General features: G+C 42.1%; 49 protein-coding genes, 1 other RNA gene and 4 pseudogenes (2 of these 54 cut by a window edge). 31 read left to right on the forward strand and 23 right to left on the reverse strand.

Annotated features, from left to right (window positions below; genetic code table 11):
- From nrfE to CFY87_RS05025, 6 genes are all read left to right on the forward strand, one after another.
- Positions 1–1,155: the 3' portion of a heme lyase NrfEFG subunit NrfE gene (gene nrfE / locus CFY87_RS05000; protein WP_094946158.1), read on the forward strand. 750 nt of this gene lie to the left of the window's left edge; 1,155 of the gene's 1,905 nt are visible here — the last part of the coding sequence; its start codon lies off the left edge, out of view; it ends in the stop codon at positions 1,153–1,155.
- A complete protein-coding gene (locus CFY87_RS05005) occupies positions 1,152–1,682 on the forward strand; it encodes a DsbE family thiol:disulfide interchange protein (protein WP_094946159.1) in 531 nt (176 codons plus the stop codon). The genes nrfE and CFY87_RS05005 overlap by 4 nt, the downstream gene beginning before the upstream one ends.
- Complete coding sequence (gene nrfF / locus CFY87_RS05010) at positions 1,679–2,140, forward strand: heme lyase NrfEFG subunit NrfF (protein WP_094946160.1); 462 nt, start codon at positions 1,679–1,681, stop codon at positions 2,138–2,140. The genes CFY87_RS05005 and nrfF overlap by 4 nt, the downstream gene beginning before the upstream one ends.
- Positions 2,137–2,979: a TPR domain-containing protein gene (locus tag CFY87_RS05015; protein WP_094946161.1), complete on the forward strand. Its 843-nt coding sequence runs from the start codon at positions 2,137–2,139 to the stop codon at positions 2,977–2,979. The genes nrfF and CFY87_RS05015 overlap by 4 nt, the downstream gene beginning before the upstream one ends.
- A gap of 24 nt (positions 2,980–3,003) precedes the next feature.
- Positions 3,004–4,224 carry a BaiN/RdsA family NAD(P)/FAD-dependent oxidoreductase gene (locus tag CFY87_RS05020; protein WP_094946162.1) on the forward strand — a complete coding sequence of 407 codons (1,221 nt, stop codon included), beginning with the start codon at positions 3,004–3,006 and terminating at the stop codon, positions 4,222–4,224.
- 140 nt (positions 4,225–4,364) lie between these two features.
- On the forward strand, positions 4,365–4,976 hold the full coding sequence (locus tag CFY87_RS05025) for a metal-dependent hydrolase (RefSeq protein ID WP_094946163.1): 612 nt from the start codon (positions 4,365–4,367) through the stop codon (positions 4,974–4,976).
- A gap of 495 nt (positions 4,977–5,471) precedes the next feature.
- On the opposite strand, the gene CFY87_RS05035 is transcribed toward CFY87_RS05025, so the two are convergent.
- From CFY87_RS05035 to CFY87_RS05055, 6 genes are all read right to left on the reverse strand, one after another.
- Complete coding sequence (locus CFY87_RS05035; protein ID WP_094946164.1) at positions 5,472–7,529, reverse strand: YadA-like family protein; 2,058 nt, start codon at positions 7,527–7,529, stop codon at positions 5,472–5,474.
- Positions 7,530–7,532: 3 nt separating this feature from the next.
- Positions 7,533–7,682 (reverse strand): hypothetical protein, encoded by a 150-nt coding sequence (locus CFY87_RS11680; RefSeq protein WP_158216612.1) that lies wholly within the window; start codon positions 7,680–7,682, stop codon positions 7,533–7,535.
- 169 nt (positions 7,683–7,851) lie between these two features.
- On the reverse strand, positions 7,852–9,522 hold the full coding sequence (locus CFY87_RS05040; protein ID WP_094946165.1) for a hypothetical protein: 1,671 nt from the start codon (positions 9,520–9,522) through the stop codon (positions 7,852–7,854).
- The gene (locus CFY87_RS05045; RefSeq protein WP_094946166.1) at positions 9,507–10,313 is read right to left on the reverse strand and encodes a hypothetical protein; all 807 of its coding nucleotides are present in this window, start codon (positions 10,311–10,313) and stop codon (positions 9,507–9,509) included. The genes CFY87_RS05040 and CFY87_RS05045 overlap by 16 nt, the downstream gene beginning before the upstream one ends.
- On the reverse strand, positions 10,310–10,618 hold the full coding sequence (locus tag CFY87_RS05050) for a hypothetical protein (protein WP_158216613.1): 309 nt from the start codon (positions 10,616–10,618) through the stop codon (positions 10,310–10,312). Before CFY87_RS05050 ends, CFY87_RS05045 begins: the two co-directional genes overlap by 4 nt.
- A complete protein-coding gene (locus CFY87_RS05055) occupies positions 10,573–11,412 on the reverse strand; it encodes a hypothetical protein (RefSeq protein ID WP_094946168.1) in 840 nt (279 codons plus the stop codon). The genes CFY87_RS05050 and CFY87_RS05055 overlap by 46 nt, the downstream gene beginning before the upstream one ends.
- 389 nt (positions 11,413–11,801) lie before the next feature.
- On the opposite strand from CFY87_RS05055, the gene hemE reads away from it, so the two are divergent.
- The 3 genes from hemE (at position 11,802) to CFY87_RS05070 (ending at position 13,902) form a co-directional block, all read left to right on the forward strand.
- A complete protein-coding gene (hemE, locus tag CFY87_RS05060; protein ID WP_094946169.1) occupies positions 11,802–12,866 on the forward strand; it encodes a uroporphyrinogen decarboxylase in 1,065 nt (354 codons plus the stop codon).
- 15 nt (positions 12,867–12,881) lie between these two features.
- Positions 12,882–13,475 (forward strand): YjaG family protein, encoded by a 594-nt coding sequence (locus tag CFY87_RS05065; protein WP_094946170.1) that lies wholly within the window; start codon positions 12,882–12,884, stop codon positions 13,473–13,475.
- 154 nt (positions 13,476–13,629) lie between these two features.
- On the forward strand, positions 13,630–13,902 hold the full coding sequence (locus CFY87_RS05070) for an HU family DNA-binding protein (protein ID WP_094946171.1): 273 nt from the start codon (positions 13,630–13,632) through the stop codon (positions 13,900–13,902).
- A gap of 339 nt (positions 13,903–14,241) precedes the next feature.
- On the opposite strand, the pseudogene CFY87_RS05075 reads toward CFY87_RS05070, so the two are convergent.
- The 9 genes and pseudogenes from CFY87_RS05075 to rpmH form a co-directional block, all read right to left on the reverse strand.
- A pseudogene (locus CFY87_RS05075) lies at positions 14,242–16,052 on the reverse strand (DEAD/DEAH box helicase).
- Between the two features lie 132 nt (positions 16,053–16,184).
- Positions 16,185–17,079: pseudogene (gene nlpI / locus CFY87_RS05080) on the reverse strand (lipoprotein NlpI).
- Between the two features lie 139 nt (positions 17,080–17,218).
- Positions 17,219–19,351, reverse strand: coding sequence for a polyribonucleotide nucleotidyltransferase (pnp, locus tag CFY87_RS05085; RefSeq protein WP_094946172.1), 2,133 nt, complete (start codon positions 19,349–19,351; stop codon positions 17,219–17,221).
- A gap of 329 nt (positions 19,352–19,680) precedes the next feature.
- The gene (gene hslU / locus CFY87_RS05090; protein ID WP_094946173.1) at positions 19,681–21,012 is read right to left on the reverse strand and encodes an HslU--HslV peptidase ATPase subunit; all 1,332 of its coding nucleotides are present in this window, start codon (positions 21,010–21,012) and stop codon (positions 19,681–19,683) included.
- 56 nt (positions 21,013–21,068) lie between these two features.
- Positions 21,069–21,593 (reverse strand): ATP-dependent protease subunit HslV, encoded by a 525-nt coding sequence (hslV, locus tag CFY87_RS05095; protein WP_094946174.1) that lies wholly within the window; start codon positions 21,591–21,593, stop codon positions 21,069–21,071.
- Positions 21,594–21,800: 207 nt separating this feature from the next.
- Positions 21,801–23,438 carry a membrane protein insertase YidC gene (yidC, locus tag CFY87_RS05100; RefSeq protein WP_094946175.1) on the reverse strand — a complete coding sequence of 546 codons (1,638 nt, stop codon included), beginning with the start codon at positions 23,436–23,438 and terminating at the stop codon, positions 21,801–21,803.
- On the reverse strand, positions 23,438–23,698 hold the full coding sequence (gene yidD, locus CFY87_RS05105; RefSeq protein ID WP_094946176.1) for a membrane protein insertion efficiency factor YidD: 261 nt from the start codon (positions 23,696–23,698) through the stop codon (positions 23,438–23,440). Before yidD ends, yidC begins: the two co-directional genes overlap by 1 nt.
- Positions 23,662–24,021, reverse strand: coding sequence for a ribonuclease P protein component (gene rnpA, locus CFY87_RS05110; RefSeq protein WP_094946177.1), 360 nt, complete (start codon positions 24,019–24,021; stop codon positions 23,662–23,664). The genes yidD and rnpA overlap by 37 nt, the downstream gene beginning before the upstream one ends.
- A 15-nt stretch (positions 24,022–24,036) precedes the next feature.
- Positions 24,037–24,171 (reverse strand): 50S ribosomal protein L34, encoded by a 135-nt coding sequence (gene rpmH / locus CFY87_RS05115; protein WP_005539760.1) that lies wholly within the window; start codon positions 24,169–24,171, stop codon positions 24,037–24,039.
- A gap of 357 nt (positions 24,172–24,528) precedes the next feature.
- On the opposite strand from rpmH, the gene dnaA reads away from it, so the two are divergent.
- The 6 genes from dnaA (at position 24,529) to dnaE (ending at position 33,421) form a co-directional block, all read left to right on the forward strand.
- On the forward strand, positions 24,529–25,926 hold the full coding sequence (gene dnaA, locus CFY87_RS05120) for a chromosomal replication initiator protein DnaA (RefSeq protein WP_094946178.1): 1,398 nt from the start codon (positions 24,529–24,531) through the stop codon (positions 25,924–25,926).
- 11 nt (positions 25,927–25,937) lie between these two features.
- A complete protein-coding gene (gene dnaN / locus CFY87_RS05125; RefSeq protein WP_094946179.1) occupies positions 25,938–27,038 on the forward strand; it encodes a DNA polymerase III subunit beta in 1,101 nt (366 codons plus the stop codon).
- Between the two features lie 8 nt (positions 27,039–27,046).
- Positions 27,047–28,126, forward strand: coding sequence for a DNA replication/repair protein RecF (gene recF, locus CFY87_RS05130; protein WP_094946180.1), 1,080 nt, complete (start codon positions 27,047–27,049; stop codon positions 28,124–28,126).
- Positions 28,127–28,246: 120 nt separating this feature from the next.
- A complete protein-coding gene (locus CFY87_RS05135) occupies positions 28,247–28,960 on the forward strand; it encodes a 7-cyano-7-deazaguanine/7-aminomethyl-7-deazaguanine transporter (protein WP_094946181.1) in 714 nt (237 codons plus the stop codon).
- Positions 28,961–29,085: 125 nt separating this feature from the next.
- Positions 29,086–29,826, forward strand: coding sequence for a pyruvate formate lyase 1-activating protein (pflA, locus tag CFY87_RS05140; RefSeq protein ID WP_094946182.1), 741 nt, complete (start codon positions 29,086–29,088; stop codon positions 29,824–29,826).
- 121 nt (positions 29,827–29,947) lie between these two features.
- A complete protein-coding gene (gene dnaE / locus CFY87_RS05145; protein WP_094946183.1) occupies positions 29,948–33,421 on the forward strand; it encodes a DNA polymerase III subunit alpha in 3,474 nt (1,157 codons plus the stop codon).
- A gap of 84 nt (positions 33,422–33,505) precedes the next feature.
- On the opposite strand, the gene CFY87_RS05150 is transcribed toward dnaE, so the two are convergent.
- Genes CFY87_RS05150 through CFY87_RS05160 form a run of 3 tightly spaced genes read right to left on the reverse strand, consistent with a single transcriptional unit; the run spans position 33,506 to position 35,745 of the window.
- Positions 33,506–34,258, reverse strand: a complete 753-nt coding sequence (locus CFY87_RS05150) for an amino acid ABC transporter ATP-binding protein (protein ID WP_094946184.1) — start codon at positions 34,256–34,258, stop codon at positions 33,506–33,508.
- A gap of 13 nt (positions 34,259–34,271) precedes the next feature.
- On the reverse strand, positions 34,272–34,988 hold the full coding sequence (locus CFY87_RS05155; RefSeq protein WP_094946185.1) for an amino acid ABC transporter permease: 717 nt from the start codon (positions 34,986–34,988) through the stop codon (positions 34,272–34,274).
- Positions 34,978–35,745 carry an amino acid ABC transporter substrate-binding protein gene (locus CFY87_RS05160; RefSeq protein ID WP_419670249.1) on the reverse strand — a complete coding sequence of 256 codons (768 nt, stop codon included), beginning with the start codon at positions 35,743–35,745 and terminating at the stop codon, positions 34,978–34,980. The genes CFY87_RS05155 and CFY87_RS05160 overlap by 11 nt, the downstream gene beginning before the upstream one ends.
- Before the next feature lie 262 nt (positions 35,746–36,007).
- Here CFY87_RS05160 and CFY87_RS05165 point away from each other — a divergent pair, with 262 nt between their 5' ends.
- On the forward strand, positions 36,008–36,367 hold the full coding sequence (locus tag CFY87_RS05165) for a DUF4870 family protein (protein WP_094946187.1): 360 nt from the start codon (positions 36,008–36,010) through the stop codon (positions 36,365–36,367).
- 61 nt (positions 36,368–36,428) lie between these two features.
- Here the strand turns inward: CFY87_RS05165 and CFY87_RS05170 are convergent, their stop codons facing one another.
- From CFY87_RS05170 to CFY87_RS05180, 3 genes are all read right to left on the reverse strand, one after another.
- Positions 36,429–37,013: a 5-formyltetrahydrofolate cyclo-ligase gene (locus CFY87_RS05170; protein WP_094946188.1), complete on the reverse strand. Its 585-nt coding sequence runs from the start codon at positions 37,011–37,013 to the stop codon at positions 36,429–36,431.
- 19 nt (positions 37,014–37,032) lie between these two features.
- A non-coding RNA gene (gene ssrS / locus CFY87_RS05175) (6S RNA) lies at positions 37,033–37,229 on the reverse strand.
- An 82-nt stretch (positions 37,230–37,311) separates the two neighbouring features.
- A complete protein-coding gene (locus CFY87_RS05180; RefSeq protein ID WP_094946189.1) occupies positions 37,312–37,614 on the reverse strand; it encodes a cell division protein ZapA in 303 nt (100 codons plus the stop codon).
- Between the two features lie 138 nt (positions 37,615–37,752).
- Between CFY87_RS05180 and CFY87_RS05185 the strand changes: the two genes are divergently transcribed.
- The 15 genes and pseudogenes from CFY87_RS05185 to CFY87_RS12765 all read left to right on the forward strand — a co-directional run.
- Positions 37,753–38,310, forward strand: a complete 558-nt coding sequence (locus CFY87_RS05185) for a YecA/YgfB family protein (RefSeq protein WP_094946190.1) — start codon at positions 37,753–37,755, stop codon at positions 38,308–38,310.
- A 41-nt stretch (positions 38,311–38,351) separates the two neighbouring features.
- Positions 38,352–39,683, forward strand: coding sequence for a Xaa-Pro aminopeptidase (pepP, locus tag CFY87_RS05190; RefSeq protein ID WP_094946191.1), 1,332 nt, complete (start codon positions 38,352–38,354; stop codon positions 39,681–39,683).
- Positions 39,684–39,688: 5 nt separating this feature from the next.
- Complete coding sequence (ubiH, locus tag CFY87_RS05195; protein ID WP_094946192.1) at positions 39,689–40,882, forward strand: 2-octaprenyl-6-methoxyphenyl hydroxylase; 1,194 nt, start codon at positions 39,689–39,691, stop codon at positions 40,880–40,882.
- 20 nt (positions 40,883–40,902) lie between these two features.
- Complete coding sequence (locus tag CFY87_RS05200) at positions 40,903–42,084, forward strand: FAD-dependent monooxygenase (protein WP_094946193.1); 1,182 nt, start codon at positions 40,903–40,905, stop codon at positions 42,082–42,084.
- Positions 42,085–42,147: 63 nt separating this feature from the next.
- Positions 42,148–43,011: a 4-hydroxybenzoate octaprenyltransferase gene (gene ubiA / locus CFY87_RS05205; RefSeq protein WP_094946194.1), complete on the forward strand. Its 864-nt coding sequence runs from the start codon at positions 42,148–42,150 to the stop codon at positions 43,009–43,011.
- 117 nt (positions 43,012–43,128) lie between these two features.
- Positions 43,129–44,484, forward strand: a complete 1,356-nt coding sequence (gene mnmE / locus CFY87_RS05210) for a tRNA uridine-5-carboxymethylaminomethyl(34) synthesis GTPase MnmE (protein ID WP_094946195.1) — start codon at positions 43,129–43,131, stop codon at positions 44,482–44,484.
- 81 nt (positions 44,485–44,565) lie between these two features.
- Complete coding sequence (gene yihI / locus CFY87_RS05215; protein WP_094946196.1) at positions 44,566–45,135, forward strand: Der GTPase-activating protein YihI; 570 nt, start codon at positions 44,566–44,568, stop codon at positions 45,133–45,135.
- 2 nt (positions 45,136–45,137) lie between these two features.
- Positions 45,138–45,581, forward strand: a complete 444-nt coding sequence (locus tag CFY87_RS05220; RefSeq protein ID WP_094946197.1) for a DUF2489 domain-containing protein — start codon at positions 45,138–45,140, stop codon at positions 45,579–45,581.
- A gap of 1 nt (position 45,582) precedes the next feature.
- The gene (gene hemN, locus CFY87_RS05225) at positions 45,583–46,950 is read left to right on the forward strand and encodes an oxygen-independent coproporphyrinogen III oxidase (protein ID WP_094946198.1); all 1,368 of its coding nucleotides are present in this window, start codon (positions 45,583–45,585) and stop codon (positions 46,948–46,950) included.
- Positions 46,951–47,172: 222 nt separating this feature from the next.
- Positions 47,173–49,743 (forward strand): ATP-dependent chaperone ClpB, encoded by a 2,571-nt coding sequence (clpB, locus tag CFY87_RS05230; RefSeq protein WP_094946199.1) that lies wholly within the window; start codon positions 47,173–47,175, stop codon positions 49,741–49,743.
- Positions 49,744–50,010: 267 nt separating this feature from the next.
- Positions 50,011–50,229, forward strand: a complete 219-nt coding sequence (locus CFY87_RS05235; protein ID WP_094946200.1) for an ESPR-type extended signal peptide-containing protein — start codon at positions 50,011–50,013, stop codon at positions 50,227–50,229.
- On the forward strand, positions 50,174–50,833 hold the full coding sequence (locus CFY87_RS05240; RefSeq protein ID WP_094946291.1) for a hypothetical protein: 660 nt from the start codon (positions 50,174–50,176) through the stop codon (positions 50,831–50,833). The genes CFY87_RS05235 and CFY87_RS05240 overlap by 56 nt, the downstream gene beginning before the upstream one ends.
- On the forward strand, positions 50,764–51,801 hold the full coding sequence (locus CFY87_RS05245; RefSeq protein ID WP_115609931.1) for a hypothetical protein: 1,038 nt from the start codon (positions 50,764–50,766) through the stop codon (positions 51,799–51,801). The genes CFY87_RS05240 and CFY87_RS05245 overlap by 70 nt, the downstream gene beginning before the upstream one ends.
- A 33-nt stretch (positions 51,802–51,834) precedes the next feature.
- On the forward strand, positions 51,835–53,025 hold the full coding sequence (locus tag CFY87_RS05250) for a hypothetical protein (RefSeq protein WP_272896442.1): 1,191 nt from the start codon (positions 51,835–51,837) through the stop codon (positions 53,023–53,025).
- A 593-nt stretch (positions 53,026–53,618) separates the two neighbouring features.
- Positions 53,619–56,729 (forward strand): annotated as a pseudogene (locus tag CFY87_RS12765) (YadA-like family protein); the annotation flags it as partial.
- A gap of 349 nt (positions 56,730–57,078) precedes the next feature.
- On the opposite strand, the pseudogene CFY87_RS05275 reads toward CFY87_RS12765, so the two are convergent.
- Positions 57,079–57,275: pseudogene (locus CFY87_RS05275) on the reverse strand (IS481 family transposase); the annotation flags it as partial.
- Between the two features lie 78 nt (positions 57,276–57,353).
- A protein-coding gene (gene era / locus CFY87_RS05280; protein ID WP_094946207.1) for a GTPase Era crosses the window boundary here: on the reverse strand, positions 57,354–57,671 show its 3' end. The gene runs 603 nt beyond the window's last position; the window shows 318 of its 921 coding nt (coding positions 604–921); its start codon lies off the right edge, out of view; it ends in the stop codon at positions 57,354–57,356.

Below are 57,671 nucleotides of genomic sequence, written 5' to 3' on the forward strand. Positions count from 1 at the left end.
CCTTGGTTATTGGGACTGGCTTTATTGCACAGCCTTTCCGTCAGCGAACAGCGCGGCATTTATTATTACTGGACCATTTTATTTTCCTTGTTCACGTTCGCCTTTAGCTTGCTCGGTACTTTTATCGTGCGTTCAGGCATATTAACTTCCGTCCACGCTTTCGCCATGGATAGCGAACGCGGCATTGCACTGTTGATCTTATTTTTCTTACTTATGGTCAGCGCGTTAACCGTATTCGCCTTAAAGGTCAATATTCAATCAAGCGCGGTGCATTTTTCGTTAATTTCTAAAGAAACACTGATGTTACTTGCCAACGTCTTATTTACCGTAGCTACCGTCAGCGTCTTCATCGGAACCTTTTATCCCATGTTGTTTAGCCTACTCGGTCGAGGAGCCATTTCCGTCGGCGCACCCTATTTTAATCGTATTTTTCTGCCGCTGGTGGCGTTGGCATTATTGGCAATGTGGTGGGTATTTTCAGCAAAATGGCAAAAAATCAACCGCACTTTATGGCTAAAACGCACAATCTTGCTTTTTCCCGCTTTGGGTTTAAGCTATGCGTTAATTGATTTACAACGTCAACAAAACCCAATTTTACCCTTTAATGCTATGGCGTTTGTGTTTACGGCTCTTTCCTTTTGGTTGATTTTTACCATGTTGTGCATTCGCCGGCATAAGATGAATTTACGTTATTTGGGCATGATCGTTGCGCATTGCGGCGTGGCGGTGACGGTGATTGGCGCAGTGATGTCGAGTTATTATGGCAGCGAAATCGGCGTGCGTTTAGCACCAAATCAAAGCCAAACCTTAAACGGATATGAATTTCACTATTTAGGTTTTAAACATGAAATTGGCGCTAATTATACCGCCGAAAAAGCCCATTTTGAGATTTATAAGAATCAACAAAAAGTGACCGCACTTTATCCCGAACGTCGCTATTATGACGTGCGTACCATGAATATGTCGGAAGTGGGCATTCATTGGGGCTGGCTGGGCGATATTTATATCGTGATGGGCGATAAATTAAGCGGCGGCGAGTTTGCTTTTAGATTGCATTACAAACCTTTCGTACGCTGGCTTTGGTTGGGCGGTATTATGATGGCATTGGGCGCGCTTTTGGCGGCATTTGGCTTAAAACAACGGAAAAGCACATGAAAAGATCACGCTTAGTTTTTTTACCCTTAGTCGGGATAATGTTAGTTTGTATCGCGTTATTATTCGGTCTGCGCCAAGATCCGAAACAAATCGCCTCGGCGTTGATTGGCAAACCGGTACCGGAATTTTACCAATCGGATTTATTGGATTCTTCGCGCACCTTGAGCAACAAAGATTTGCCGAAAACCCTATTTTTGATCAATGTATGGGGAAGTTGGTGCGAATATTGCAAGCGGGAACATCCGTTTTTGATGCAATTGGCGGCACAAAATGTCAGCATTGTTGGGCTGAATTATCGTGATAAAGTGCAAAATGCGCTGGAAATGTTGAACAAAACCGGCAATCCGTTTAGCTTGGTGATCAACGACGGAAAAGGCGAATTAGCCCTGAAATTAGGCGTGGACGGTGCGCCGGAAAGCTATTTAGTGGATCAACATGGTGTCATTCAATATCGTTATGTCGGTGAGCTGAATGACACCGTATGGCAACAAGAATTTCTTCCTAAAATTAAAGAATTAACCCCATGAAAAAGATTATTTTTAGCTTGATTTTTTTCGCCTTGAGCGCGCAAGCGGAGATGGTGGATACTTTTTCATTTCACAATGACGCCGATCGCCTGCGCGCGGTGGAATTGGCTAAATCCTTGCGTTGCCCGCAGTGCCAAAATCAAAATTTGGTGGAATCCAATTCGCCGATTGCCTATGATTTGCGCCTTGAAGTGTATAACATGGTCAATGACGGAAAAAGTAACGATGAGATCATGCACCACATGACCGATCGTTTCGGCAATTTTGTTCGCTACAATCCGCCTTTTAATTGGTCTACCGCCGCGTTGTGGTTGCTGCCGATCTTATTATTTGGCGCCGCTGCTATCGGCATTTGGCAATACAGCCAAGGGCGTAGTCGTCATTGCGTTTTACCCTTAAGTATGCAACAACAGCAGCAATTGGCAAGCCTGCTGGCGACGAAGGAAGAGAAGAAATGAATTTATTATTGGCTGGCGTGGTGATTTTTATTGTTTTAATTTTGCTTTTGTTATGGTTGCCAATGGCAAGCTCAATTAAGCCGCAACATAATTATCGCCAACAACAAAATATCGCACTTTATCAGCAACAAATGGCGCAGCAACCGAGCCGCGAATTGGCGACAGAATTAAGCCAACGTTTGTTGCAAGATGAAAAATACTTGGAAAATCAACCGCACTTTTCCTTTGCACAAGATAAAAGTGCGGTCAGTTTCGGCACGAAAGTTGCCTTGGCAAGCGTGCTGATTGGTATTCCGCTCATTTGGTATGTGGCGCTGTCGCGTTATAGCGACGTATTGCTGGGCAAACAGGCATATTGGGAGCAAAAACAAAAAGCAGTGATGGCAAATTTAAGCGGCGATAATCAAGAATATATCGAAAAAATTCAACAACAATTGCGTCAAGATCCGAATGATGCCAAGTTGTGGTTGTTATTGGGGCGGGCGTATATGCAAGCGAACGAATGGGACAGCGCGTTGATAAGTTTTTCCAATGCGGAAAAATTGGAGGGATCGAAAGCCAATATTTTAGGGTTGGCGGCAAGTGCACTGTATTATCAAGCAGGCGAGCGCATCACACCGAAAGTCAGCCAATTGATAGACGTTATCTTGCAGCAAGATCCGCAGGAAATCTCCGCCTTGTCTTTATTGGCGGCAGAAGCGTATAAGCAACAGGATTATGCACGAGCCTTGAGCTTGTGGCAAAACATCTTGGACAGCGGAAACTCGCAAGCGGATCGGCGCATGATTATTCAGCGCATGAAAAGTATAAAAATGTTACAATCGTCCACTTCCCCTTAATTTCATGGCAAGGAACTCTGTATCATGACCAATTTTTCGCAAGTAATCATCATTGGCGCCGGCGCGGCAGGCTTGTTTTGTGCCGGTGAAATGGCAAAAGCGGGTATGCAAGTGACGATTTTGGATAATGGCAAAAAAGTGGGACGCAAAATTTTGATGTCCGGCGGCGGTTTTTGTAACTTCACCAATTTAGACGTCGGTCCGCAGCATTATTTATCGCAAAATCCCCATTTTGTGAAATCCGCGTTGGCACGTTTTAATCAATGGGATTTTATCGCCCGCGTGGCAGAGCGTGGCATTGCTTACCATGAAAAAGAATCGGGGCAATTATTTTGTGACAAGGGCGCAGAAGAAATTGTCGCCATGTTAGCGGACAGTTGCGCGCAATATCAGGTAAATATCCAACTGCGTCAGCAAATTGAACGGGTGGAATTGGTCGCTGATAATGCCTCGGCGCGCTTTGCATTAAAAGCGAACGGTGTGCAATGGCATTGCCACAGTCTAGTGATTGCCAGCGGCGGTTTGTCTATGGCGGGTTTGGGGGCAACGCCTTTTGGTTACCAAGTGGCACGGCAATTCGGGTTAAATGTGATTGCGCCACGCGCCTCATTAGTCCCCTTTACTTGTCGCGAAAAAGACAAATGTTATACCGCACTTTCCGGCGTCGCTTTGCCTGTCAGTGTGAAAGCGAAGTGCGGTCAAATTTTTAGCAATAATTTATTATTCACCCATCGCGGTATTTCCGGACCGGCAATCTTGCAAATTTCTAATTATTGGCAGTTGAATGAATCGCTGGAAGTGGATTGTTTGCCACATATGAATGTGGTGGAATTTATCCAAAACTTGCGCACAACCTCGCCGAAATTACGCCTAAAGACCGCATTATCGCGTATTTTACCAAGTCGTTTGTTGGAGCTTTGGATTGAACGGGGGCTGTTACAGGATGACATCTTAGCGCAGCTTTCCAACGCCCAATTGGCGGCATTGGATCTGCAAATCCATCATTGGCAAATCACGCCGAACGGAACCGAGGGATATCGTACCGCCGAGGTGACTATGGGGGGCGTGGATACGCAAGAGATTTCCTCTAAAACCATGGAGGCACAACGAGTTAGCGGATTGTATTTTATCGGCGAAGTGCTGGATGTGACCGGTCGGTTGGGTGGGTACAATTTCCAATGGGCTTGGAGTTCCGCCTATGCTTGCGCACAAGCCATCTGCACAAAACATAAAAAAGTGCTTTAAAGCCTTATATTACGGGCTTTAAATCACTTTTTATCCACTATTTTACTTGTGCTGTTGAAGAAAAGAGGTTTTTGCACTAAAGATAAAAATACAGCGAGATCGAATATAAGGTAGTTCTAATATAAGGCAGTAATAAATAGATGATGAAATTAGGACATAATGTTACAGGGATTCAATTAGGTATTTTATTAGGTTGTATTAGTTATAAGTTTTTAAATTTCAATTTACTTTCTTCAATAATGATAAGTTATTGTGCATATAAAGGGGCTAATGCACCTGATTTTTTAGAGATCTCATGGTTTGATAAAAAAAAGATGATGAGAAAATCTATCATAAAACATAGAACTTATACGCATTGGACGTTGTTTTGGGTGTTCGCATTTTCTCTTTCTCTCTATGGTTATTTTGCTTATTCATTAAATTGGATATACGTTATTTCATTTATTCTAGGGGTTTTCTTGCATCTTATTTTTGATCTGCCTAATCCTTCCGGTATTCCGCTTTTCTTTCCTACAAGACGGAAGAAAACACTTAATTTATGGAAAAGCGGCGAGCATGAACGATTAATTTGTACGATAACGGGGTTAATGGTCATTTGTGCGTTATATTTTATGTATAAGCAAGAATTACGTTATTTTTTGCAAAATCCAAGTGGGGCGATTCAACACATCATTAACCAATTATTTGCTGATACCATTTCATTTTTAAAAGAAGCGTTAAACTATTTAAAGATGTTAATCAATTCATGGTAAAAAATTCCCTGACGGAGGGCGACAGGTCGGTTCGCCCGTTAACCCCAATTTGGGGCATTTTTACTAATCTTTTAAAATTGTGTTTATCCATTAAATTTCACGTCCTATTGGCGTAAATAAATCCCATTCTGGAATGACGGGTAATTCTTTAGATGAGGTCACTACAATGCGTTCATCTAACGTTAATTTTTTCCGGTTCTAAAAAGTCCCCCATATTTAAATTCATAGCATTAGTAAAATCCTTTGGTAAACGGATTGCTTTACTATTGCCCCATTGCTTCACTTGTAATCTTATATTCATATTGTATATGGCTGACAAAGCCCTTATCTTTCGATAAGCCAAAATTCAGCCTCTCCTTACTCTCGGTTAATATCTCACTCATATTGTATTATTTAGTGATACATTGTTATGTATAACTTTACTTCTTGCAAAGTCAAATAAAAAATTGCCCCGGCGTATTCCGCTAGGGCAATTTTTTTATTTCTTATTCCTGTTTACCATTGATAACCAATACTTGCTGCTCCGCCTTTATCGCCAACAGAGTTGCTACTAAAGGAAACGTTAAGCCCAAATTTAGCGTTATCTGATAATTTAGAATAACCTACAGCTACAGCATTTTCTCCTTTGTACGTTCCTACACCAACAGACAAGGTTGATTTACCCGGTAATGACGGTTTATACAAACTGCCCATCGCCATCGCGGCTGCGACACCGGCACGTAATTCCTTATTCGACACATTCAATTGATTTTGCAAATCGTTTGTTTTTATATCGACATAATTCTTATTGACAACTGCATTACCGGGAGTTTGTGGAGTCACATCCGGCACAGTGAGGTGGCCTTTATTACCATTAAGGGTAATTTTATCGCCGATTTGCATTGTGCCTTTTGCCGCATCAATCACTACATTTTCCTTACTGTTCTTATCTTTCATCGTGACTTTATTTGCCCCATACTGAGCAGAATCACCCTCTTTATTTGAGACTGTAGACCCTTTTGCTGTGTGCGTAGTAGCGTTGCCCTCGTTATCTTTCAAGGTTGTTGCAACTGCACTGTGCGTAGCGGTATTGCCTTTGCCATCATGCAAGGTAGAACTTGCGGCTGCATGAGTGGCAGTGTGGTCTTTATCGTCTTTCACGGTCAGCCCATTTGCATTTTGTATGCTTTCATTGCCTTGTTTGTCTTTCAACGTTGCACCATCCACTTTATAGCCGGCAGTATGACCTTTATCATCCTTGAGCGTTGTGCCGGCGCGACCGATCGTCACACTATTGCCTTTTTTATCATCAAGCTTAATATCGTCCACGCCATATTTAGCGGTCTGTTTATCTTTGCCGACAATCTCAACGCCATCTTTTGTGAAGCTGGCTTTTGGTTGGTCAGGGTCAAGATAACCGTCGTTGCCTTTTGAACCGACATGCACGCCATCCGCATTATGAATGCCAATATTGCTACCATCCACCACACGTAAACCGCTTTTATCTAAAATTGATTTTTTGCCATCTTCATCTTTGGTTTCAAAAGTGTTCATGCCTTTCAAATCTTGATTTAGCGTCACAACTAACTTACCGTCTTTGCCAGCGACATCAATGTTATTTTCAGTACCAATGAAGACTTTTTGATCTTTTTCGCGACCAAAGCCGACAATCTCAAGAGTTTCAGTCAGGGCTTTGTGAATCATTTCCCCTTGATTGCCTTTGAAATTTAACCCCGCTTTAGCGGTGTCCACGCCACCGTTGATCCCTTTCGGTGTTTGCGTTTTCTCCAGCTCGGCTTTCAGTTTTTCCGCTTCTTGTTGTTTCGTTTTCACGTCAGCTTTTGCTGTTGCAATTTCTTTCTCAAGTTTTTCAATTTCTTGTTTTTCTTGCTCAGCATTCTCTTTTTTATCATCAAGCCCTAAAGCGGATTTCAAATTATTTAACGCAATAGCATTGCCCGCGGATTCACCGTTTGTATTGACAAGGGAAAGTTGGGCTGTTTGTGCTTCGGCATTCGGTCTTACCAAGCCATCTTTTCTTACATCACCGGCTTTATAGTATTTACCATCGTTGCCTTTCACTAAACGCTCGCCTTTCTCATTGGTGTAGACCAAGGTGCCGGCTTCACCGTTGCGAATAGCATTAGCTTTGTCGTTCGGATTTAATCCGTTTAAGCCGTCTTTTGCTGTCAACCCTGTTGCCCCGGTGTTGTTTGTTTTGCCATCTTTGCCTTTTCCACCATATTGCCCATCTTTACCGTCGGCAAACACGTACTTCGGCGTATCGTTTTTCTCCGCTTCAAAAATACCCTCAATTGCTTTGTTGAGTTCTTCCTTGTTATTAGTTTTTTGTTTTACGAGCTCTTCATATTTTTTCTTCGCAGCGCTTAATTTCTCTGCACTTTCTTGTTGTTTTTTCAAGGCATCTTCAGTCGATAATGCCGGATTCGGATTCATGCCTGTGGCGGTGAATAATTGTCCTGCGTTGACGGCATCCGTTGACCCCGCTTTAAGATCTCCCTCTTTGACGTTGGTGATCTTCATTGCTTGATCTGTCGGTTCGGCTTTAATCACGACTTACTCAATAGCAACTTCTTTGTCGCCTTTACTACCATCTTCTTTAGCTTCATAGAATTTGTAGATGTCTTTGCCGTCTTTATTTTCTTTCACTTTCACGATTTTTTTACCGTCTTCAGTGTAATAATCAAACGGTTTCGCATCATTCATGACTTTGATTTTGTCATTAAATTCTTTTTTAGTCGTTTCAAGTTGTTTGTTTAACTCTTCTTTATTGGTTTCGAATTTTTGATCTAACTCCGTTTTGGTATCATCAAATTTTTTAGAAAGATCATCAATTTGTTTTTTGTATCTTTTTTATGCTCCTCTAAATTTTTAGTTAGTTCTTCTTTGTTTTTTCAATTGTTTTTTTGAGTTCATCACCAGATTTTTTCACCTCATCTTGAACAAATTTTACATTGGTTGCGAGAGTCGGGTCTTTTTTAGCCTCTTCATCAGAAATGTCTTTTAATCCTGAGATTTGCCCTGTACCTTGTTTTTTACCGTTTTTATCTGTCGTGGCGAATTCAATTTTTGGACTGTCTTTTTGAGTTGTGTCCAAAGTAATCGGCGCTTTGTTGTTTGTGCTACCGCTACCGGCATTGCCATTCAGCGCTTTACCAATCTCAATTTTTTCAGAAGTCAATACGGTTTGTTTGCCGTTGCCTTGTGTGGTGGTATTTCCTCCTGTCATTTGATTGCCACCAATGGTAACAGTGTCAAGGTTTTTCAAATCTTTTGCCAATTTAATTTCAAGCGTAGCATCTTTGCCGTCAGCTCCATTCGCTTTTTTCACTACGCGGATATTATCGCCGGCAAATTTATTAATTGTTTCCGTTCCCTCGCCTTGTAATTTTAAGGTCTTGCCAAGGGAAACACGCACTTTATCGCCGGCGTTTTGCGCAGTAGTACCGGCTGGTTGAGGTGCTGTTGCAGTTCCATTGCTTGAATTGCCTTCAAATTCAATGTAACTCTCTTTAGACATAACGCTAGCAATTACTTTATCTAACGATTCAATAGCTTCTTTAATGGTCGTTGGTTTATTTTTTATGGTGCTTTCATTGGTTACGCCATTGCCGGGAGCCGTTCCTGTTCCACCGGTATTCGCACTATTATTATTTTTAACAGAAGTCAGTGTAATGCCGAGATCGCCGAAGTCGGTATTATTTTGAGTATTTCCGGTTCCGCCGGTTGCTCCATTCACGGTTAGCCCAATTTTGCTTGCCAAGGCATAAAGTTGTGAACCGTTAATAGCGCCGTAGGAGGCTGTATCAATTTTCCCTTTCTCCACATTTACCACACGTCGTTTCAAGCTGTCAGAACCTACAGAAAAAACCTTCGCTTCTTTGGCTTCAGACATATTCCCTACAGCGACGGAATTTTCCGCATTGTTGTCTGTCATCGCTTTGTAACCAATAGCGATGGAATTTTTCCCTTCTGCTTTATTGCCTTGCCAGTTGGTATTTTTCAACTCGTCTTTTTCTTGTTTAGATAAAATTCCTTTTCCAGCTAATAAAATCTTCTTATTCTCTTCAATTTGTTTGGTGATTTTATCAAATTGCTCGCGTTTTTCTTCAGGCGTGGCTTCTACGCCATTTTTCCCTTTTTTCTCTATTTCATCTTTTTTGGTTATGCGATCTTTAATTTCTGATAGTAATTGGTCTGTATTATTATAATCCGAATTATTTTTTTGAATTTCTTCAATTTTTTTGGTTAATTCTTTTTTAAATTCAGGATCAAATGTTTCTCCATTGTTTTTCTCACGGTTTTCAATTTGTAATTCCATCGCTTTGAGTTTGACCCAAGTTTTGAAGTCTTGCTCTTCTTTAGCGTAGTTTTTGCCGTCGTCTTTAATGGAAATGTATGGCATGCTGATGTTGTTTTCATCGAAAGACATGGTCATTTTATCTTCCAAGGCTTTGAGTTGGGAGACGTTGACCGCGTCGGTGTCGAGGTAGCCCGGCGCGACGTTAGAAATGCGGCGTTCTGAACCTTTCACCCCAACGGACAATACCCCCGCCCCGATAGACGATGGAATAGAGAAGGAGCCTTTTGGTGTGTAGCCTTGTTTTTTAAATCATCGGGGTTGTAGTCCGTTTTTGATTTAAATCCAAGTGCGATAGAATTTGACTTATTCACATTGGAATAGTTACCAATAGCGAGAGTGTTTTCAATGGCTTCAAATTTTTGCTTCGTTTTTCTATCGGGAGATTTGTTATCGTTATCAACTACATAACGCCCTTCTTCAGAAGTGGCTTTATAACCAATAACCATCGCATTATTTCCATAAGCGGAAGAGTATCCCCCAATGGCGAAAGAGTTAATCCCTTCAGCACGCGACAATGCGCCTAATGCAACGGAAAGTGGGCCAATGGCTTTTGTACCGTAACCAATAGCAAAAGATTCACGCCCACCGCCATAGGCGCCTTGTCCGATAGCAAACGCACGGTCATCACGTGCAAAGGCAAATCGTCCTATAGCAAGAGAGTTATCCCCTCGTGCGGTGACATAAGACCCAATTGCGATTGCTCCATTGTTTACATAACCTTTCGAATAGTCGATTCGTTTTGGTATTTGTGTGTTACCGAGATATTCCATATCATATGACGATGAACCGTCTGCCAGTATTTTAACGTTTGCATTTTTGGCTTGTATGATCTTGTATTCGCCCGAACCTTCTTGTAGTTCCATTTTCGGCTTGAACCAACTTTGAACATTCTCTTTAGCTAATGCTTCAGGTAAATTTTGATTTAGGAATTGATTCAGCGTGAGGTAATCCGATTCACCTTCATAAATATTCAATAATTTCCAATAGTCATCGCTAAGTGCCACATTCGCGGAAGCATAAGAACCAATGGCAAGCGACCCTTTCCGGCGGCATAAGCGTCGCGACCGTACACCATAGATTGATCACTTAATGCTTGCACATTATTCCCGATGGCGATACCGTTGTCGTAGTAGACGTAGGCTTCGTTACCAATGGCTAAGGATTTTTCCCCGTATGCAAGCGTACCTGAGCCAATAGCGGTAGAATGCTTGCCGCGGGCGATGGCGAGTGTCCCTACTGCAGTGGTGAAGTCATCAAAAGCAATGGAACGCGAGCCCAAAGCAATCGCCCCTTGCCCCCGCGCCAAGTGTGCGTACGGGTTGGATCCTTACCGTCCGTGTTTGCAGAACCATTGATAACCTTATTTTGTTGTTTATCCCAGTCTTTTAAATATTCTTGATATTCATCTTTAAATTCGTCGGCATTTCTTCGAGTTTTAAAATAGTCTTGTATTTTTTTATTTCTTTCGCCTATATTTTTATCCATATCGTTATCATATTTTATTACTAAATAATCTGTGGTATAGTTAAAATTCTCACGGTCATGTCTAAATAAAAGCCAAGTATCAAACGATAAAGGGCGGTTATATTTACCGGATGGTATGTTATCGGAACCGATGGAAATAGCTCCGTGTCCCCATGCGACGGCGTCGTTCCCCACTGCGGTGGATTCTTTACCTTGTGCAAAGGAGCGGTAACCGATAGCAGTGGCTTGCGAGTTGTCGTTTTGTGAATTTGATCCGGCAATAGTCGCAAAGCCGATAGCTGTATTTCCCGTTCCCCCAGCTACGGCTCGAGAACCGACAGCTGTGTTGTAATTGTATTGTATTTGTGTTTTTGCATTACTACCCGCTTTATTTTCTTCATCAGCAAGGAAAATTGATTCATCTTTTGCCTCACCAAATTTATCTTCATTAGCGATTTTAGTTTTATCGTATAAATCTGTTCTATTGCTTCTTTGTGAAGTAGTGAAATCTTCTGTTTTTATTTTAAGCGCTTCAGCAGCTAAAGCTATATTTACATTCAATGCGAATCCTGCGACAAGCATCGCTTTGACAATGCGATTGTATTCCATATTGCTATCCTTTATTGAGAGTGGTTGTTGGTTATATTATGAGTCATTCTATCGACGACTATTTTGCCGAGATTGGCAGAGCGTATTGGCGACAGACATAGACAATAATGTGAAATAGTTTTCCCTTATTTTTTACGCCTTTAAAAGGCGAAAATTTCCCCTATTTTATTTTTTTTTCAAGGACTTTCTGTAGAGAGAATGATTTAAAATAAACAAGGGAGTAAAAATCCTGTTTATGATGCCAAATGGTTTCGTTATAATGCGCCGTTGCCGGAAGTCGCCACCGAGAACTATTGCGTTAAAATTCATTCAGGCGAGGCGATGTTAGCGTTGTGTGTTGATGAATACGCTAAATCCGGACATAATTGAGTAATCACTAAGGAAATATAATGAGCATATTAAAAAACGATCGCTATTTACGAGCCTTATTGCGCCGGCCGGTGGATATGACGCCGGTGTGGATGATGCGCCAAGCGGGGCGTTATTTGCCCGAGTATAAAGCGACTCGCGCACAAGCGGGCGATTTTATGTCGTTGTGTCGCAATGCGGATTTGGCTTGTGAGGTGACATTGCAACCCTTGCGTCGCTATGCACTTGATGCGGCAATTTTATTTTCCGATATTTTAACCATTCCGGATGCGATGGGATTGGGGCTAAGTTTTGGCAGCGGTGAAGGTCCGCGATTTGAACGCGTAATTGATAGCCAAAGTGCGGTGGATAATTTGCCGATTCCGGATCCGGAGCAGGAATTGCAGTATGTGATGAATGCGGTGCGAACTATCCATCGTGAGCTGAAAGGCGAGGTACCGCTGATTGGTTTTTCCGGCAGCCCTTGGACCTTGGCAACCTATATGGTGGAAGGCGGGAGCAGTAAAGCCTTTACGAAAATCAAGAAAATGTTATATGCCGAACCTAGGCTATTGCACCAATTGTTAGAGAAATTGGCAGCGTCGGTTATTTTGTATTTAAATGCACAAATTAAAGCAGGCGCGCAGGCGGTGATGGTATTTGATACTTGGGGCGGCGTGTTGGGACATCGGGAATATCTTGATTTTTCTTTGCAATATATGCACAAAATTGTTGAAGGCTTAATTCGCGAAAATGATGGTCGCCGCGTGCCGGTGACGTTGTTTACCAAAGGAGGCGGCTTGTGGTTGGAAGCGATGGCGGATACGGGCTGTGATGCGCTTGGGCTGGATTGGACTGTGAATTTAGCCGAGGCGAAAGCGCGTGTCGGGCATAAAGTGGCGTTGCAAGGTAATATGGATCCGTCAGTGTTATATGCATCACCATTGCGTATTGAGCAGGAAGTCAAACAAATTTTGGCAGATTTTGGACAGGGCAGCGGTCATGTGTTTAATTTGGGGCATGGGATCCATCAAGATGTACCGGAAATCAGTCCGCACGTTTTTGTGGAGGCTATTCATCAATATTCTCAAGTTTATCATAAATAAGAGCGGTGGTTTTTTATGCGAAATCCAATTCATAAACGTTTGGGAAATTTACAATCTTGGCAACATTTGACCTTTATGGCATGCTTGTGCGAACGGATGTATCCGAATTTTGTGATGTTTTGTCAGGTAACGGAGCAACATCCGCAAGCGGTGAAAACCTACCATAATATTTTAAATTTGGTGTGGGAGCAGCTGACGGTTAAAGGCGTGAAGATTAATTTTGAAAACCAGTTGGAAAAACTGGAAGCTATTATTCCGAATGTGAATGATTATACGTTTTTCGGCGTGTTGCCGGCAATTGATGCTTGCGAGGGGCTGGCGGAATTAGTGCATGGTATTATTGCCGGTTCAACGCTGGATCAGGCGGTGAAATTAAGTCTTTTGTCTTTGCAAACTGTGGCGACGGCGTTGGAAATGCAAAAGGGTGAGGCGCTTTCGGAACAGGCGCTTAAAGAGACGGAAGAAATTCAGCAGGAATTGGATATTCAATGGCAGATTTATCGCGCACTAAAAGATTGTGAAGAGCGGGATACTGCCTTGATTTTAGGGCTGAAAAATGAGTTGCGACAGGAGAAAATCTCAAATATCGGGATAGAAATTGAGCAATAATGTGATTTTGCTAGCAATTTTCACATATATTGCTTTGATTTATTGGTAACTTAGATTATGCTGGTATCACTGTAATTACAGTGATTATAGGTTATCGGGTACAATCGACCCACGTAATATCAGATCTAATAGAAATTATAGAAGGTACTAATTTATGAACAAAACAGATTTAATTGATGCAATTGCAAGTGCTGCGGAGTTAAACAAGAAACAAGCTAAAGCGGCGTTGGAAGCAACATTAGATGCAATTACAGAAAGTTTGAAAGCGGGCGATCAGGTACAATTAATTGGCTTTGGTACATTCAAGGTAAATTCACGTAAAGAACGTACGGGACGCAATCCGCAAACCGGCGCTGAAATTAAAATTGCGGCGTCTAAAGTGCCGGCCTTCGTTGCAGGTAAAGCATTAAAAGATTCTGTAAAATAATCAGACTGTCATACCAAAACGGGTAACCGTATAGCGAAAACCAAGTTGGATAAACTTGGTTTTTTATTTTCTGTTAGTTAAATTTAAGCAATATTTTGATCTTAAAAGATAACTGCCGGTATCGATTTGTGAATTAAACGTTATAGAGTTTTATCGTCCAAGATCGAACCGAGAGAAATCAGGTTTACGCATCAAATACGTTCAGGTAAACCGGAATAGGTAAAAATACCTGTTTCGAGGATAAATCAAAACAGGTATTAGCAGTGAGATAGCGTTGGATGAGGAGAGTACCATGTGTGGAAAAATCCTCAATCACTTCGCGATAAAATAGATGAGTGCTTATTTTCTACGTTCGCGACGTTCTCTCGGTGTACGTTCGCTAAAAGTGCGGTTCCTTTTTCTTTAAATTTACGCTCCGGTTTGCCAAAACGGTTTTCGCTGTTACTTCTGCCTTTGCGTTTATCGCTGTCGCGATCATAACCACGTTCATAGCCATGGACTTCACCGACAAAGGTCATACGCATTTGTTTGTTTAAAATACGCGTTTTACCAAAGACTTGTAATAATTCTTTCGGCATCCCTTGCGGAAGCTCGATTGTGGAGTAGTCATCGTATAGTTTTATGTGTCCAATATAACGACTATTAATGTCGCCTTCATTCGCGATAGCACCGACAATATGACGTACTTCCACACCATCCGCACGTCCAACTTCAACGCGGTATAAATCCATAGGTTGTGGATTTCCGTAGCCGCGACGTTCTGCTGAACGGGAATTTTCACGACGCTCACGGCGATCGCCGCGTTCTCCGCGACGGCGTTTTTCGATAACGGGATCCGGTGGTAAAATCAGTTTTTGTTTACCTTGCAATAGCATTAGCATTGCTGCCGCAATATCTTCTTGATCCTGATCGGCGGTAAACAAGTCTTCCAACAAACTGCGGTAGATGTCAAGATCATGATGTTCCAGCTGTTTGGTTATTTTTGCTACAAATTTTTTGCGACGACAGGCTTGCAACGCTTCATGGTTCGGTACTTCGACTTCTTCAATCGGTTTTTTCATTAAGCGTTCAATGTTGCCAAGCAGGCGACGTTCTTTCGGTTCCACGAAAAGAATCGCACGCCCTGCGCGTCCGGCACGTCCGGTACGACCGATACGATGAACATAGCTTTCCGCATCAAGTGGAATATCATAGTTAAATACTAAACTGATACGTTCTACGTCCAAACCGCGTGCGGCAACGTCGGTAGCAACTAAAATATCCAAACTTCCATTACGTAAACGATCAAGGGTTTGTTCACGTAATTGCTGGGTCATGTCGCCATTTAATGCTGCAGCACGGAAACCGTGTTTTTCCAATAATTCAGTAATATCTAGAGTACCGGTTTTAGTGCGGGTGAAAATAATTGCCGCATCAAAATTTTCTACTTCAAGGAAACGTAAAAGTGCCTCATTTTTACGAAAACCATGAACATACCAGCAACTTTGCGTAATATCCGGTGCAGTTTGTTGATTAGATTGAATTTTAACTTCTTGCGGATCCTGCATAAAGCGTTTAGTAATGCGACGAATTGGTTCTGGCATTGTCGCCGAGAATAGGGCTGTTTGGTGATTTTCCGGCAATTCCGCCATCACGGTTTCAACATCTTCAATAAAGCCCATGCGTAACATTTCATCTGCTTCATCCAATACGATAGATTGTAATTCGGATAAATCCAAGGTACCGCGGCGGATATGATCTAAAATACGACCGGGTGTACCGACTACGACTTGTGCGCCTTGTTTTAATGCACGCAATTGAATATCGTAACGTTGACCGCCATATAGAGTGACAATACGCATTCCTTTGGCGTGTTTTACAAATTGTTCGCAAGCATCAGCCACTTGAATGGCAAGTTCACGGGTTGGCGCCATCACTAACATTTGTGGATATTTTTTATCGGTGTCAATTTGCGCTAATAACGGGAGAGAGAAAGCCGCGGTTTTTCCACTACCGGTTTGCGCCATACCTAGTACGTCGCGCCCGTTTAATAAATGTGGAATACAAGCCTGTTGAATTGGTGATGGGGTCACAAAGCCCATTTCGGAAACAGCGGTAAGAATAAATTCAGGCAAGCCTAAATTATGGAAAGTAGTTTGAATTTCAGTCATTAAAAAATACTCGAATGTAAAAAAAGGAAAGCTCAATAGCTCCTTTCAGATAATTATAAATTGTTGCTTACAAGGATAATCCCTAATTCGTTTCACAACACCGGAGACAAAAAACCGGAAAGATTAGATGTCTTATTCTGCTTGATTTGGTTTCAATTGATTCAATTCAAGCAATGCAAAACGATACTCAACAAAGTTATACACCTGATTTGCTATGGCAAGTTTAAATAGCGTTTCCGCTTCGTCAACTTGACCCATATTGAGTTTTTGTTTTGCCAGATAGAAGTAAGTTTCAGTCAAAATCTCAGCGTGTTGCGATGATGTCGAATCAACAAAACGCTGTGCTTTCTTTTGTAATTCTTCGACTGTTAATTTACCTAAATAATATTGGACAATATTTGTACCCCAGTAGTCTGCGGAAAGTTTTGTTGCACGTGTTGCCAGATTTTGTTGCGCTTCATTCGGTTTCAATTTCAGCTCATTTAAATATAGCCATAAGACACGATAAGGATCAGATTTATCTGCTTGATAAAAGTTCAGAAAATCCTCTTCCGCCAGATTATAACGTCCCACATAATAGAAATCCAAACCTCGGTTGAGGTAAGTATATTCATAGTTGGGATCCAATTCCAACACTGCATTGAATGCATCCAATGCACCATCATAGTCTTCATCTAATAGCAGATAAAGTCCAAGATAATTATACACTGCCGCCATTTTAGGTTGGAGTGCGAGTGCTTGAGTAAAATCATAGCGAGCTAACCCCCATAAACTGAGGCTGTCATATAAAACACCGCGTTAAAAATGCAGTGTTGCCCGCTCATTATCACTCATCTGCCCCACGATGGCTTATGCGAACAATCATGACTTCTTGTTCAAAGTGAATATTCGGATTTTGTTCTGCCAATATGAGCTTATTTCTCGTTCCTAAGCTTGAGCCGGTACTAATACAACCGCTCAAAAATAGAACAATCCAAAAGCTTGGCAAGAATTGGACGAATTTTAACAACCGAGGAAGTTGTAACATCACGGATAAGCCTTATAGCACAGATATTGCTCGTTTTTCATAGTATTACGACGATATTGTCGTACTATGATATTAGATTATCACTGAATGATACCGAACTAAGTGTCCGGCATCATTCAGTTAAACTTTAAATTTCCTCTTATTCCACGTCAGAGGCGACAGGTGGTTGTGCTTCCACTGTTTTAGCAACGAGATCTTTCATGGTTAAACGAATACGTCCTTGACGATCAATTTCAACAACTTTTACTGTCACTTCTTGACCGACACTTAAGTAATCACTTACTTTCTCAACGCGTTCTTCTGCAATTTGAGAAATATGTACTAAGCCTTCTTTGTTGCCGACTAACGTTACGAAAGCACCGAAATCTGCTAAACGGGATACTTTACCCTTGTAAGTCGCGCCGGCTTCAACTTCAGCAGTAATGTCTTCGATACGTGCCATGACTTCTTTAACCGCACTGTTGTCAACTGCTGCAATTTTAACCGTACCGTCATCGTCAATATCAATAGAAGTACTGGTTTCTTCGGTTAATGCGCGAATTACCGCACCACCTTTACCTATCACATCTTTGATTTTCTTCGGATCAATTTTCATGGTATAGATACGCGGCGCGAATTCAGAAATACTTTCGCGTGGGGCAGAAATCGCTTGCTCCATTACACCTAAAATATGCATCCGCGCGCTTTTCGCTTGGTTTAACGCAATTTGCATAATTTCGGCAGTAATGCCTTCGATTTTAATATCCATTTGTAACGCAGTGACCCCTTCGCGTGTACCGGCGACTTTGAAGTCCATATCGCCAAGGTGGTCTTCGTCACCTAAAATATCAGAAAGTACCACGAATTTATCTTCTTCTTTCACCAAGCCCATAGCAATACCTGCAACAGCGGCTTTAATCGGTACACCCGCATCCATTAACGCAAGGGAGGCACCACATACGGATGCCATGGAAGAAGATCCATTGGATTCTGTAATTTCAGATACTACGCGAACGACATAAGGGAATTCGGTAAGTGTGGGCATCACGGCGCTCACACCACGTTTTGCCAAACGACCGTGACCGATTTCACGACGTTTCGGAGAGCCGATCATCCCGGTTTCACCGACAGAATATGGCGGGAAGTTATAGTGGAATAAGAAATGATCGGTTTTTTCGCCGGTCAATTCATCAATAATTTGCGCATCACGTTCAGTCCCTAACGTCGCGACTGCTAAGGCTTGCGTTTCACCGCGAGTGAAAATGGCTGAGCCATGAGTACGAGGTAATACGCCGGTACAAATATCTAATGCACGAACAGTATCTACCGTACGACCATCAATACGCGGTTCACCATTTAAAATACGACTACGCACGATTTGACTTTCAAGTGCGGTGAAAATATCAACAATTTTTCCTTCGCTGATTTCTTCGCCTTCCGGTGCTTCTGCGGTGATTTGTGCAATCACATCCGCTTTGATGCTATCAATTTGCTCATAGCGAGCTTGTTTTTCTGTAATACGATAAGCATCACCCAAACGCGCTTCAGCAATGGCTTTTACTTTGTCGATTAACGCGGTATTTGGTTGTGGCGCAACCCAATCCCAACGCGGTTTTCCGGCTTCGGCTGCAAATTCTTTGATTGCTTCCACAACTACTTGTTGTTGCTGATGACCGAAGACTACCGCGGCTAACATTTGTTCTTCAGTTAAAATATCCGCTTCGGATTCAACCATTAATACCGCTTTATCCGTACCCGCAACCACTAAATCCAAACGACTTTGTTTTTGTTCGTTAATGGTTGGGTTCAAGACAAATTGATTATTGATAAAACCAACACGTGCCGCCCCGATTGGACCGTTGAATGGAACGCCGGAAAGAGAAAGTGCAGCGGAAGCTCCGATCATTGCAACTAAATCCGGGCTGATTTGCGGATTAACGGACACCACAGTGGCAACCACTTGAATCTCGTTAAAGAAACCTTCCGGGAATAATGGACGAATCGGACGGTCGATTAAACGTGCGATTAAGGTTTCGCCTTCAGATGGACGACCTTCACGTTTAAAAAATCCACCCGGAATGCGACCTGCTGCGTAAGTACGCTCTTGATAATTAACAGTTAATGGAAAGAAATCTTGCCCTTCTTTCACCTCTTTTTTGGCAACAACGCTGACAAATACTGTCGTATCGTCCATGCTCGCCATGACCGCGGCGGTCGCTTGACGTGCAATTGCACCGGTTTCTAATGTTACGGTATGTTGACCGTATTTAAACTGTTTAACAATTGGATTCACAATGTTTTTCCTTTTTATCAAATAAAACTATCGGCGAGATTATCGCCTTAACTTGTGCATTTTCCTAATTGCGACTAGCGAAAATAATCTCCTAACTTACCGCTTTGGGGAATTTATAAAATTATTTTTGATAGCCGCACGCCAACAGGAAAAAAACAAGCCACGGCATTATACAGGTCTTTTGGGTTTATGGGTAATAAAAAAAAAAAAAAAAGTGCGCTTTTACTAAATGTTTATATTTTATTTAAAATTATTTTTTAAATTATTTAAACAATGAATTAAAAATACACATTTTATTTAAACGAATAACATTTCTGAATTAGAGCGGTTTATAAGATAAAACGACTCAAATCTTCGTTTTCAACCACATCACCTAATGCATCAACGACAAAGGCTTCATCAATGTTAACCGTTTGTCCGCTCATATCGCTGGCGTTAAATGAAATTTTATCCATCAAACGCTCCATTACTGTATGTAAACGTCTGGCACCGATATTCTCTGTTTTTTCATTAACACGGAAAGCCGCTTCGGCAATTTTTTTAATTGCTTCTTGAGTAAAGGTAATGTTTACGCCTTCGGTTGCCATTAATGCTTTGTATTGTTCCGTTAATGAAGCATTCGGCTCGGTGAGGATGCGCTCAAAATCATGTGCAGTTAAAGCAGATAACTCCACGCGAATTGGTAAACGACCTTGCAATTCCGGAATAAGATCCGACGGACGAGCAACTTGGAAGGCGCCGGAAGCAATAAACAAAATATGATCGGTTTTGACCATTCCGTGTTTGGTATTGACAGTGGAGCCTTCGACCAGCGGAAGTAAATCACGTTGCACACCTTCGCGCGATACATCAGCGCCGCTGTATTCGCCTTTTTTACAAATCTTGTCAATTTCATCAATAAAAACAATCCCATTTTGCTCGACGGAATCAATGACTTTTTGTTTTAATTCCTCCGGATTAATTAATTTTGCGGCTTCATCTTCGATTAAGGTTTTTAGTGCATCCTTAATTTTCATTTTGCGCTTAGTAGTTTGTGAGTTAGATAAGCCTTGGAATAAGGATTGTAATTGATTGGCCATATCTTCCATACCCGGAGGGGTCATAATTTCTACCCCCATTGGCACAGCAGTAATATCAATTTCGATTTCTTTTTCGTCTAATTGTCCTTCACGTAATTTTTTACGGAAAACTTGGCGCGTATTGCTGCTCAGATTATGCCCTTCAACTTCCCCCCATTGATTTTTACTTGGCGGTAATAATACATCTAAAATGCGATCTTCTGCCGCTTCTTCAGCACGAAAACGGTTCTTTTCAATTTCTTGTTGGCGCACTAATTTCATGGCGCTATCAGTCAAATCACGAATAATAGAATCCACTTCTTTACCGACGTAGCCGACTTCGGTAAATTTTGTGGCCTCTACTTTAATAAAAGGAGCATTAGCAAGTTTTGCCAGACGACGGGCAATTTCGGTTTTCCCCACGCCGGTCGGTCCAATCATGAGAATATTTTTCGGAGTTACTTCGTGGCGAAGCGGTTCTTGTAATTGCATTCTGCGCCAACGGTTACGCAAGGCGATCGCTACTGCACGTTTGGCATCCGCTTGACCGATAATGTGTAAATCAAGTTCGGAAACAATTTCTCTTGGGGTCATTTCAGACATAATATATTCCTTTTACAATATAATTACTACGTATGGTATTTGTTGCGGCATCAAATTTAGGGTAATTCTTCGATCGTAAAATTGGTATTGGTATAAACACAGATATCGCCAGCAATTTGTAAGGATTTTTCGACGATTTTACGGGCGGAAAGCTCGGTATTTTGCACTAAGGCACGGGCAGCAGACAGGGCGTAATTGCCACCGGATCCAATTGCAAGAATTTGATCATCTTCCGGTTGAACCACATCACCGATACCCGTAATAATTAAGCTTTCTTTTTCATCTGCGACGATAAGCATAGCCTCTAATTTGCGTAAGGCGCGATCCGTTCTCCAATCTTTCGCTAATTCGACCGCACTTTTAAGCAAATGCCCTTGGTGTAATTCGAGTTTGCGTTCAAATAATTCAAATAGGGTGAATGCGTCGGCAGTACCGCCGGCAAAACCTGCTAATACTTTGTTATTGTATAAGCGACGGACTTTGCGTGCGTTGCCTTTCATTACAGTATTGCCGAGGGATACTTGTCCATCACCGCCCACAACCACTTTTCCGTTGCGGCGAACACTTACGATCGTTGTCATCTTTTTTCCTATGCTTTATTGATACATGGAAACTAAGTGGGGATGAAATTGCGGCTTTCAAGAGTTGATGGCAGATTTTCAAGGAGTTTTTCACGCAGGCAATTGCGTTGGTATAGCGCTGACATAAAAAATAGAAAAGTGCGGTCAAAAAATGCCATATCTCGCTAGAAAAGAAGGCATCAATTTGATGCCTTCTAAAATCAGGGATTATTTTTTGCGAGAATGTAAGCCTTTTTTCTCCAACCCGCGGTAGATTAATTGTTGTTGAACAATTGTGATCAAGTTGGACACCAACCAATATAACACCAAGCCGGCAGGGAACCAAAGGAAGAATACCATGAAAATCAATGGCATAAAGTTCATCACTTTTTGTTGCATTGGATCTGTTACCGGGGTTGGCGACATTTTTTGTAACAAGAACATTGACCCCCCCATCAAAATCGGCAGAATATAGTATGGATCTTGTGCTGATAAGTCTTGAATCCAACCGAAGAATGGCGCATGACGTAATTCAACCGCTTCCATAAATGTCCAATATAAGGCGATAAAAATCGGCATTTGGAGTAGAATTGGCAAACAACCGCCTAACGGGTTTACTTTTTCTTCTTTATACAATTTCATCATTTCTTGGCTCATGCGTTGGCGATCATCGCCGAAACGTTCACGCATTTCTTGCATTTTCGGTTGCAACATGCGCATTTTTGCCATTGAGGTGTATTGCGCTTTGGTTAACGGATATAAAATCGCTTTCACCACTAAGGTTACCCCAATAATCGCCAAGCCCCAGTTTTGTACTAAAGATTGAATAAGGGTCAATAATATGAATAACGGCTTAGCAATGAACCATGCCCAACCGTAATCTACGGTTAAGTCTAAGTAGTTAGCCACCTCGCCCATTTGATCTTGCAATTTAGGACCTGTCCATAATTTGCTGGTGATGATTTGTGTGGCGCCTGCCGGAACGACGGTCACCGGTCCGCGATAACCAATAGAACCGATATTGTTTGGTTTATCAGTTAAGGTATAAAGTTGGTTATCTGCATCTTGATTCGGAATCCAAGCGGAGACGAAATAATGTTGCAAAATCGCAACCCAACCGGCTTTAGTGTTAACGGATAAATTAGCATTTTCCATATCTTCAAAACTGTATTTTTTATAGTTCGTTTCGGAAGAAGAATATGCGCCACCGGTATAAGTTGGCATTGCCATGCTGCCGGAACTTTCCACGAGAGTATGTCTTAATTGACCGTAAGGCTCAACTTCGATAGCATCTGCACTTTGGTTTTGAATTTCAAAGTTAACGTCAACATCGTATTTACCGCGTTTTAACACGAAGATTTTACGATAAGTCACCCCGTTTTTCTCAAAGACGAAAGGAACGCTAAGTTCATCTTGCCCTTCTGCCAATTTGAAGTTATCACCGTTCACTTGATAATCAGCGCGACCGGCAATGCTATCGATACCGTCTTTTCCGATTAAACCGCTTTGAGCGATATAAACCTGTTCAGGTGTATTTTTTAACAACGCAAAAGGCGTATTGGATTTTAATTCCGCATCATATTTTAACAACTCAGAACTGATTACATCACCGCCTAAAGTATCTACCTTTAAGCGAAATACATCATTTTCAAGGGTAATGACGCGTCCTTTGATTTGTGTATTGGTAGCGATTGCAGCAGTTGAAGAAGAACCGACAGGAACATCGGAAGTGTTCGCAGGCGTTGTGGTTTGCGCTTGTTCAGCGGCAACTGGCTGAGGCGTATTGTAATCCACTTGCCATTGCTGATAAACAAGAAAAGAAATAAAGAGTAGTGCTAGCACTAATAGGCTACGTCTTGAATCCATTATTTTTTCTCTTTTTTGTTATTAATATTCGGCGGCACAGGATCGTATCCGCCAGCGTTCAAAGGATGACATTTTAATATACGTTTGACCGTAAGCCAACTACCTTTTGCAACGCCATGTATTTTTAATGCTTCCAGTGCATAGCAAGAACAGGTTGGCGTAAACCGACAACGAGGTCCAATGATCGGGCTGATCACAACTTGGTAAAACCGAACCGACCTAACTAAGATTTTTGCGCCAAACGAAGGTGTCTTTTCCATAACTTATCCAAGGTTGCAAATAACGTGCGGTTATTTAACTTACCAATACCGGCTTTTGCCACGATAATAAAATCGTAAGCAGGCAGCTGATGTTGTAATGAGCGAAAACTTTCGCGACAAACACGTTTAATGCGGTTGCGATCGTGGGCGCGCTTTAAATGTTTTTTTGCCACAGTTAAGCCTAAGCGGGGATGGTCAAGGTCATTTTGGCGGGCAAGAATGCTAATTTCCGGACTACTCGCTCGAAGCGGATCTTGAAAAACGTATTTGAATTGAGAGGGAGTTAACAGACGTAACTCCCGAGAAAAGTTTAGCGTAATCACACCGATAAGGGTTGATTATGCAGATAAACTTTTACGACCTTTAGCGCGACGACGAGCTAAAACTTGGCGGCCGTTTTTAGTTGCCATACGCGCACGGAAACCGTGAGTACGACTGCGTTTTAATACAGAAGGTTGAAATGTACGTTTCATAACTATAATCTACCTAAATCAAAATTGTTACATCATTGTTTTTGATTCAAGGAGGATCAAAAACACGAATATTGAAACAAGGGTTATTCAAATAAGGAACGGAATTGTAATCTGAAATTCAGCGTTCGTCAAATCGGAATACGCAAAATTGAAGAAATAACTCTTCTTTTTCGCCTAAACCGTATAAAAGCGCTGGGGATTATACGGTTTTTACAAAAAATCTCAAGCAAGCTTTTTCGCTTTTTTGATCCTTTTCTAAAGATCTTTGATCAACTTTATTGTAGAATAATCCGAATTCACACCGCACTTCTTGTGGGCTCTGCTAAATTTTTGATTTTATAAACGATAAAATAACAAATGAAACCAACATCCATGTCGCTTTGGCAAGATTGCCTTTTATTACTACAAGATCAAATATCCGCAACGGATTTTGATACTTGGCTGCGTCCGTTACAGGCGGATATTTCCTCGGATAATACAATTGTGCTTTATGCACCGAATATCTTTGTTCGCAGCTGGGTGGAGGCTCATTATCTGGAGCAAATTACTAAATTGGTTCAGCAGTTGGCGCAAAATACGAATTTAATCGTGCGTATACAAGATGGGATCAAGCCGGCAGCAAAACCGGTACAGCGCCAAGAGACAGTTGTATCGCAACCTGTTGTGAGTGAAGAAGAGGAAGGGAAAAGCACGTATCGTTCCAATTTAAATACTAAACAAGTGTTTGAAAATTTTGTGGAGGGTAAATCCAACCAGTTGGCGCGCGCGATTGCGCAAAAAGTGGCGAACAATCCGGGTGAGCAAAGTGCCAATCCGTTGTTTTTATATGGTGGCACGGGGTTGGGGAAAACCCATTTGTTGCATGCGGTAGGTAATGGTATTTGTACGAATAATCCCAATGCCAGGGTCATTTACATTCATGCCGAACGCTTTATGCAGGAATATGTCAAGTCCTTGAAATCCGATACGATGGAAAAATTCAAAAAATTCTACCGCACTTTGGATGCGTTATTAATTGACGATATCCAGTTTTTCGCCGGTAAAGATGGGACACAAGAGGAATTCTTCCATATTTTTAATTCCTTATTTGAGAGTAGTCGACAGATTATTCTTACCTCAGATCGCTATCCGAAAGAGATTGAAAAAATTGAAGATCGCTTAAAATCCCGCTTTGGCTGGGGCTTGACTATTGCGATAGAGCCACCGGATTTGGAAACGCGAGTGGCAATTTTGTTGAAAAAAGCGGAAGAAAAAAACCAAGAACGTCGCGAAAAAGAGGATAAAGAATTGATTATTTTGCCGGAAGAAGTGGCATTTTTCGTAGGGCAAAAATTGCGTTCTAATGTGCGTGAACTTGAAGGTTCATTAAACAAACTTTTTGCTATGGCGGAGTTTAAAGGCGAAAAAGTGATCAGCATTGATTTTGTGCGCGAAACACTAAAAGATATGTTGGCGTTGCAAGATAAATTGGTGACGGTGGACAATATTCAAAAAGTGGTAGCGGAATATTATCGCATTAAAGTGTCTGATTTAAAATCGAAAAATCGTTCCCGTTCCATTGCGCGACCTCGTCAGTTGGCGATGGCGTTGGCAAAAGAACTGACCAACCGCAGCTTGCCGGAAATTGGGAAAGGGTTTGGCGATCGTGATCATACCACGGTGCTTCATGCTTGTCGGACGATTGCAACGCTGCGCAAAGAAGATAATAATATTCAAGAAGATTGGTCAAATTTAATCCGTACTTTATCGGCATAAGGGGCTAAATTATGCAATTTATTGTTTCAAGAGAAAATTTATTAAAACCATTACAGCAAGTTTGTGGCGTATTGAGTAATCGTCCGAATATTCCAGTGTTAAACAATGTGTTATTGCAAATTACCGGCGACCGTTTGACCTTAACCGGGACGGATTTGGAAGTCGAGTTATCCACCCAAACCCAACTTTCACAAGCGGAAAAAGACGGAACCTTCACTATTCCTGCGAAAAAATTTCTTGATATTTGTCGCAGTTTTGCGGAAGACGCGGAAATTACGGTGAGTTTTGAAGAAGATCGTGCCATTGTGCGTTCCGGGCGCAGTAAATTTAATTTGACCACCTTGTCGGCGGAAGAATATCCAAATTTAGCAGATTGGCAATCGCAAGTGGATTTTAGCTTGTCGCACAGTACCTTGCGTCGTTTAATTGAAGCCACTCAATTTTCTATGGCAAATCAAGATGCACGCTATTTTTTAAATGGGATGAAATTTGAAACTGAAGGTAATTTGTTGCGCACAGTGGCAACCGACGGGCACCGTTTGGCGGTTTGTACCATTGCATTGGAGCAAGATTTACAAACGCATTCCGTGATTTTACCGCGCAAAGGTGTGTTGGAGTTGGCGCGTTTGTTGGAAAATAGCGATCAGCAAGCTCGTTTACAAATCGGTACTAATAATTTGCGAATTGATTTAGGCAGTGTGATTTTTACCTCGAAATTAATTGACGGACGTTTTCCGGATTATCGTCGCGTATTGCCGCGCAATGCGCAGCGCATTATGGTGGGAAATTGGGAAATGCTGAAACAAGCCTTTGCTCGGGCGGCGATTTTATCAAATGACAAGGTGCGAACTGTGCGTTTGCAGTTGAGCGAAAATACAATGAAAATTACTGCTACCAACTCTGAGCAAGAAGTGGCAGAGGAGCTAATTGATGTTAATTACAGCGGCGAAGAAATGGAAGTCGGTTTTAATGTCAGCTATATTCTTGATGTGCTTAATGCCTTGAAATGTCAGCAAGTTCGGATGCGTTTAACAGATGCCTCTTCCAGTTGCTTGATTGAAGATGTGGATGATGCCGGCGCGGAATATGTGATTATGCCGATGCGATTATAATAGTATTTATGGCAATCTCTCGTCTAATTGTTGAACATTTTCGTAATTTAACTGCCGTTGATCTCGCCTTTGATCGCGGCTTTAACTTTTTGGTGGGCAATAATGGGAGCGGTAAAACCAGCTTGCTGGAAGCGGTTTTTTATTTAGCCCACGGGCGTTCTTTTAAAAGTGCGGTCGCAAATCGGATTATTTCTTATGGACAACCGCACTTTACCTTACACGGTAAAATCCATGAGCAACAACATCAATGGTCGGTAGGCTTGCAAAAGCAGCGTCAAGGTAATACGGTGCTGAAAATTAATGGCGAGGATGCTAATAAAATTTCCGATTTAGCACATTTATTGCCAATGCAATTGATTACACCGGAAGGGTTAACGTTGCTAAATGGCGGACCGAGTTACCGACGGGCGTATTTGGACTGGGGATTGTTCCATCATCATGCTTCATTTTATGCCGCTTGGGGAAGCTTAAATCGTTTGTTGAAGCAACGCAATTCAGCACTACAACAAGTGCTTTCTTACCAAGAATTGAAAATTTGGGATGTTGAATTAGTGAAGCTGGCACATCAAGTTAGCCAATGGCGTGCTGACTATGCCGAAGCCTTGCGTCCTGATATTGAGCAAACCTGTTTATTATTTTTACCCGAACTTGAGATTTCCGTTTCCTTTCACCAAGGCTGGGAAAAAGACACGGATTATGCGGAAGTGCTGGCGCGTAATTTTGAACGGGATCGCGCTATTGGTTATACCGTCTCCGGACCGCAAAAAGCGGATTTTCGCTTTAAAGCCAATGGACTTCCAGTGGAAGATATTCTTTCGCGCGGGCAGTTAAAACTGCTGATGTGTGCTTTACGCCTTGCGCAAGGCGAACATTTAATGCAACAAAAAGCGCGCCATTGCATTTTTTTAATTGACGATTTTGCTTCTGAATTGGATCAATATAAACGGGCGTTGCTTGCACAACGCTTGCAACAAAGCGGCTCTCAAGTATTTGTCAGCGCGATCACCGTTGAACAATTGCAACAAATGCAACCGGAAAAGCACCGCACTTTTATGGTCAATGAGGGGAACATTCAACAAATTACCTGAAACTTTGGCGATAAGGCTTGAATTATTTTCGTAATCCAGTATGATCCCGCCCTCATTTCGGTGAAAAATCAAAATAACTTTGGGTTCCCTCACCCCAACAAATAATAAAAAGGTAACAACATGAAATCTACACTTTCGATCTTTAGTGATCAACAAAAACGTCGTGCGCTCGTATTGTTGAGCTTGTTCCATATTTTTATTATTGCCGCCAGCAATTATTTAGTGCAAATTCCTTTCGAGATTCATCTTCCGTTGACAAAATTAGGTCTGACGCAGGATTTTTCTATCCACAGTACTTGGGGAACCTTAAGTTTTCCATTTATTTTCTTAGCAACGGATTTAACCGTGCGTATTTTTGGCGCGAAAGAAGCTCGCTGGATTGTATTTATGGTGATGTTTCCCGCGTTGTTGATAAGTTATGTGGTTTCTACAATGTTTTCCGACAGCCAATATCAAGGCTTCGCGGCACTGGCAGAATTTAACTTTTTCGTGTTTCGCATTGCGCTTGCCAGTTTTGCCGCCTACGCGATTGGGCAACTGCTGGATGTAGTGGTATTTAATCGCTTACGTCAATTAAAAACTTGGTGGATTGCACCGACCGGCTCTATGACTTTTGGCTCAATGGCGGATACCTTTTTATTTTTTGCTATTGCGTTTTATGCCAGTAGCGATCCTTTTATGGCAGAGCATTGGGTTGAAATCGGTTTTGTTGACTATTTATTCAAATTATTTGTCGGTTTGGTTCTTTTTGTACCTGCGTATGGCGCATTGCTTAGCTATTTATTGCGCAAAATTAGCCACTTAACCGCACAACCGCAAATGATCTCATCCTAAGGCGGAATGCCCGCCTTTATTTTGGTCATAGTCTTTTCACTGTTTGCATTATTCTTCTGAAAAAATGAAAAAAGTTTGGTAAAATCCGACCGGCTTTATTTCTATTCAATTATCTAAGGCAATTTATGTCAGTTTTAGCTCGTTATCATTCCTACGAATCCTGCGGCACCGTTGATGGTCCGGGTATTCGTTTTATTTTATTTTTGCAAGGTTGTTTGATGCGTTGCAAATATTGTCACAACCGCGATACTTGGGACCTGCACGCCGGTAAAGAAATTTCGGTAGAAGATCTGATGAAAGAAGTGGTGACCTATCGTCATTTCATGAATGCTTCCGGAGGAGGTGTTACTGCCTCCGGCGGTGAAGCGGTTTTGCAGGCGGAGTTTGTGCGTAATTGGTTCCTTGCGTGCAAAGAAGAGGGGATTCATACTTGTTTGGATACTAATGGATTTGTGCGTCATTATGATTTTGTGATCGACGAATTAATTGATGCGACTGATTTGGTTCTGCTCGATTTAAAACAATTAAACGACACCGTCCATCAAAATTTAATCGGCGTCCCCAATAAACGTACCTTGGAATTTGCTAAATATTTGGAAAAACGTAATCAACTGGTTTGGGTTCGTTATGTAGTGGTACCGGGCTATACGGATGCAGATGAAGATGTGCATAAATTAGGGCAATTTATTCAAGGGATGAAGAATATCGAAAAAGTGGAATTATTACCATACCACCGTTTAGGCGCACACAAATGGGAAGCTTTAGGCGAAAAATATGAATTGGAAGATGTTAAACCGCCGATAAAAGAATCTCTTGATCATATTCAAAATATCCTTGAAGGATATGGTCACGTTGTCAAATATTAAGTAATCTTTATGGCGATATTTAGTCGCCGTTTATTTTTATGGATATTGGCTTAAGTTGAGCCATGTTCGAAATCCAGTTAAAATAGACCGCACTTTTAAGCTTACCATTCAAGGATTTTTTATGTCATCACCTCGTTTTGTTCACTTGCGCGTTCACAGTGATTTTTCAATGATAAATGGGATCACGAAAGTGAAGCCTTTAGTGAAAGCCTGCGTGAAACATGACATGGTGGCGATGGCATTAACGGATTTTACCAATTTCTGCGGGCTGGTGCGTTTTTATGGTGAAGCCCTATCTTCCGGTGTGAAGCCGATTGTCGGCGCGGATGTGTTGGTAAAAAGTGATTTAATGGGCGACGAGCGATTTGAATTGACCTTGCTTGCCAAAAATAATCAAGGCTATCATAATATTACGCTTTTATTATCAAAGGCTTACGAACGAGGTTACCAAGATCTTCCTTATATTGATCAAGAATGGTTGATTGAACACCGCCAGGGGATCATTGTTTTATCCGGCGGGCGTTTGGGCGATGTAGGCAAAAAATTGCTTAAAAATAATCCGGCGGAAGTGGAAAGTGCGGTCAGTTTTTATCAACAGTTTTTCCCACAACATTTTTATTTAACTCTCACCCGCACAGGGCGCTCGGAAGAAGAACGTTATATCCAAGCGACACTAAAATTAGCGGCGGAAAAATGCTTGCCGGTGGTGGCAACCAATGATGTGTGTTTTTTGCAGCCGGATGATTTTGAAGCCCACGAAATTCGTGTTGCCATTCATGACAGCTACACCTTAGACGATCCGAAACGCCCCAAATTATATAGTGATCAGCAATATTTTCGTTCAGAACAAGAAATGTGTGAATTATTTGCTGATATTCCGAGCGCTTTGGAAAATTCAGTACTGATTGCACAACGTTGCAATGTGATGATTCGTTTAGGGCAGTATTTTCTCCCGCAATTTCCGACAGGCGAATTAAGCACGGAAGATTATTTGGTGATGAAAGCACGTGAAGGGTTAGAAGAGCGCTTATTGATGTTGTTTCCGGATGAAAAAGTGCGGTTGGAAAATCGCCGGAAATATGATGAACGTCTGCAAGTGGAATTGAACGTAATCAACCAAATGGGGTTTCCCGGCTATTTTTTGATCGTGATGGAGTTTATTCAATGGTCAAAAGATAATGATATTCCAGTTGGTCCGGGGCGAGGATCAGGTGCCGGTTCGTTGGTGGCGTATTCGTTAAAAATCACCGATTTGGATCCGTTGGAGTTTGATTTACTTTTTGAACGTTTCTTAAATCCGGAACGGGTATCTATGCCGGATTTTGACGTGGATTTTTGTATGGACGGACGCGATCGCGTGATCGAACATGTGGCGGAAACTTACGGGCGCGGTGCGGTTTCGCAGATTATCACCTTTGGTACCATGGCGGCAAAAGCAGTGATTCGTGATGTAGGACGCGTGTTGGGACATCCTTATGGATTTGTAGATCGCATTGCTAAATTAGTGCCTCCCGATCCCGGAATGACGTTGAAAAAAGCGTTTGAAGCGGAGCCTCGTTTACCCGAAATTTATGAAGGCGATGAGGAGGTTAAATCACTAATTGATATGGCACGTAAACTGGAAGGCGTGACGCGTAATGCCGGTAAACATGCTGGCGGAGTAGTGATTTCGCCGAGTTTGATTACCGATTTTGCGCCATTATATTGTGATGGTGAAGGTAAACATCCGGTCACGCATTTTGATAAGAATGATGTAGAATATGCCGGTTTAGTAAAATTCGACTTTCTTGGTTTACGTACACTTACTATCATCAAATGGGCATTAGATATGATTAATGCCCGTTTGGAAAAAGAAGGCAAAGCACCGGTAGATATTGCTACCATTCCGCTGGACGATGAGGCATCTTTTACGTTACTTAAAGCCGCGGAAACAACCGCCGTGTTCCAGTTGGAATCACGCGGTATGAAAGATTTGATTAAACGTCTGCAGCCGGATTGTTTTGAAGATATTATCGCGTTAGTGGCGTTGTTCCGTCCGGGTCCTTTAGAATCAGGTATGGTACAAAATTTTATTGATAGGAAACATGGTCATGAACCGGTGGCATATCCTGATCCGGAATATCAACACGAGTGCTTACAACCGATTTTAGAACCGACTTATGGTGTTATTGTCTATCAAGAGCAAGTCATGCAAATTGCGCAAGAATTAGCGGGTTATACCTTAGGCGGCGCGGATTTATTACGTCGTGCGATGGGTAAGAAAAAGCCGGAAGAAATGGCGGCACAGCGTGAAACTTTTGAAAAAGGGGCAATTGCTAAAGGCATTGATGGTCATTTGGCAATGAAAATCTTTGATTTGGTAGAGAAATTTGCCGGTTATGGCTTTAATAAATCTCACTCTGCAGCCTATGCGCTTGTTTCTTATCAAACCTTGTGGCTAAAAGCCCATTATCCGGCGGAATTTATGGCAGCTGTAATGACTTCGGAAATGGGTAACACAGAAAAAATAGTCGGGTTGTATGATGAATGTTTACGTATGGGATTAACTGTTGTTCCTCCGGATATTAATACGGGGAAACATCATTTTAGTGTGAATGATTACGGTCAAATTGTTTATGGTATAGGGGCAATTAAAGGAGTCGGTGAAGGACCGATTGAGGCTTTTATTGAAGCCCGTAATCAAGGTATTTTTAAAGATTTGTTTGATCTTTGTGCTCGAGTAGATCTGAAAAAAATCAACCGCCGTACCTTTGAAAATTTAATTATGTCGGGTGCTTTTGATAAATTAGGACCTCATCGTGCAGCACTGGCAAGGAACCTTGAAGATGCACTAAAAGCCTCTGACCAACACGCAAAAGATGAAGCTATCGGTCAAGCGGATATGTTCGGTGTACTTACGGAAACACCGGAAGAAGTGGAAAATGCTTATGCAAAAACACCGCGTTGGACGGAAAAACAAATTTTGGATGGTGAGCGAGAAACCTTGGGGCTGTATTTAAGTAGCCATCCAATCAGCCGCTATTTGAAAGAGCTTTCCCATTATAGCCACACGCGTTTGAACGAATTGGTGCCGAATTATCGAGGCCAAACCAGCACTGTGAGCGGTTTGATCGTAAATACACGCTTTGCAGTCACCAAAAAAGGCAATCGTATTGGTATCGCGTCTCTGGATGATCGCGCCGGACGTTTGGATATTACCTTATTTGGCGAAACTTTGGAGCGTTTCGGTGAAAAATTGCAAAAAGACAGCGTAGTAATTGTTACGGGGCAAGTGAGTTTTGATGAGTTTTCACAAGGATTAAAAATGGCGGTACGTGATTTGATGACTTTAGATGAAGCTCGAGGTCGTTATGCCAAAAGTTTAGCGATCAGTTTGGAACAAGCACAAATTACACCGCACTTTATCAAAAAACTTAAAGAAATCTTAACCCCTTATAGCAATGGCACCCTTCCCATTCATGCCTATTATCAAAGTCCACAAGGGCGCGCTTTATTACGATTCGGTATCCAATGGTCGGTCAAACCGACGGACGAATTATTGGCAAATTTAGTGGCTTTATTGGGCGAAAGCGCAGTGGAGTTGGAGTTTGAGTAGATGACAGTTGCGCCACATTGAGTAGATGCGGTGCAACTGGGTAAAACTAACTGAATTTTAACCGCACTTTTATGGTGATACGGGTTATTCGTCGGCGCGAATTTTGTGTAAAAAGGCTTTGGTGCGTTCGTGTTGTGGGTGGTGGAACAATTGTTCCGGGGAGCCTTGTTCTACGATATGCCCCTTATCCATCACCACTACAAGATCCGCAACATCCAGTGCGAACTTGATTTCGTGTGTCACCACGACCATCGTCCAGCCTTCGTTTGCTAATTCTTTCATGGTGTTAAGCACATCTTGTACCAATTCCGGATCTAGGGCGGATGTCGGTTCGTCGAATAACATTAATTCTGGCTGAATGGCTAAGGCGCGCGCGATGCCGACGCGTTGCTGTTGTCCGCCGGAAAGTTGGTAAGGATAAAGATCCATTTTATCCGCTAAACCGACCTTATTTAGGAGCGCAATGGCTTCTTCGCGTACGACGCTTGGATTGCGTTTTTGCACTTGAACAGGACCTTCCATCACATTTTCTAACGCAGTTTTATGTGGAAAAAGATTGTATTGCTGGAACACCATGCCGGATTTTCGGCGCAACGGTAAAATCTCTTTCTTGATGGATTTACTTGAAAAATCAATGAATAATGGATTTTCTTTATGGAACTCAATAGTGCCTTGCTCGGCAAGTTCAAGGGCGTTTAAGCAACGTAAAAAGGTTGTTTTCCCGGAACCGGATGGACCGAGAATCACTACAACTTGACCTTTTTCAATATCTAAATCAATGCCTTTCAGCACGGAGTTATTGCCGAAAGTTTTATGAATATTACGAACTTTAATCATTTTTCACTTCCCATTAATGTGCCACATAGCGATCAAGGCGTTTTTCGATGCGTGCTTGAATGATAAACAAAATGAAGCAGTAGCACCAATAAATCAAACCGGCTTCAATATAGACCGGAAGGAAATCGTAGGAGGCGTTGGCAATTTGTTGCGCTACCCGAAACATTTCCGTTACGGTGACCACCGAGGCGAGGGAGGTATCTTTAAATAAGCCGATAAAGCTGTTGCTAAGTGGCGGAACTGCGACGCGAAAGGCTTGCGGTGCGATAATGCGACGGAAAGTTTGCATATAGGTCATACCGATAGTATAACCCGCTTCCCATTGTCCTTTCGGCACGGATAAAATCGCAGCGCGCACGGTTTCCGAGCCATAGGCACCAACATTTAAGGAAAAACCGATAATGGCGGCGGGAATGGGATCAATAAAAATATTAAGTGCCGGTAACCCGTAAAATACTACGGAAATTTGTACCAACATTGGCGTTCCGCGGATAATGGAGACGTAACTCTTTGCTAACATTACTAAAGTGCGGTGAAAAAAGCCGGTGTTTTGGCTAATTCTTAATAACGCCACCGCTACAGCAATGATCATGCCTAAGAAAAAAGAAACGACAGCAAGCGGTACTGAAACCAGTACCGCTGCTTTAACCATTGGAAGAAATCCGTTGATAACTAAATCCGCCCTTGTTTCGGTCATAAAAGGCAGTGATGCAAGGAAATTATTTAACACTGATATCTTTACCGAAGAATTGTTCACCTAGTTTTTTCAAGGTACCGTCGTTGCGCAATTCAATCACAGCTTGGCTGATTTTCGCTAAGGCCTCTTCATTTCCTTTATTTGCAATAAAGCCGGAACCGATTTTATCGCCGGATTCCCATACCGGTTTTAAACCGGAATTCGGGTTTTTCTTCAAATAATCTAATAACGCTAAAGAATCGTTGAAAGTAACGTCGGCTTGTTTATTTTGTAACAATTTTAGCCCTTGCGCCATACCGTCGATTGGCACGATATTCGCTTGGTATTTCACTGCCAACTCACCATAGTTGGAACTTAAGGTTTGCGCCGCTCTTAAGCCTTTCACATCTTCTACTTTGCCAATGCGGTTTTCGTCGGCACGCGCTATTAACATCGCCCCGCTCCAGCTGTAATTTTCGGATTTATCAAATGTTGCTTGGCGTTCCGGTGTTGTTAAGCCGACTTGGTTGGCTACCAAATCAAAACGACCGCCTTTTAAGCCGGCTAACATGGAATCCCAAGCGGTTTCTTTAAAATCAACTTTAATGCCTAATTTTTCGGCTACTGCACGAGTGACTTCCACATCATAACCGGTTAATTTTCCACTTTCATCATGATAAGTGAAAGGTGCATAGGTTCCTTCGGTTCCGACGGTAATCATTCCTTTGTTATTGATGCGCTCTAATAAGTTGTCTGCAGTGATCGCTTGAGTGGCAATACTATAAAAAATGGAAGTGGCTAAAAATGCCATGTTTTTTAACATATTTTCCTCCTTTTATTAAAAAATAGATCAGTTCAAATCCGTTGCAGGGATTGTATGAAAAAATTCGGATGTTACAAATAACTTTTAGTTATATGTTATAAGCAAGAAAAGTAATTCAATTGCTATAGGATAAATTTTCAACAATTAATAGTATAATCTGCTATAAAATAGCAGAAAGATTGATTGAAAGTTATTTTTTTGTACAATAGACTGACTTTGATCAACTAACCTTATTATGAAGAAGCAAATTATGAGTGAGCAATCGGTAATTGAAGTAAAGGATCCGCATAAAACTATTGTGTTGATCACTTATGGGTTATTTTTTATTGGGTTATTTATCGGAGGATTGCCAACGCTTATCGGCGTTATCATTGCCTATATGAAGCGTAAAGAAACCGAGGGAACTGTTTATCATGGTTATTTGAATTACCTGATAAAAACTTTCTGGATCGGTTTTCTGGGTATATTGCTTGGCATAATACTCTCAATTGTCGGTATCGGCATGTTGGTGATTATGGCAACAGGTCTCTTATATCTAATTCGCCTTGTTTACAGCTTTCTCAAAGTGTTGGATAAAAAACCGGTTAATCCGGCAAGTTGGTTAATTTAACTTAATATTATTAACTGCTAAGAGGTGCCGGCAGCAAGCTTGGGATTGTATTAGAGAAATCTTAGCCGACTAGAATTCGTTCAAGTCGGATATCCCAATTTTCTGTCGGCAGACGTTCTACTTGTTGGCATTGATGCGCCAATCCCACAGGAATAAAGGATTTTTGTTGCCACTGTTGTAGTGTACGATCATAAAATCCACCGCCCATACCAAGGCGATTGCCTTGTTGATCAAACGCGACCAACGGGGTGAAAATAATATCCAGTTCATTGAGCGGCAACACTTGACGCACGTCTAAACGAGGTTCTTGAATACCAAATTGATTGATGTGGAGCGGTGTTTGAGCCCGGTAGCGCAAAAAAAGCAAATTGCCCGCAGAAAACGGGTGCAATACCGGCAGATAAACAGATTTGCCTTGTTGCCACAAGGTTTGAATTAATAACGCGGTAGAAATTTCACCGTCAAAAGACAAATACAAGGCGATATGCTGCGCTTGTCGTTGTTCAATGAGTTGCAATGCTTGCTCGGCGATGCGTTGTTCGGCTTGTGCTTGTTCAAGTGCGGTCATTTTTTGCCGAATTTTACGAATTTGCCGACGTAGTTGTTGACGTTGTAGCGCCGGCGTTAATTGGGATAGGGTATTCATAGGAAATCCAATAAAAAGGAAGAGCCCCGAGATGCCGCTACGGATGGTCGGTCCTTGAACCCTACGGTTCAAGGGAATCGGTCATCATCGTTTTCAGGTTTCTTGCTTCAGGGTAAACACCAAGGCAAGCATACACACCAACAATAGGGTACCAATTCATAAAGTTTTAAGTATCGGCTCAGGGACGTAATCCGCTGGCGAACACCTCAGGTAATCTTTATCTTAATACTAACCGAAATTATCCCTAATGACCAGAGTAAATTTCGCAATTCTTTTATCCGGATCACATTATTTCCACTTAAATGCTTTGTTTTTGCGCTAAAATGCTTTCCAACGAATTGTCTAATTGCTGAATTCGAGTTGAGACAACATTTTCAATTAATTGCGTTTTTCTCTGTTCTTGGAGCAATTCATAGCTTAAATTTAGCGCGACAATCGACAACACTCTTTCTAATTGCAAAATACCTGTCCGTTCTTTCATCTCGGATACGCGCTGATCCAAAATATGCGCAGCTTGGCGCAACGCCGCTTGTTGAGCTTCTGGACAATTTAAACGTAAAACTTGCCCCAAAACAACAATTTCGATACTGTTAGATGACATCTTTCTCTCCAACCTCAGGGAATTATTTTTGCTGCTATTATGCCATATCAAATGATTTTCGCCATAAAAAATCCGTTTGCTTGTTGGTTGCCACGAACAATGATAAACTACATCCTTACTTCAGCAAGGAACATAAAAATGACAGACGCTCTTATTTCATATTCGGATTTAAATCAACGACTCAAACAAGCCGGAATCGCACTCACCGGTAGCGAAATTCACGGATTTTTAAGCGGATTAATTTGCGGCGGGCTACAAGATCAAAGTTGGCAGCCTTTGCTATATCAATTCAGCAACGAAAATCACGCTTATCCGACCGCACTTTTACAGCAAATTATGCCACTTTATCAGCATATTCACCACACGTTATCCGATATTGACGGATTTAACTTTGAGCTTTGGTTACCGGAAGATAATGATGTTTTCGCGCGTGCTGATGCCATGTCCGGATGGACCAACCATTTTTTACTCGGTTTAGGTTTGGCGCAAAGCAATTTAGATAAAGAAAAAGGGGAAATCGGCGAAGCCTTGTATGATTTACAACATATTGCACAACTGGGCTATGACGAAAAGGATAACCAAGAGGAACTTAGCGACGCCTTAGAAGAAATTGTCGAATATGTACGCACAGTTGCCACCTTATTTTTCGCCCATTTTCAGTCGCAATCTAAGGTACAAAAACCGGTTTTACACTAAATACAAACCGCTTATGAGAACGTATTAACGGAGGGAAAATAATGGATTTAGCTTATATGGCAAGTTTGCCGCCGGCGGAATTTGCCGCTCGCCGCGCCAACTTTGCCGCCCAATTGCAAGAGAATTCGGCAGCAATTATTTTTTCCGCGCAAGAGCAAACGCGTAACAATGATTGTTGCTACCCTTTTCGTCAGGACAGTTATTTTTGGTATTTAACCGGGTTTAATGAACCCAATGCCGCTTTGTTGGTGTTAAAACAATACCATGAAACGCAATTTGTAATTTTTTTACGTCCATCGGATCCATTGATGGAAACTTGGAACGGGCGCCGCTTAGGTGTGGAAAACGCGGCACAAACCTTAGGCGTCGATCAGGCATTTCCCATTGAAAGTTTGAGCGAAAAACTGGATGAATTTAGCGCAAAATTGACCGCACTTTATCATAAAAACAGGCAACAACCTTGGGGGGATGCTGTGATTGTACAAAGTGCGGTGCATTTTTCGTCGATTTTATGTTGGTCACCGATTTTAGACGAAATGCGTCTGTTTAAATCAGAAAATGAAATCGCCTTAATGCAACAGGCGGGGCAAATTTCGGCGTTGGCGCATATTCGCGCTATGAAACAAACTCGTCCGAATCGCTTTGAGTATGAAATCGAAGGGGAAATTTTACATGAATTTATCCGCTTCGGCGCCAAATATGCCGCTTATAACAGTATTGTTGCTGGCGGTGAGAACGCCTGTATTTTGCATTACAACGAAAACAACGACAGTTTACGTGACGGAGATTTGTTGCTGATTGATGCCGGTTGCGAATTTGCTATGTATGCCGGCGATATTACGCGCACTTTCCCTGTTAACGGAAAATTCAGCCCGGCGCAGCGCGAGATTTACGAGATTGTATTGCAAGCGCAAAAACGTGCTATTGAACTTTTAGTGGCGGGTAATTCCATCCAACAAGCCAATGAAGAAGTGGTGCGGATTAAAGTGGCGGGATTAGTGCGTTTAGGAATTTTACAAGGTGATATTGACGAATTAATCGCGCAACAAGCCCACCGCGCTTTTTATATGCACGGACTTGGACATTGGCTGGGGCTGGATGTGCATGATGTTGGCAGCTACAGCCAAGAAGGTGCTAATGGTGATCGTAATAGCAAAAAGCGTGATCGCCCGTTGGAAGTAGGTATGGTGTTAACGGTGGAACCGGGATTGTATATTTCGGCGAATGCCGACGTGCCTGTGCAGTATAAAGGGATCGGCGTGCGCATTGAAGATAATATTTTAATTACCGAGTACGGAAATAAAGTGCTGACTTGTGCGGCGCCGAAAGAAATTGACGATATTGAACGTTTAATGAACGAAAACAAAGGATAATTCAAATGGATTATGAGGTGGTGATCATTGGCGGTGCGATGGCGGGGGCGACGCTTGCCTTGGCATTAAGCTCCAAAACGCAAGGGAAAATACGTATCGCCATTGTCGAAAAACAAGCACCACAGCAACATCAACAAAGCGGTTTTGATGCTCGTTGCATTGCTTTATCCGATGGAAGTTGCCGGCGATTGAACCAAATTCAATTACCGGATAAACAACGTTTATGGCAAAAAATTCAAGAGATTGCAACGCCGATTAAGCAAATTCATGTTTCCGACAAAGGACACAGCGGAATAGTGGAATTTCGCGCACAAGAGTTTGGTTTAGAGGCGTTGGGCTCGGTGGTGGAATTGCAGCAGATGGGGCAATGTTTACTGCAAGCCATGCGACAATACCCCCATTTGGATTATTTGGCGCCGCAGCAAGTGGAACATATTGAATATCAACCAAGCGCGGTAGAAATTCGACTAAAAAACAACCGCACTTTACGCGCAAAATTGCTGGTAGGTGCCGACGGGAGCCTGTCGCAAGTAGCGTCGGCAGCATCCATTGAGCAAGAATTACTGCGTGACTACGAGCAAACTGCGATTATTACTAATGTGCAAGTGCAACAACCCCATCAATATCGTGCATTTGAGCGTTTTACCGACGAAGGTCCGCTGGCGTTATTGCCAATGGCGGGAAATTTAATGTCCTTAGTTTGGTGCGTTAAGCAGCCACAGGCGCTGATAGCATTGGATGATAACGCCTTTTTACACCAATTACAGCAGCGTTTCGGTTGGCGTTTGGGCAAATTGCAACAATGCGGCAAACGTTTTGCTTATCCGCTGAATTTGTATCGTGCGGCGCAACATATTCACCCTCGCACTGCTTTAGTGGGTAATGCGGCACAAACTTTGCATCCCGTCGCCGGACAAGGATTTAATCTTGGCATTCGAGATCTAATGGCATTGGCGGATGTGGTAGCGGACAATTTTTCCGCGCAGCAAGATATCGGTGATTATGCGCTGTTGCAGCGCTATAAAGAAATTCGTCAGGCAGATCAACAACATATTATTCAATTAACGGACAATTTAGTCTCTATTTTTGCCAATAATTTACTCCCATTACAACTGATACGCAATTTGGGGTTGATGGCGCTATCTCAATGTCGCCTTGCCAAACAACATTTTGCCAAAGCAACCTTAGGTTGGTTGTAGCGAAAAAGTAGGATTAAGAAATGAAAACCTTTGATATTACGATTATCGGCGGCGGCATGGTGGGTTTAGCGCTTGCTGTCGGATTAGCGCAAGAAAGTGTGCCTTATCCGCTTAAGATTGCGGTGATTGAAGGCTTTCCGCCGCAAACGCCGCGCGAGCAAATTACCAGTCGTGTCAGTGCGTTAAATCTTGCCAGCCAAACTTTATTAGAGCAATTGGGCGTTTGGAAAACTTTGTTAGATTGGCGCGTGATCATGTATGACCAAATGCAAGTGTGGGAAAAAGACAGTTTCGCCAAGATCCAATTTGATACGCAAGGTTTGGGCGTATCGCATTTGGGGCATATCGTGGAGAATCATCTGATCCGGCAAGCATTGTGGCAACAAGTGATGGCGCAAAAAAATGTGGAAATGATTACCGCACTTCCGCAAACCTTAGGGATAACGGAAAATAATGCCATTTTAACCTTGGATAATGGGCAGATGTTATCTTCGCAATTAATTGTCGGTGCGGATGGTGCCAATTCTTGGGTGCGCAAACAAGCCAATATTCCGTTAATTTTTCGCGATTATGGGCATCATGCATTGGTATGCAACGTGGAAACCGCCGACCCGCACCAACATTGCGCACGCCAGATTTTTGCTCACGACAGCATTTTGGCGTTTTTGCCCTTACATGAGGAGAATTTATGTTCTATCGTGTGGTCGCAATCGCCGGAGCAGGCGCAAGTGATGAAAGACTGTGATGAACAAACCTTTAATCGCTATTTAACCGAGGCTTTTGATTATTGTCTTGGACTTTGTCAAGTGAAAAGCGAGCGCAAAATCATTCCGCTTACCGCGCGTTACGCGCGCAACTTTGCTCAACCGCGCATTGTTTTGGTGGGCGATGCCGCGCATACCATTCACCCTCTCGCCGGTCTTGGCGTAAATTTGGGGTTACAAGATGTGGTCGGTTTGTTGCAGGAAATTCGTCAAAATCAACAACGAGGTGTGGATCTAGGCGAGTATCGCTATTTGCGTCATTATGAACGTTGGCGTAAAACGGAAGCGGTGAAAATGCTGGTAGCGATGCAAGGTTTAAAAGATCTGTTTGCCGGCGATCATCCGTTGAAAAAATTGTTGCGCGGCGTTGGGTTAAGTGCGACCAATCAGTTGAATTTGGTAAAAGAACAGCTGATAAAACAAGCATTAGGAATATAGTTTCGGGCAAATTTACAGTAAAATATGACCGCACTTTGATATTGGATTTTGATGTAATTTAGTATGATTTTCACGAAAGATAAACTCATTGCGTACGCGCAATTGATGCGTTTTGATCGCCCGATTGGCTCGTTGCTGTTGCTGTGGCCGACATTGTGGGCGTTATTTTTAGCGGAAAAAGCCATACCGAAAAGGGCAATTTTGCTGATTTTTGTATTGGGCGTGATTTTCATGCGTGCCGCCGGTTGTGTGATTAATGATTACGCGGATCGTCACTTTGACGGACATGTTAAACGCACCTCTAATCGCCCGCTGGCAACCGGTCGAGTGGCGCCAAAAGAAGCAAAAAATTTGTTCGCTGTGTTGATCTTGTGTTCATTTGTGCTGGTGCTGTTTTTAAATGGCTATACTATTGGGCTTTCCGTGATTGCGGTGTTGTTGGCGGCGATTTATCCCTTTTTAAAACGCTATACGCATTTACCACAGTTTTTTTTGGGCGCGGCGTTTGGGTGGTCGATTCCCATGGCGTATGGGGCGACGATGGCACAGTTACCGCTGGAATGTTGGTTACTGTTTTTAGCCAATTTAACTTGGACAGTAGCATATGATACGCAATATGCCATGGTGGATCGTGACGATGATTTGCGTATCGGAGTGAAATCCACAGCGATTTTATTTGCTCAATATGACAATAAAATCATTGCCTTATTGCAAATTATTACGCTGCTTTTTCTGATTGCAATCGGCGTTTTATCCCGGTTACACGGCAGTTATTTTATCGGCTTATTTATCACCACGTTGTTTTTTGTGTACCAATGTAAAACTACCAAATCTCGTTTACGCGAAGATTGTTTTAAGGCGTTTATGAACAATAATTATGTGGGTCTGAGCATTTTTATTAGCTTTTTATGTGGCATTTTTCTTTGATCTCGAATTTTCTCCCAAGATAAAAGCATTCATTCCCTTTTGCCTTTTTGTTATAATCCGCTAAATTTTCCTCCGCACTTTTATGGTAAAAGTGCGGTCAGTTTTAGGACGGCATTTATGAAAGAAACGATTGTGGCGCAAGCCACGCCTATCGGACGCGGCGGTGTCGGTATTTTGCGAGTTTCCGGTCCCTTGGCTACGGAGGTCGCGCGACAGGTAGTTGGGAAATCCTTAACACCGCGCATGGCGAATTATTTGCCTTTTAAAGACGCGGACGGAACTGTCTTGGATCAGGGCATTGCCTTATATTTCAAAGCGCCAAATTCTTTTACCGGTGAAGATGTGCTGGAACTGCAAGGGCATGGCGGGCAAGTCGTATTAGATTTGTTGCTGAAACGGATTTTGCAAGTACAAGGTGTGCGCTTAGCTCGTCCCGGCGAGTTTTCCGAACAGGCATTTTTAAACGATAAACTGGATTTGGCGCAGGCGGAAGCTATTGCCGATTTAATTGACGCCAGTTCAGAACAAGCCGCGCGTTCGGCATTAAAATCGCTGCAAGGCGAATTTTCCAATAAAATTAATCAGTTAGTAGATTCTGTCATTTATTTGCGTACATATGTGGAAGCGGCAATTGATTTTCCGGATGAAGAAATTGATTTTTTGGCGGACGGTAAAATTGAAGGGCATTTGCGCGATATTATTGGACAGTTGGGCCACGTGCGTGCGGAAGCTAAACAGGGTTCGATTTTGCGCGAAGGCATGAAAGTCGTGATCGCAGGGCGTCCGAATGCGGGAAAATCCAGTTTGTTAAATGCCCTTGCCGGACGCGAAGCGGCGATCGTAACCGATATTGCGGGGACGACGCGCGATGTGCTGCGTGAGCATATTCATATTGATGGAATGCCGTTGCATATTATTGATACCGCCGGATTGCGTGAGGCGACAGATGAGGTGGAGCGTATTGGGATCAACCGAGCCTGGAATGAAATTGAGCAGGCGGATCGCATTTTGTTGATGCTGGACAGTACGCAAGAACATCAGGATTTAACCCAAGTACGGTCGGAATTTTTAGCAAAATTACCGGAGCATATTCCGGTCACCATTATTCGCAATAAAGCGGATTTAACCGGTGAACAGGAAGGAATGAGTGAGGAAGCCGGTTATACATTGATTCGATTGTCAGCGAAAACGCAGCAAGGGATGGATATTTTGCGTGATCACTTAAAACAAAGTATAGGTTATCAAACCGGTGTAGAGGGCGGCTTTTTGGCACGTCGTCGCCACTTGGAGGCACTTGAACAAGCGGATGGACATTTACAGGCAGGTTTGGTGCAATTAACCGAATTTCGCGCCGGTGAATTGTTGGCGGAAGAATTGCGCATAGTGCAACAGCATTTAAGCGAGATTACCGGAAAATTTACCTCAGATGACTTGTTAGGCAATATTTTTAGTTCGTTTTGTATCGGAAAATAACCGCAGCGCGGGGGAAACCTCCAATCTCTGTTGGAATTCTGTTACAATCAGCGATTAACCCATAAATAAGAGAGAGTAAAAATGGCTCGTCAAAAGAAAACCCGTCGTTTGACCGATATTATGCCGGCGCGCAAAGCGGATAGACACGCCGATGCGTCCAAACGTCCGTCCGGAAGGAAAGCGACACGTTATGAGCTTGATGCAAAAGCGCGTGAAGAAAAGAAAAAAAGAAAGCACAAAGGTTTAACCGCCGGTTCGCGCCATAGCGCGGCGGATAATTCCTCAAAAGTCAGCGAAAAACCGAAACAAGACGCTCGTTTGGGAAGTCGTAAAAAAGTCCCGTTGATCGTGGAATTTGTTAATCGTCCGGAAAAAGATCAATTTATTCAACAGGTTCCATTGCAAGAAAAAGGACAAAAACAAGATCCGATGTTGGAATTGGAGCAATTGGAAAATAATGAATGCTTAAATCAATTGTTGGACGATTTGGAAGCGGGCAAAAAATTAAGTGCAAAAGATCAGGCGTTCGTGGACGACTGTTTGGATCGCATTGCGCAATTAATGGAGGAATTGGGTATGGCGGATGAAGATGAAAATGAGGAAGATTTATACCGCACTTTTGAAAAAATAGATATTAATCAGTTTAAATAAAGATGGAAATTACAATTTTCGTAATTATCGGTGCGTTGATTATTTTTGCACTGACCGGCTATGCAGTGTATTTATTACTCGCTCTGCAAAAACAGAAAAAAGCCTTGCAGCGAGCACGACAAGCACGTGCGGATCGGTTAAAAGAAAGTATTGTGATTATCGCCAAAGCTATGCAAAGCGGAGAATGTAACCATTCGGAAGGCGTTCTGCGCCTAAAAATGTTACTTGAGCCTTTAGGCAAAAAACTAAAAGAGTATCAATCGATGTTTGCGCTGTATGAAGTGGTGATAGACATGCCGACCCATGAAGCGCGCCGTGAATTGAAGAAAAACGAGCGGATGAAATTAGATTTACGTCGCGAGAGTGCGGAAGCGGATTTAGAGCAAAAAATTAAGTTGGAATTGCATCAATTATTAAGCGATATTGAGATGATGTGGGGAAAATAAAATGTCTGAAATCATTTGGGATTTAGCATTAATTCAAAAATATAACTATTCAGGACCGCGCTACACGTCTTATCCGACCGCGCTTGAATTTAATGAAAATTATACGGATGAGAATTTTAAACAGGCAGTAGCTCGTTATCCGAATCGCCCATTGTCGTTGTATGTGCATATTCCTTTTTGTCATAAACTATGTTATTTTTGCGCCTGTAATAAAGTTATCACCCGCCATCAGCATAAAGCCGATATTTACCTGGATTATCTCGAAAAAGAAATTCAATATCGTGCGCCACTGTTTCGTGATCGTATTGCCACTCAAGTTCACTGGGGCGGCGGCACACCGACTTATTTAACCGAAGCGCAATCCTCCCGTCTGATGAATATGCTGCGAGAGCATTTTCACATTGCCGAGGAGGCTGAAATCAGCATTGAATTGGATCCGCGCGAAATTGAACTTTCCATGTTAGCGCATCTACGCCATTTGGGTTTTAACCGCATGAGTATGGGGGTGCAGGATTTCAATAAAGACGTACAGAAAGCAATAAACCGCGAACAAGACGAAGATTTTATCCGCGCTTTGCTGGTAAAAGCGCGAGAGCTGGGCTTTCAATCCACCAATTTGGATTTAATTTATGGCTTACCGTTGCAAAATGTGGAAAGTTTTATGTTCACCTTGCAAAAAGTGATTGAATTAAATCCTGATCGGTTGAGTGTCTTTAATTACGCTCATCTACCGGCACGTTTTGCCGGACAGGCAAAAATCAAAGCAGAACAATTGTTAGCCCCAGAGACAAAATTAACGATCCTGCAAAAAACGATCGAAACCTTAGGTAAAGCGGGTTACCGTTTTATCGGCATGGACCATTTTGCCAAGCCGGATGACGAATTGGCGATTGCGCAGCAACAAGGGGTATTACACCGCAATTTCCAAGGCTACACCACGCAAGAAGAATGTGATCTGTTAGGCTTAGGTGTTTCCGCTATCAGTTTATTGGGTGATACTTATGCACAAAACCAAAAAGAGCTGAAACATTATTATACTCAAGTGGAAAACAGCGGTATTGCCTTGCATAAAGGGTTAGTGATGAGCCAAGAAGATTGCCTGCGCCGTGATGTGATTAAGCAATTGATTTGTAATTTTAAATTGTGTTATCAACCGATTGAACGGCAGTATCAAATTGATTTTAAAACCCATTTTGCTGAAGATTTAGCGTTACTGGCGCCATTGGCAAAAGACGGATTATTGGAGATCGGCGAGCATGAAATGGTGGTTTCCGCTAAAGGACGTTTATTGATCCGCAATATTTGTTTATGTTTCGATACTTACTCCCGCCAACAAGCTAAAAGACAACAATTCTCGCGTGTGATTTAATTATTGTGGCAAAGTGCGGTGGAAATTTCCGGTATTACGTAGTGGTTGTAAGAAAGAGTGAAAATTTATAAAAAGTTTCTCCTATCAAAGTTAAATCATCAATAGTTTTCATTTAATTTTTTTCTTTTTTCCCTTGAAATTGAGTAAATCGATCTTACTTACCAGTCATGAATAGGATATTTCATGAACAATAATGGGATATCGAATTAAGAGGAGAGTTTTATGAATATTGAAAAATTTACTACCCGTTTCCAACAAGCGTTAGCGGAGTCACAGTCATTGGCATTGGGCAAAAATCACCAATTTATCGAGCCGGTACATTTGATGTTGGCGTTGTTAAATCAAGAAAACGGATCAGTGGCGCCGATTTTAACGGCGGCGGGTGCAAACGTGGGGTTGTTGCGCAGTGAGGTCAATAGCGAAATTAACCGTTTACCACAAGTTTCCGGTACCGGTGGCGAGGTACAAATTTCCCGTCATTTGGTTAACTTATTGAATTTATGCGATAAATTAGCGCAACAACAGCAAGATAAATTTATTTCTTCCGAGTTGTTTTTATTAGCAGCTTTGGAAGAACAGGGCAATTTAAAAGAGATTTTGCGTAAATGCGGAGTGCAAAAAGATTCTTTGCAACAAGCTATTCAGCAAGTACGAGGGGGACAACAAGTGAATGAGCAAAATGCCGAAGAAAATCGTCAGGCGCTGGAAAAATATACTATCGATTTAACTGCCAGAGCGGAAAGCGGAAAATTGGATCCGGTGATTGGGCGTGATGATGAAATTCGTCGTACTATTCAAGTATTACAACGTCGCACAAAAAATAATCCGGTGCTAATTGGTGAACCGGGCGTGGGTAAAACCGCGATTGTGGAAGGCTTGGCGCAACGTATTGTGAATGGCGAAGTGCCGGAAGGGTTAAAAAACAAACGCGTGCTGTCCTTGGATATGGGCGCATTGATTGCCGGGGCGAAATACCGTGGAGATTTTGAAGAGCGGTTAAAAGCGGTGTTGAATGAACTTGCCAAAGAAGAAGGTCGCGTCATTTTATTTATTGATGAAATTCATACTATGGTGGGCGCCGGTAAAACTGACGGGGCAATGGATGCGGGCAACTTGCTGAAACCGTCGTTGGCGCGTGGGGAATTACATTGTGTGGGCGCGACAACCTTGGATGAGTATCGTCAATATATTGAAAAAGATGCCGCACTTGAACGTCGTTTCCAAAAAGTGTTTGTAGATGAGCCGAGCGTGGAAGATACCATTGCGATTTTACGCGGGCTACAAGAACGTTACGAATTGCACCACCATGTGGAAATTACCGATCCGGCGATTGTAGCGGCGGCAACCCTTTCTCACCGTTATATTTCCGATCGTCAATTGCCGGATAAAGCCATTGATTTAATTGATGAAGCGGCATCCAGTATTCGTATGGAAATTGATTCCAAACCTTTGTCATTGGATCGTTTAGAACGACGTATCATCCAGTTAAAACTGGAACAACAAGCGTTGAAAAAAGAAGAGGATGAAGCAAGTCGTAAACGTTTGCACATGTTGGAACAGGAACTCACAGAGAAAGAGCGGGAATATGCAGAATTGGAAGACGTATGGAAAAGCGAAAAAGCGGCACTTTCCGGCTCACAACATATTAAAGAAAAATTAGAAGATGTGCGGATGCAAATGGAACAAGCTCGTCGCGTCGGCGATTTGAATAAAATGTCCGAATTGCAATATGGGCGCATTCCGGAATTAGAAAAACAATTGGCGCAAGCGGAATTAGCGAGTGGCAAAGAGATGACCTTGTTGCGTTATCGTGTGACCGATGAGGAAATTGCCGAGGTGCTTTCTCGTGCGACAGGTATTCCGGTCTCGCGTATGATGGAGGGCGAAAAAGAAAAATTGTTGCGCATGGAGCAAGCCTTGCATCAACGGGTTGTTGGTCAACATGAAGCGGTGGAGGCGGTGGCGAATGCCATTCGTCGTAGTCGCGCCGGACTTTCCGATCCAAATCGTCCGATTGGTTCTTTCTTATTCTTAGGACCGACCGGTGTAGGGAAAACCGAATTATGCAAAACCTTGGCAAACTTCCTCTTTGACGACGAAAATGCTATGGTGCGTATTGATATGTCTGAATTTATGGAAAAACACAGCGTTTCCCGTTTGGTTGGTGCGCCTCCGGGTTATGTGGGCTATGAAGAAGGCGGTTATTTAACCGAAGCGGTACGTCGTCGCCCTTATTCGGTGATTTTGCTGGATGAAGTGGAAAAAGCGTATCATGATGTGTTCAATATTTTATTACAAGTGTTGGATGACGGACGTTTGACCGACGGTCAAGGTCGTACCGTAGATTTCCGCAATACTGTCGTGATCATGACCTCTAATTTAGGTTCTGATTTAATTCAAGAAAATCGCGCGTTGGGTTATGAGGGCATGAAAGAAGTCGTAATGTCGGTGGTAAGCAGGCATTTCCGTCCGGAATTCATCAACCGGATTGATGAGACTGTCGTATTCCATCCGTTGGGCAAAGAAAACATCCGTGCGATTGCATCAATTCAGTTGCAACGTTTGGTTAAACGTATGGAAACCCATGGCTATCAATTGCAATTTAGTGATGCCGTATTGGATTTTATCGGTGAAGTCGGTTATGACCCGATTTATGGTGCAAGACCGTTGAAACGGGCAATTCAACAAGAAGTGGAAAATCCGCTTTCGCAAGCAATTTTATCCGGCAAAGTTATTCCGAGTAAATTGATTACTATTGACTATGTTGACGGAAATATTGTGACACAACAATAAAATCCTGCCAAAATTGACCGCACTTAATTGAGTTATTAAGTGCGGTTTTTTATATGAAAAATAAAACCCCGTCCTTGAGGACACAAGGTTAAGGGATGAGTCCTCACAAAGTAACCTCTCAAAAAAATCCTCCCATTAAAACGACACCCCCCAAAAAAACGCTTGAAAGTCGGGGGCTAATATTCTGATTATTTTTCTTTGCTGACCGCACTGAGGTTCGTGCAGGTTTCAAAGCAGATATCAGCACTATTCAATAAGAGAATTTCTATGAACAAAATCTTCAAAACCAAAAACGATGTGACCACCGGTCAAACCAAAGTAATTTCCGAATTAGCCAACAACAGCCAAGTGGCAAGCAGTTCGGGGGAAAAGCCGAAGTGCGGTCAAATTGCGGGGCGTTTTGCGCTGTCTTTTTTTAGGGCTTTTTGTAATGGTGAATGTGGCACAGGCGGCATGGCTTTATTTGGAAAATGGTTGTGTGGGTAGCCAATTAAATGATAATGGATTGAATGAATCAACAATAGCTACGTATGAGGCGTGGAATAGTGGTATAAGTAAAGATAAAGAGATGATATTACTGTCAAGTGCCAAAAATAAAACGGGAGAGAAAACCAAATATACCAATAAAGATTTTGATTACACCGTTGTCATTGGTTCTCGTGCTGTTGGGGGTGGCAAAGGAGCAACCAGTATCGGTTATCGGGCGATTGTGGGGATCAATGAAAGTAATGTTGATCCAAATACACCTCACGAAGGCACCGCCGTGGGCTATCGATCCTTTGCAAGAGGAAAAGAATCCACCGCACTTGGTAATGATGTGGTGGCGTGGGGAGATAGTGCGATTGCCATCGGGTCGGATAATGTGCCTAACAGTAAAAAAGGGTTAAGTAAAGATGTCTGGAAACTCTACTATGATAATCGAAAAGATTTTAACTATACCAATGAATATGCCGCAGTAAAAGAAGTAAATAGTGATTATTCTAAATATATTGCAGACCCTACTAAATTCAAAACCCATACTTGGGCGAGAGGAAATGGAGCCATTGCAATCGGCTCTCGATCGCCTATGGTAATTTCTCAACCGCACTAGGAACCTTTGCGGTCGCCAATAAAGATTATTCGATCGCACTAGGGGCGGATACGATTGCATTTGGAACAAGATCATTAGCTATCGGGAATGAAGCCTATGTCTATGCGAATAATTCAGTAGGGATAGGGAATAAAGTACAAGCGATCAATAATGGTTCTATGGTCTTGGGTAAAGATGCGTATGCTGCCAGTCAAGGTTCGGTTGCATTAGGAGATAATGTATTTGCTAATGTAGTAATGTCAGATAAATTTGAAGATTTAACAGCTTTATATGAAGGACAATCAGAATATTCTGAATTAAATAAATTTTTTGAAAATTATATGGTAGATAAAGATGGGGCTAAAACAACCGAAATCACTAAGGCTGTAAAAATTTTATATCCATATAGAGATAAAATAGCTATTAATGGAGAGCTTCAAGAGGGGACAGGAGAAACTAAGGCAAAACAAGCAAAAGATAGTGCAGGATTACATAACCAAGGCGCGATAGTAATAGGGTCATATACAACCGCACTTGGCGATAATGCATTAGCGATGGGAAGATATGCCTATGCAAAAGGGGATAGAGCATTTGCCATAGGGCAAGCTGCTTATGCGAGGGATAATGAATCATTTGCAATAGGATACGGTTCTAAGTCGATGGGCGAGCAATCTATGTCAATAGGGACATTATCAAGAGTAGATGGAAAACAATCGATCGCTTTAGGCGTTAGAGCAAGCGTATTAAAGAATGCTCATTCAGAGATAAATAATGCATTGGCTTTGGGAAATGAAACAAAAGCTACAATGGATAATTCCGTTGCCTTGGGCTATAAATCAAATACAAAATATTATTACAAAGATGATACGGATAAAACAACGGCAACGTTAAGTGGAAAAGACGCCATTGATTTAGAGCCCTATATTCCGGAGGGTTCAAGCTATAATTTAAAAACCGATAAAGCAGCGGGTATCATGTCAGTAGGTTGAGATAAAACTGATAGTGAATTAGGATTAAGAAGAATCGTCGGCGTCGCGCCGGGGGCGTTGGACTCCGATGTTGCCACTATCGGGCAATTAAAAGCCTTAGAATATGTAAAAAGAGAAAGCTTAGTCGTTTACTATACGGAAGATAATGGAAAAATATATAAATTAGTTAAAGGAACAGATGGAAAATTCTACAAGGTCAATACCAAAAATGGCACACCATTAGATAAACAAGAAATTCCAAAAGAAAAAGTATTAGTTGGGGCTAAAGGGCATAACGAGAAGATACAATACATAGATGCTGATAAACAAATTGCGGACATAGGAGAAAAGATAAGATTCGGGCATTTAGCCGATGGCAAGATTTCGCAAACTTCCGATCAGGCAGTGACGGGTAAGCAGCTGAAAAGAGTTGGTGATTTATTAGGATTAGATGTTAATAGAGATAAAACAAATTTCAATGACATTACTTTTGATGCTGTAGAATACATTGATAATCCACCACATACTGCCGGAGTTAGAAAAAACTTTAAAGAAGCTTTAACAGATACAATTAGTGCGATTAATAAAGGGTATAAGTTTATTGATGATGATCCGCAAAATTCGGCTAAAGATACACCTTTTTATTTGGGATCCACAATAAAAATTGTGGCGGGCGATATTTCATCAAACAATCAAAAAACTCATTTAGGTAAAAACCTCAAAACGCAATTTACCAATGACAGTGGGACAGCGAAATTTGAAATCGGCTTAAAAGACGACCCAACCTTTAAAACAGTCACGATTGAACAAACCCCAACTCAAGATAACGAGGCGGCTACTGTGAAATACGTTAAAGATGAATTGGCAAAAGGAGCTACAAAATTTGACGTTGAAGGAAATACGGGAACGAAATTTACCGTTAGTAACAGCTTGAAAATTAAGGGCAGCAAGGAAGATACAGCAAACGTTTCTCATAGAAACATTACCACAGAGGCGAAAAATACCGATTCTACCGTGGAAATTGCGTTGAATGAGAATTTGAAAGAGATGAACTCCATTACCGGTAAAAAAGTTCCTGGCGGCAGTAATAATTTTGTCAGTTCTGAGATTAAATTTAATGAAAAAGGTGCCGGTAATAAAAAAATACCAACGTGGTTATCATTTCAAACGGAGCAAAATATACCTTTGATCCGCAAGGATTCCATATGGGTAATAAACAAATCACCGCACTTGCCAGCGATTTGAATGGGCAAGACGCGGCAGTTGATAATGTCCTTAATGGAACAGTTATGAATGGTGATAGCAAGGATAATGCCGTCAATATTACAGACTTATCCAACGTGGCGAAAGCGATTGTGGAAAAAGGACTGAAATTTGCCGGAGATTCCGGCACTGAAATCACCCGTAAATTGGGCGAAAAAATCACCATTAAAGGCAATGGTACGGATCTGACTTCTAAGACTGATAGCAACAAAGGGGAAATTACCTTTACTTTGCACAAAGCAACAAGCATTGATGACAATACGGCAACAAATAGCAATAAAGACAAAGTTGTCACCGCCGGAGCGGTTAAAAATTATCTGGATTCGAAAATTGATGGGATTAGTACAACCTTAGGGTTAGAGGCGGATAATTCTAAAAATAGCGGTCCGACCGGTAAAGTGAATTTGAAAAACGAAAAACTTAAAGTGGCAGGAACGAGTGATGAAATTGAGACAAAAGTGGAGCAGGATAAACAAAGTATTACTCTCAGTTTTGCCCAAAATACCAAAAACAAATTAGGCATGATTACGGTGGATGGCGATAAGCTCGCATTGGGTAAAAATGCAAAAACTGTCGATAAAATGACCGAGCCTAAAGAAGCAATAGCTGAAAATATAAAGGCTATTAATAAAGGTCTTACATTTAAAGGCAATGAATTAACAAAAAAACAGCCGCAAAAACTACAAGAAACTACATTGCAACTGGGGGGGGAAAACAGTCACTATCGATAGCTCAGAAAGTGTCCATGGAAAATCAAAAGATACAGATGGAGGACTTCATGTTCTTAGAGAAAATGATATCAAAGTATCCGTCAAACCTACTGAAAATAGTGTAGGTAGTGGAACTATTATATTAACGTTAAATAAATCGACAAAAGTAACTGAAGAGGATTAAAGAGTTGTTACCTTTAAAGCGGTAGCGGAAGAGTTGAAAAAATACACCTCAACAGAGACTTTAGATAAAGATTTCTTGAAAGTCGACGGGTCGAATATTGACGATAAAAAATCTGAGTTTGGAAAAAATGTCGGTATTGACAAAATAAACCTTAGCAATCCAAAAAGTAGTACGGAATTAGTACAGGCTAAAGCGGTGATTGATTACCTAAAAGGCACAGGGGAAAATTCGGTCAAAATATCAGACAATGCTAAGACTGTTGCAACAGGGAAAGGTTCGATTGCCATTTCCATAGGTAAAGGAAGTATTGTAACAGGTGCATCATCAATAGCATTGGGAGAAAATAATAAGGTATTAGAAGCACAATCTGATAACGAGATCAAAGGGCGGGATACTATTGCTATCGGTTCCCGCATAAAATCAGCTGTTTCAAATGCCATCATCTTAGAAAATGATTCAGAGGGAGAAGAAAACACCGTCTCTGTTGGCGGATACGCACCGGGTAAACAAAGACGAATTATCAATGTCTCTGATCCTACTAAAGCAAATGACGCCGCCAATAAAAATTACGTGGACGGTATGTTGAAAAAAGCTAAAGAAGAGGCGAATAAAACCGCGATGAAGTATGATGATAGCAAAAACGTGATAACTTTAGGCGGGAAAAATTCTCAGCATGCCCCGGTGGTGATTGATAACTTGCGTTCAGGATTGGGCATTGATGATATTAAAAATGGCGGTATTGCTTCAGCGAAACAAGGTAAAACCCTTGATTTAGTGAAAAAGTTAGTGGCAGGTGAGCTGGATAAAAATTCCTTGCATAAAGCGGTCAATGTTGCCGATTTGAAAGCGCTTGCGACAGCGGGATTAAACTTTGCAGGCAATAACAGTGATAGCCTTGTTCACAAAAACTTAGGTGAAACATTAGAGATCGTCGGGCAGGGTTTAAAGAAAGAAAAAGCGGCTGATTTTAAAGGCACGGACGGTAATATTGCGGTGAAAGCCGATAGCACGAAGACCAAATTAGAGGTCTCCCTCAGTGAGGATTTAAAAGGCTTAAAATCCGCCGAGTTTAAGAACGACAAAGGCACGGTAAATATTCAAGGTGATGAAATCGCCTTGAAAGATAAAGACGGTAAAGCAATCATTGCAACCTTAAACGATAAAGGGTTAACCGTGGGCAATAGTACTAATAACACCGACAAAACCCACACTGTTTATGGTAAAAACGGTGTAACCGTACATGGCAAAGACGGTAAAAGTGCGGTCAGTTTAACGACCAAAAACGAAAACGGTAAAGAGACAGCGACCCTAGCTTTTAGTAAAGGTGCTGATGGTAAATATATAGGTGCGATTACCGGACTTGCTGATTTAGATGATAAGTCTGACGGTTCAAGTGTAGCGAATAAAAATTATGTGGACGACAAAGTGCAATCCATTAATGGCAACCGTCCGTTTGTTTACTATCTGGACGGAAAAAAAAGTGGTGAAAGGGCAAGACGGTAACTTCCATAAAGAGGGTAAGCCGGATGAAAAACTTTCTGTCGACGAAGTGAAAAAAGTCGTGATCAAAGCCGATCCGACCGCCACGCCGATAGGTATTAGCAACGTAGCAAGCGGTTTGGGATTGCCAGCCCCTGAAACGGATCCTCAAAAAGCCGCTGAAGCAAAGCAAAAAACCGCCGAGTTAACGAAAGCGGTTGAGTACAGCATGAAAGAGGTGGCTCAAAAAGCCAAAGAGCTTTCTGAAAAAGTTCAAAACGTGACGGATTTGAAACAGACGGTGAGCGTATTGAAACAGGCGATCGAGGCAACGCCGGAGGGACCTGCGAAAGCGAATGTTGCAAAACAGCTTACTGACAGTGAGGGAAAACTGGTCGAGGCTCAAAAAGCTCTTGATACCGCCAAAGCCGGTTTAAACAAGGCACGTCAAGATTTAGCCAAGGCGAATGATGCCTATGAGAAAAACTATGAGGGTTATGCGAAAGTTGCCGATTTAGTCAGTGCGGATAGCCAAGCCGATCTTAGCAACGTTGCCACAATCGCTGACTTACAGGCGGTAGCGAAATCCGGTATGAAGTTCAAGGGCAACGACGGTATGGAAGCCCGTACCCCGTTAAGCGGCACCTTAGAAATCAAAGGCGAGGGAGGAACATTTGACAGCTCCGCCGCGGGCAATATCAAAGTGGAAATGGCTAAAGACGGTAAAGGCTTGGAAGTCAAATTGTCCGATACGTTGAAAAACATGACGTTTTTTGAGACCAAAGAAACCGCAGAGGGGAATAAATCCTGTCGGATTACGGGTAACTCATAAAGACGGCAAATCGGCACAATATGGGGTAGACGGCGTGAGATTGACTGACGGTAAGCACAGTGCGACTTTGACGCCAAGCGGATTAACCTTGACCAACCCGCAAGGACAGCGTATCGAGATTGACGGGGCAAAAGGAGAAATCAGAGTACCGGATTTAACGCCGAACTCTTCACCGAATGCCGTGGCTCACAAGGGGGATGTGGATAGCCTGCATTCACATACCGCACATAAATTGGAAACCACCGATAAAAACCTAAGAGCAGGGATTGCAGGGGCAAATGCTGCTGCCGGGTTACCGGTATCGAACCTTCCCGGAAAATCGGTGTTGTCGGTTGCGGCAGGGAGCTATCGAGGTGAAAATGCGGTTGCGGTGGGGTATTCAAAAACCAGTGACAACGGTAACATTATGTTGAAATTACAAGGAAACAGTAATTCAAGAGGACATGTGGGCGGAGCAGTCGGTTTAGGCTGGCAGTGGTAATCTATACACGAGTGATTTATTGCGTGTTTTTAGGTTTACAACCGCAGATTTTAGGGGGACTCTTAGTAGTATACTTTCGGTCTCCCAAAAATCGGTCCGTCTAAACGGAACGAAAAATATACGGGGAAAAGGGGATCAACATTTTGGAAGTTGTATTTTATGGTTCGCATAACGAAACCTTTCACTAATACTGAGGTAGGACAAGCCAAAATAAAAGGTAGGAATTATAGACTAATGGATGGGCAAGGGTTTTTGCCGGTGAAAATTAATGACTCAAAACTATGGGTATAGTTATAGAAGAGCAAACCCAATCTGACAGTCCCTGTTTAAAATAACTGTGCCTGTCAGATTAATTTAAGCTTAAATTTTTTTCCGCCCGAATTGGTTTTCCATCAAGTAATGTGCTCAACAGCGTTCTTCCGGAGCACATTTTCCTTGATGGGTTCGATGATGGTTATAATACATCAACCATTCATCTAAATCAGCTTGCTATGTGGCTAAATCGGTATAAATTTTCTTCCGAAATACCACTTGATAAAACTCTTCCGAAAACAGTTCTTTGAATAATTGGCTAACTGGCGAAGAGTAGCGTCAAATTAACCTTTTTCGTTTCAATTACACCGCTTATTCGTCCATATAACCCAGACTGCGTAACGCACGTTCATCATCTGCCCAACCGGATTTGACTTTTACCCATAATTCCAAGTGGACTTTGTTGTCAAATAAACGCTCCATATCGGCGCGCGCTTCAGTACCAATCACTTTTAGTTTTTGTCCTTTGGCACCGATTACTATTTTTTTCTGCCCTTCGCGTTCAACCAAAATCAATCCGTTAATTTCATAAGTGCCGCGTTCGTTTAATTTGAATTGTTCAATTTCAACGGTTACGGAATAAGGCAATTCTTCGCCCATAAAACGCATTAATTTTTCGCGGATAATTTC

It is taken from the genome of Actinobacillus seminis (assembly GCF_002263215.1).
Lineage (GTDB): Bacteria > Pseudomonadota > Gammaproteobacteria > Enterobacterales > Pasteurellaceae > Actinobacillus_B > Actinobacillus_B seminis.

What these genes read in the sequence shown, in the direction of transcription:
- CFY87_RS05005 (WP_094946159.1), top strand. Translation starts at nt 1,152, where the DNA reads ATGAAAAGATCACGCTTAGTTTTTTTACCCTTAGTCGGGATAATGTTA.
- nrfF (WP_094946160.1), top strand. Translation starts at nt 1,679, where the DNA reads ATGAAAAAGATTATTTTTAGCTTGATTTTTTTCGCCTTGAGCGCGCAA.
- CFY87_RS05015 (WP_094946161.1), top strand. Translation starts at nt 2,137, where the DNA reads ATGAATTTATTATTGGCTGGCGTGGTGATTTTTATTGTTTTAATTTTG.
- CFY87_RS05020 (WP_094946162.1), top strand. Translation starts at nt 3,004, where the DNA reads ATGACCAATTTTTCGCAAGTAATCATCATTGGCGCCGGCGCGGCAGGC.
- CFY87_RS05025 (WP_094946163.1), top strand. Translation starts at nt 4,365, where the DNA reads ATGATGAAATTAGGACATAATGTTACAGGGATTCAATTAGGTATTTTA.
- CFY87_RS11680 (WP_158216612.1), bottom strand. Translation starts at nt 7,682, where the DNA reads ATGAATGATGCGAAACCGTTTGATTATTACACTGAAGACGGTAAAAAA.
- CFY87_RS05055 (WP_094946168.1), bottom strand. Translation starts at nt 11,412, where the DNA reads ATGGAATACAATCGCATTGTCAAAGCGATGCTTGTCGCAGGATTCGCA.
- hemE (WP_094946169.1), top strand. Translation starts at nt 11,802, where the DNA reads ATGAGCATATTAAAAAACGATCGCTATTTACGAGCCTTATTGCGCCGG.
- CFY87_RS05065 (WP_094946170.1), top strand. Translation starts at nt 12,882, where the DNA reads ATGCGAAATCCAATTCATAAACGTTTGGGAAATTTACAATCTTGGCAA.
- CFY87_RS05070 (WP_094946171.1), top strand. Translation starts at nt 13,630, where the DNA reads ATGAACAAAACAGATTTAATTGATGCAATTGCAAGTGCTGCGGAGTTA.
- hslU (WP_094946173.1), bottom strand. Translation starts at nt 21,012, where the DNA reads ATGTCTGAAATGACCCCAAGAGAAATTGTTTCCGAACTTGATTTACAC.
- hslV (WP_094946174.1), bottom strand. Translation starts at nt 21,593, where the DNA reads ATGACAACGATCGTAAGTGTTCGCCGCAACGGAAAAGTGGTTGTGGGC.
- yidC (WP_094946175.1), bottom strand. Translation starts at nt 23,438, where the DNA reads ATGGATTCAAGACGTAGCCTATTAGTGCTAGCACTACTCTTTATTTCT.
- yidD (WP_094946176.1), bottom strand. Translation starts at nt 23,698, where the DNA reads ATGGAAAAGACACCTTCGTTTGGCGCAAAAATCTTAGTTAGGTCGGTT.
- rpmH (WP_005539760.1), bottom strand. Translation starts at nt 24,171, where the DNA reads ATGAAACGTACATTTCAACCTTCTGTATTAAAACGCAGTCGTACTCAC.
- dnaA (WP_094946178.1), top strand. Translation starts at nt 24,529, where the DNA reads ATGAAACCAACATCCATGTCGCTTTGGCAAGATTGCCTTTTATTACTA.
- dnaN (WP_094946179.1), top strand. Translation starts at nt 25,938, where the DNA reads ATGCAATTTATTGTTTCAAGAGAAAATTTATTAAAACCATTACAGCAA.
- recF (WP_094946180.1), top strand. Translation starts at nt 27,047, where the DNA reads ATGGCAATCTCTCGTCTAATTGTTGAACATTTTCGTAATTTAACTGCC.
- CFY87_RS05135 (WP_094946181.1), top strand. Translation starts at nt 28,247, where the DNA reads ATGAAATCTACACTTTCGATCTTTAGTGATCAACAAAAACGTCGTGCG.
- pflA (WP_094946182.1), top strand. Translation starts at nt 29,086, where the DNA reads ATGTCAGTTTTAGCTCGTTATCATTCCTACGAATCCTGCGGCACCGTT.
- dnaE (WP_094946183.1), top strand. Translation starts at nt 29,948, where the DNA reads ATGTCATCACCTCGTTTTGTTCACTTGCGCGTTCACAGTGATTTTTCA.
- CFY87_RS05150 (WP_094946184.1), bottom strand. Translation starts at nt 34,258, where the DNA reads ATGATTAAAGTTCGTAATATTCATAAAACTTTCGGCAATAACTCCGTG.
- CFY87_RS05160 (WP_419670249.1), bottom strand. Translation starts at nt 35,745, where the DNA reads ATGGCATTTTTAGCCACTTCCATTTTTTATAGTATTGCCACTCAAGCG.
- CFY87_RS05165 (WP_094946187.1), top strand. Translation starts at nt 36,008, where the DNA reads ATGAGTGAGCAATCGGTAATTGAAGTAAAGGATCCGCATAAAACTATT.
- CFY87_RS05170 (WP_094946188.1), bottom strand. Translation starts at nt 37,013, where the DNA reads ATGAATACCCTATCCCAATTAACGCCGGCGCTACAACGTCAACAACTA.
- CFY87_RS05180 (WP_094946189.1), bottom strand. Translation starts at nt 37,614, where the DNA reads ATGTCATCTAACAGTATCGAAATTGTTGTTTTGGGGCAAGTTTTACGT.
- CFY87_RS05185 (WP_094946190.1), top strand. Translation starts at nt 37,753, where the DNA reads ATGACAGACGCTCTTATTTCATATTCGGATTTAAATCAACGACTCAAA.
- pepP (WP_094946191.1), top strand. Translation starts at nt 38,352, where the DNA reads ATGGATTTAGCTTATATGGCAAGTTTGCCGCCGGCGGAATTTGCCGCT.
- ubiH (WP_094946192.1), top strand. Translation starts at nt 39,689, where the DNA reads ATGGATTATGAGGTGGTGATCATTGGCGGTGCGATGGCGGGGGCGACG.
- CFY87_RS05200 (WP_094946193.1), top strand. Translation starts at nt 40,903, where the DNA reads ATGAAAACCTTTGATATTACGATTATCGGCGGCGGCATGGTGGGTTTA.
- ubiA (WP_094946194.1), top strand. Translation starts at nt 42,148, where the DNA reads ATGATTTTCACGAAAGATAAACTCATTGCGTACGCGCAATTGATGCGT.
- mnmE (WP_094946195.1), top strand. Translation starts at nt 43,129, where the DNA reads ATGAAAGAAACGATTGTGGCGCAAGCCACGCCTATCGGACGCGGCGGT.
- yihI (WP_094946196.1), top strand. Translation starts at nt 44,566, where the DNA reads ATGGCTCGTCAAAAGAAAACCCGTCGTTTGACCGATATTATGCCGGCG.
- CFY87_RS05220 (WP_094946197.1), top strand. Translation starts at nt 45,138, where the DNA reads ATGGAAATTACAATTTTCGTAATTATCGGTGCGTTGATTATTTTTGCA.
- hemN (WP_094946198.1), top strand. Translation starts at nt 45,583, where the DNA reads ATGTCTGAAATCATTTGGGATTTAGCATTAATTCAAAAATATAACTAT.
- clpB (WP_094946199.1), top strand. Translation starts at nt 47,173, where the DNA reads ATGAATATTGAAAAATTTACTACCCGTTTCCAACAAGCGTTAGCGGAG.
- CFY87_RS05235 (WP_094946200.1), top strand. Translation starts at nt 50,011, where the DNA reads ATGAACAAAATCTTCAAAACCAAAAACGATGTGACCACCGGTCAAACC.
- CFY87_RS05240 (WP_094946291.1), top strand. Translation starts at nt 50,174, where the DNA reads ATGGTGAATGTGGCACAGGCGGCATGGCTTTATTTGGAAAATGGTTGT.